Source organism: Marinobacter halodurans (assembly GCF_004327985.1).
Lineage (GTDB): Bacteria > Pseudomonadota > Gammaproteobacteria > Pseudomonadales > Oleiphilaceae > Marinobacter_A > Marinobacter_A halodurans.
In genome coordinates this window covers 1-42,173 of sequence record NZ_SJDL01000043.1, presented here as the reverse complement: position 1 = coordinate 42,173, position 42,173 = coordinate 1, and the positions used below count along the sequence as shown (strand labels likewise).

The 42,173-nt window shown below is 61.0% G+C and carries 45 protein-coding genes; 28 read left to right on the top strand and 17 right to left on the bottom strand.

What is annotated here, in order from left to right:
* Positions 1 to 199: 199 nt before the first annotated feature.
* The 3 genes from EZI54_RS20335 to EZI54_RS20325 all read right to left on the bottom strand — a co-directional run bounded on the left by EZI54_RS20335 (position 200) and on the right by EZI54_RS20325 (position 3,480).
* A protein-coding gene (locus tag EZI54_RS20335) for an IS3 family transposase (RefSeq protein ID WP_131483723.1) occupies positions 200 to 1,380 on the bottom strand; the annotation gives its coding sequence in 2 pieces (ribosomal slippage) (positions 200 to 1,081 and positions 1,084 to 1,380; 1,179 coding nt in all).
* An 83-nt stretch (positions 1,381 to 1,463) separates the two neighbouring features.
* Positions 1,464 to 2,306 carry a TIR domain-containing protein gene (locus EZI54_RS20330; protein WP_131483721.1) on the bottom strand — a complete coding sequence of 281 codons (843 nt, stop codon included), beginning with the start codon at positions 2,304 to 2,306 and terminating at the stop codon, positions 1,464 to 1,466.
* 502 nt (positions 2,307 to 2,808) lie between these two features.
* Positions 2,809 to 3,480: a hypothetical protein gene (locus EZI54_RS20325; protein ID WP_131483720.1), complete on the bottom strand. Its 672-nt coding sequence runs from the start codon at positions 3,478 to 3,480 to the stop codon at positions 2,809 to 2,811.
* A gap of 340 nt (positions 3,481 to 3,820) precedes the next feature.
* Here EZI54_RS20325 and EZI54_RS20320 point away from each other — a divergent pair, with 340 nt between their 5' ends.
* The 12 genes from EZI54_RS20320 to EZI54_RS20265 all read left to right on the top strand — a co-directional run bounded on the left by EZI54_RS20320 (position 3,821) and on the right by EZI54_RS20265 (position 10,554).
* Complete coding sequence (locus EZI54_RS20320) at positions 3,821 to 4,804, top strand: integron integrase (RefSeq protein ID WP_131483719.1); 984 nt, start codon at positions 3,821 to 3,823, stop codon at positions 4,802 to 4,804.
* A gap of 197 nt (positions 4,805 to 5,001) precedes the next feature.
* On the top strand, positions 5,002 to 5,346 hold the full coding sequence (locus EZI54_RS20315) for a hypothetical protein (protein ID WP_131483718.1): 345 nt from the start codon (positions 5,002 to 5,004) through the stop codon (positions 5,344 to 5,346).
* Between the two features lie 125 nt (positions 5,347 to 5,471).
* Entirely contained in the window at positions 5,472 to 5,954 is a 483-nt protein-coding gene (locus tag EZI54_RS20310; protein ID WP_131483717.1) for a cupin domain-containing protein, read from the top strand.
* 144 nt (positions 5,955 to 6,098) lie between these two features.
* Positions 6,099 to 6,350, top strand: coding sequence for a YciI family protein (locus tag EZI54_RS20305; RefSeq protein ID WP_131483715.1), 252 nt, complete (start codon positions 6,099 to 6,101; stop codon positions 6,348 to 6,350).
* A gap of 138 nt (positions 6,351 to 6,488) precedes the next feature.
* The gene (locus tag EZI54_RS20300; protein ID WP_131483714.1) at positions 6,489 to 6,815 is read left to right on the top strand and encodes a DUF3175 domain-containing protein; all 327 of its coding nucleotides are present in this window, start codon (positions 6,489 to 6,491) and stop codon (positions 6,813 to 6,815) included.
* A 67-nt stretch (positions 6,816 to 6,882) separates the two neighbouring features.
* Positions 6,883 to 7,500 (top strand): class I SAM-dependent methyltransferase, encoded by a 618-nt coding sequence (locus EZI54_RS20295; protein ID WP_207389288.1) that lies wholly within the window; start codon positions 6,883 to 6,885, stop codon positions 7,498 to 7,500.
* Between the two features lie 72 nt (positions 7,501 to 7,572).
* Positions 7,573 to 7,950: a VOC family protein gene (locus tag EZI54_RS20290; RefSeq protein WP_131483712.1), complete on the top strand. Its 378-nt coding sequence runs from the start codon at positions 7,573 to 7,575 to the stop codon at positions 7,948 to 7,950.
* Between the two features lie 125 nt (positions 7,951 to 8,075).
* Positions 8,076 to 8,495: a VOC family protein gene (locus tag EZI54_RS20285; protein WP_131483711.1), complete on the top strand. Its 420-nt coding sequence runs from the start codon at positions 8,076 to 8,078 to the stop codon at positions 8,493 to 8,495.
* Between the two features lie 14 nt (positions 8,496 to 8,509).
* Positions 8,510 to 9,052, top strand: coding sequence for an NADPH-dependent FMN reductase (locus EZI54_RS20280; protein ID WP_131483710.1), 543 nt, complete (start codon positions 8,510 to 8,512; stop codon positions 9,050 to 9,052).
* A gap of 32 nt (positions 9,053 to 9,084) precedes the next feature.
* A complete protein-coding gene (locus EZI54_RS20275; protein ID WP_131483709.1) occupies positions 9,085 to 9,498 on the top strand; it encodes an SRPBCC family protein in 414 nt (137 codons plus the stop codon).
* Positions 9,495 to 10,172 (top strand): class I SAM-dependent methyltransferase, encoded by a 678-nt coding sequence (locus EZI54_RS20270; RefSeq protein ID WP_131483708.1) that lies wholly within the window; start codon positions 9,495 to 9,497, stop codon positions 10,170 to 10,172. The genes EZI54_RS20275 and EZI54_RS20270 overlap by 4 nt, the downstream gene beginning before the upstream one ends.
* 31 nt (positions 10,173 to 10,203) lie before the next feature.
* A complete protein-coding gene (locus tag EZI54_RS20265; protein ID WP_123632687.1) occupies positions 10,204 to 10,554 on the top strand; it encodes a VOC family protein in 351 nt (116 codons plus the stop codon).
* 50 nt (positions 10,555 to 10,604) lie between these two features.
* Here EZI54_RS20265 and EZI54_RS20260 read toward each other — a convergent pair whose 3' ends face one another.
* Together EZI54_RS20260 and EZI54_RS20255 are read right to left on the bottom strand one after the other, a co-directional pair.
* A complete protein-coding gene (locus EZI54_RS20260) occupies positions 10,605 to 11,471 on the bottom strand; it encodes an AraC family transcriptional regulator (RefSeq protein ID WP_131483706.1) in 867 nt (288 codons plus the stop codon).
* A gap of 194 nt (positions 11,472 to 11,665) precedes the next feature.
* On the bottom strand, positions 11,666 to 12,589 hold the full coding sequence (locus EZI54_RS20255; protein WP_131483704.1) for a LysR family transcriptional regulator: 924 nt from the start codon (positions 12,587 to 12,589) through the stop codon (positions 11,666 to 11,668).
* A gap of 108 nt (positions 12,590 to 12,697) precedes the next feature.
* Between EZI54_RS20255 and EZI54_RS20250 the strand changes: the two genes are divergently transcribed.
* Entirely contained in the window at positions 12,698 to 12,958 is a 261-nt protein-coding gene (locus EZI54_RS20250; RefSeq protein ID WP_131483703.1) for a hypothetical protein, read from the top strand.
* Positions 12,959 to 13,411: 453 nt separating this feature from the next.
* Positions 13,412 to 14,104 (top strand): VIT1/CCC1 transporter family protein, encoded by a 693-nt coding sequence (locus EZI54_RS20245; protein ID WP_131483702.1) that lies wholly within the window; start codon positions 13,412 to 13,414, stop codon positions 14,102 to 14,104.
* A gap of 66 nt (positions 14,105 to 14,170) precedes the next feature.
* Here EZI54_RS20245 and EZI54_RS20240 read toward each other — a convergent pair whose 3' ends face one another.
* A complete protein-coding gene (locus EZI54_RS20240) occupies positions 14,171 to 15,001 on the bottom strand; it encodes an FTR1 family iron permease (protein ID WP_131483701.1) in 831 nt (276 codons plus the stop codon).
* Between the two features lie 9 nt (positions 15,002 to 15,010).
* Positions 15,011 to 15,346 (bottom strand): cupredoxin domain-containing protein, encoded by a 336-nt coding sequence (locus EZI54_RS20235; protein ID WP_131483700.1) that lies wholly within the window; start codon positions 15,344 to 15,346, stop codon positions 15,011 to 15,013.
* A gap of 304 nt (positions 15,347 to 15,650) precedes the next feature.
* Between EZI54_RS20235 and EZI54_RS20230 the strand changes: the two genes are divergently transcribed.
* Complete coding sequence (locus tag EZI54_RS20230) at positions 15,651 to 16,151, top strand: gamma-glutamylcyclotransferase family protein (RefSeq protein WP_131483699.1); 501 nt, start codon at positions 15,651 to 15,653, stop codon at positions 16,149 to 16,151.
* On the opposite strand, the gene EZI54_RS20225 is transcribed toward EZI54_RS20230, so the two are convergent.
* Positions 16,136 to 16,705, bottom strand: coding sequence for a DUF5615 family PIN-like protein (locus EZI54_RS20225; RefSeq protein ID WP_131483698.1), 570 nt, complete (start codon positions 16,703 to 16,705; stop codon positions 16,136 to 16,138). The genes EZI54_RS20230 and EZI54_RS20225 overlap by 16 nt on opposite strands.
* A 331-nt stretch (positions 16,706 to 17,036) precedes the next feature.
* Between EZI54_RS20225 and EZI54_RS20220 the strand changes: the two genes are divergently transcribed.
* A complete protein-coding gene (locus EZI54_RS20220) occupies positions 17,037 to 17,732 on the top strand; it encodes a PEP-CTERM sorting domain-containing protein (RefSeq protein ID WP_131483697.1) in 696 nt (231 codons plus the stop codon).
* Positions 17,733 to 17,792: 60 nt separating this feature from the next.
* Here the strand turns inward: EZI54_RS20220 and EZI54_RS20215 are convergent, their stop codons facing one another.
* From EZI54_RS20215 to EZI54_RS20205, 3 genes are read right to left on the bottom strand one after another with little or no spacing between them, the layout of a single operon-like run.
* On the bottom strand, positions 17,793 to 18,599 hold the full coding sequence (locus EZI54_RS20215) for a DUF1338 domain-containing protein (protein WP_131483696.1): 807 nt from the start codon (positions 18,597 to 18,599) through the stop codon (positions 17,793 to 17,795).
* Entirely contained in the window at positions 18,589 to 19,713 is a 1,125-nt protein-coding gene (astA, locus tag EZI54_RS20210) for an arginine N-succinyltransferase (RefSeq protein WP_131483694.1), read from the bottom strand. The genes EZI54_RS20215 and astA overlap by 11 nt, the downstream gene beginning before the upstream one ends.
* 20 nt (positions 19,714 to 19,733) lie before the next feature.
* Entirely contained in the window at positions 19,734 to 20,954 is a 1,221-nt protein-coding gene (locus tag EZI54_RS20205) for an aspartate aminotransferase family protein (RefSeq protein ID WP_131483693.1), read from the bottom strand.
* A 176-nt stretch (positions 20,955 to 21,130) separates the two neighbouring features.
* On the opposite strand from EZI54_RS20205, the gene EZI54_RS20200 reads away from it, so the two are divergent.
* Complete coding sequence (locus tag EZI54_RS20200) at positions 21,131 to 21,559, top strand: Lrp/AsnC family transcriptional regulator (RefSeq protein WP_131483692.1); 429 nt, start codon at positions 21,131 to 21,133, stop codon at positions 21,557 to 21,559.
* Here EZI54_RS20200 and EZI54_RS20195 read toward each other — a convergent pair.
* Complete coding sequence (locus EZI54_RS20195; protein WP_131483691.1) at positions 21,556 to 22,050, bottom strand: MarR family winged helix-turn-helix transcriptional regulator; 495 nt, start codon at positions 22,048 to 22,050, stop codon at positions 21,556 to 21,558. The genes EZI54_RS20200 and EZI54_RS20195 overlap by 4 nt on opposite strands.
* Positions 22,051 to 22,159: 109 nt before the next feature.
* Here EZI54_RS20195 and EZI54_RS20190 point away from each other — a divergent pair, with 109 nt between their 5' ends.
* From EZI54_RS20190 to EZI54_RS20170, 5 genes are all read left to right on the top strand, one after another.
* The gene (locus EZI54_RS20190) at positions 22,160 to 23,113 is read left to right on the top strand and encodes a DMT family transporter (protein ID WP_131483690.1); all 954 of its coding nucleotides are present in this window, start codon (positions 22,160 to 22,162) and stop codon (positions 23,111 to 23,113) included.
* Positions 23,114 to 23,138: 25 nt separating this feature from the next.
* Positions 23,139 to 23,774, top strand: a complete 636-nt coding sequence (locus tag EZI54_RS20185; protein WP_131483689.1) for an NAD(P)H-dependent oxidoreductase — start codon at positions 23,139 to 23,141, stop codon at positions 23,772 to 23,774.
* 237 nt (positions 23,775 to 24,011) lie between these two features.
* Entirely contained in the window at positions 24,012 to 25,223 is a 1,212-nt protein-coding gene (locus EZI54_RS20180; RefSeq protein WP_131483688.1) for a Bcr/CflA family efflux MFS transporter, read from the top strand.
* A complete protein-coding gene (locus tag EZI54_RS20175) occupies positions 25,220 to 25,624 on the top strand; it encodes a cupin domain-containing protein (RefSeq protein ID WP_242674537.1) in 405 nt (134 codons plus the stop codon). Before EZI54_RS20180 ends, EZI54_RS20175 begins: the two co-directional genes overlap by 4 nt.
* 159 nt (positions 25,625 to 25,783) lie before the next feature.
* The gene (locus tag EZI54_RS20170) at positions 25,784 to 26,767 is read left to right on the top strand and encodes an aldo/keto reductase (RefSeq protein WP_131483687.1); all 984 of its coding nucleotides are present in this window, start codon (positions 25,784 to 25,786) and stop codon (positions 26,765 to 26,767) included.
* A gap of 19 nt (positions 26,768 to 26,786) precedes the next feature.
* Here EZI54_RS20170 and EZI54_RS20165 read toward each other — a convergent pair whose 3' ends face one another.
* Genes EZI54_RS20165 through EZI54_RS20150 form a run of 4 tightly spaced genes read right to left on the bottom strand, consistent with a single transcriptional unit; the run spans position 26,787 to position 30,238 of the window.
* Positions 26,787 to 27,380, bottom strand: a complete 594-nt coding sequence (locus EZI54_RS20165; RefSeq protein WP_131483686.1) for a PqiC family protein — start codon at positions 27,378 to 27,380, stop codon at positions 26,787 to 26,789.
* 2 nt (positions 27,381 to 27,382) lie between these two features.
* Positions 27,383 to 29,032, bottom strand: a complete 1,650-nt coding sequence (locus EZI54_RS20160; RefSeq protein WP_131483685.1) for a PqiB family protein — start codon at positions 29,030 to 29,032, stop codon at positions 27,383 to 27,385.
* Positions 29,025 to 29,642, bottom strand: a complete 618-nt coding sequence (locus tag EZI54_RS20155) for a paraquat-inducible protein A (RefSeq protein WP_131483684.1) — start codon at positions 29,640 to 29,642, stop codon at positions 29,025 to 29,027. Before EZI54_RS20155 ends, EZI54_RS20160 begins: the two co-directional genes overlap by 8 nt.
* Positions 29,639 to 30,238 carry a paraquat-inducible protein A gene (locus EZI54_RS20150; RefSeq protein ID WP_131483683.1) on the bottom strand — a complete coding sequence of 200 codons (600 nt, stop codon included), beginning with the start codon at positions 30,236 to 30,238 and terminating at the stop codon, positions 29,639 to 29,641. Before EZI54_RS20150 ends, EZI54_RS20155 begins: the two co-directional genes overlap by 4 nt.
* A 265-nt stretch (positions 30,239 to 30,503) precedes the next feature.
* Here EZI54_RS20150 and EZI54_RS20145 point away from each other — a divergent pair, with 265 nt between their 5' ends.
* Genes EZI54_RS20145 through EZI54_RS20135 form a run of 3 tightly spaced genes read left to right on the top strand, consistent with a single transcriptional unit; the run spans position 30,504 to position 33,632 of the window.
* A complete protein-coding gene (locus tag EZI54_RS20145; RefSeq protein WP_131483682.1) occupies positions 30,504 to 31,265 on the top strand; it encodes an SDR family NAD(P)-dependent oxidoreductase in 762 nt (253 codons plus the stop codon).
* 13 nt (positions 31,266 to 31,278) lie between these two features.
* On the top strand, positions 31,279 to 32,430 hold the full coding sequence (locus EZI54_RS20140; RefSeq protein WP_131483681.1) for an acyl-CoA dehydrogenase family protein: 1,152 nt from the start codon (positions 31,279 to 31,281) through the stop codon (positions 32,428 to 32,430).
* Between the two features lie 20 nt (positions 32,431 to 32,450).
* Entirely contained in the window at positions 32,451 to 33,632 is a 1,182-nt protein-coding gene (locus tag EZI54_RS20135; RefSeq protein WP_131483680.1) for a thiolase family protein, read from the top strand.
* 241 nt (positions 33,633 to 33,873) lie between these two features.
* Here EZI54_RS20135 and EZI54_RS20130 read toward each other — a convergent pair whose 3' ends face one another.
* On the bottom strand, positions 33,874 to 34,902 hold the full coding sequence (locus EZI54_RS20130; protein ID WP_242674536.1) for an AraC family transcriptional regulator: 1,029 nt from the start codon (positions 34,900 to 34,902) through the stop codon (positions 33,874 to 33,876).
* A gap of 113 nt (positions 34,903 to 35,015) precedes the next feature.
* Here EZI54_RS20130 and EZI54_RS20125 point away from each other — a divergent pair, with 113 nt between their 5' ends.
* From EZI54_RS20125 to EZI54_RS20115, 3 genes are all read left to right on the top strand, one after another.
* Positions 35,016 to 36,671 (top strand): AMP-binding protein, encoded by a 1,656-nt coding sequence (locus EZI54_RS20125; protein ID WP_131483679.1) that lies wholly within the window; start codon positions 35,016 to 35,018, stop codon positions 36,669 to 36,671.
* Positions 36,672 to 37,285: 614 nt separating this feature from the next.
* On the top strand, positions 37,286 to 38,998 hold the full coding sequence (locus tag EZI54_RS20120; protein ID WP_131483678.1) for a ShlB/FhaC/HecB family hemolysin secretion/activation protein: 1,713 nt from the start codon (positions 37,286 to 37,288) through the stop codon (positions 38,996 to 38,998).
* Between the two features lie 27 nt (positions 38,999 to 39,025).
* Positions 39,026 to 42,173, top strand: a 3,148-nt coding sequence (locus EZI54_RS20115; protein ID WP_165495819.1) for a two-partner secretion domain-containing protein, incomplete at its 3' end; no start/stop codon positions are given.

Below are 42,173 nucleotides of genomic sequence, written 5' to 3'. Positions count from 1 at the left end.
CGTCATCCGAAGCGGCAAACGATCTATGAGCTTTGCTTTTAGAACGAAGAGAGGAAATAAACCAAATTACTGCTATGGCTATCGCCACCCACCAGAATATGGACATAGTAATTATCCTCCCTAACGCCTTGGCTTTGCGGCGTGCCGGAGCGCTAGCGTAGGTGCGTTGGAGTTCCCCCAATAAATCGGACACGCCCCTTCAGTTGATTTCCTCGAACTCTAGCGGAGTCCGGTAGCCCAGGCCACTGTGCAGCCGTTGGCGATTATAAAAGCCTTCAATATAGTCATTTATATGCCGTCGTAATTGCCGCAGCGTCACAAAGCTGGTCGCCTGCAGCAATTCTCCCTTCAACGTCTTGAAGAAGGATTCCACCTCGGCATTATCGGTGCACTGCCCCGGGCGATTCATGCTGTGTCGGACCTGGTGCTGCTTCAGAAGCGCTTGCGTCTTGTGGGCCCGGTACTCGATGCCCCGATCCGTATGGAACAACAAGCCGGGCTCGGGCTTGCGTGTCTTGAACGCTTCTCGCAGGGTCGCCCGGGAGAAGTCCGCATTCAGGTTCTCGCCCAGCCGCCAACTCACGATGCGACGGGAGAACAGATCCAGGACAACGGCCAGGAACACGTATTTCCGGCCCAGCTTGATGTAGGTGACATCGCTGCTCCAGTGCTGGTTGATCGCCTCGGGCTTGGCCGCCTCCAGACGGTAGTTGGGCAGCGTTTTGGCCGCGTCCCGGCGCTTGGTCATTTGCCGATAAACGCGCGTGACACGCGCCTTCATGCCCCATTCCCGCATCAGGCGAGCCACCCGGTTCTCGCCAACCTCAACGCCTTCCCGTCGTAGCGACTGATACACGCGAGGGCTCCCATACCGACCGTTGCTGGCGTTATAGGTGCGACGGATCTTGAGCAGCAGATCGGCGTTCTCTGACGCTCTCTGGCTGGGCTTTCGGTTCACCCAGGCGTAGTAGCCGGACCGCGAGATGTTCAGGTGGCGGCACAGCGCCTTTACTCCGTGTTCCCGTCGGTGTTTCCAGACGAACCGGAACGCTTCCGCCGTTCCTCGGCCTGAAAGCGTTGAAACTTTTTTAGGATGTCGTTTTCCTCCTGAAGCTCGGTGATCTGGCGCTTCAGGCGGTTAATCTCATCCTGCTCTTTGATCTGCTGCTTGGCTTGGGCGGGTGCTCTTTTGACACGCTTCATGGCGAACTTTCCCTCACGGTATTCCTTTCGCCAGCGTGACAGCATGAAGGGATGGATATCCAGCGCTTCCGCAACGCCTTTGACGCTCCGGTGGGCCTGGTGGCTCCATTCCACCGCTTTGACTTTGAACTCAGTGCTGTACTGCTGGGTTTTCTTCCCTGTGATCATTTCCGGCATCGGTTTTCTCCTGCTTGGGAGTTATCGATGCGTGTCCACTCGACTAGGGGAAGTCCACGTCCGACAACAGCCATTTGTTATGTTTACAATAAAGCAGAAGGGTCAACTGTATATCCTGCTTCCCTTAACTCCTTTGCTAGATCAAGCTTCCAAGCACCTCTAAGGTCTAGATCAATGTAGACGACACCGCTTATATCATTAGGCGCTTCAACACCATCTACTAGCAAAGCCGAAACTCTTGGGCGCCCCAGCCGACCTATAAAGTATCCATGCTCGAATACAACATTTTGCCTGGCTCTAGATTTTAGTTCAGGGGATTCGGATTTCTTGGCACCTATGTCACACGGTGTGTACAAAATAACTGCATATCCAACGTCACTATTTGCCTCAATTTTCTCAATAATCGTTCGGCTTGAACTTGCTTGCTCGTGCAGCACGATTGGTTCCAACTTCGCCTTTTCGAGAAAACGAGCCATTTCTGATTTAGCTGCGTTATCGTGACCATGAACAACAAAAACCTTCTTATTGTCCGACGCCAAATTAACTGGCGGAGCTTCCTTTTTCGACTCGTTAGCGACAGAGTCTTTCACTTCCTTTATTAAATTACGCGTTAAATCAGTTGTGTAGCCATCGCCACTTATTACATCTTCGGTAGACAGAAACACAATGACATTTGGAGGAATGTTACTGTTCGCTGCATCAGCCGTGCCTGAAGCGTCCCTCTCTGTTTGCTTAATCTTGAGCGAACGTATCTTGCTAAATTCAAGGTAGGCGCCGTCAACAAGGATTTCATCTCTTAGCACGTAAGGTCGGATTATTTCATCTCTAATTTCTTCTAGGTCCGTGCGGTCACATTCAATAACCTTGATGAAGCGCCCATTTTTGTCCTTTTCATTGGTTTCAACAACAATATGAAAAAAGCTCATAATATTCCTTCAAAGATCCAGCAAGACTTTCTACGGCGTGGAAACATAACGCTCATGCGCAGCGGCCGGGTTGGCGCGCGCAGCGTGACAAACCGGTCCGACTGACGCGGCTGGTTAGAAGCCGGTTCACCCGATGGTTTCCGATCCACCCCTCAACTCGCATGCGAACTCCAAAGAAGCCCCGCACCTGCTCGCGATCCGGCACCGATACAAACCACCAAACTACCCGGCCCATTTAGAATTTACGACGAACGGCCCCACAAACTGGGCACGTTGATGAAAACCAGAAAGAAGCCAATACAGGCTTCCAGATTGGACGACCATGTTGCTGGCCTTGGCCATTAACGAAAGCCAAAAATACGGCCCTATTTGCCGCCAAGGCCCATGCACTTAACCACCAGAAAATGACCGAAGCTTTGGCTTATAACGCCGTTATTCAGCGGCGCCCCGACAGGGGCGTCCGGTGGAGGGCCTTAGGCCCGGAACAAACTGCAATACCTTGTTAAGTTTTCTCCAGCTCAAACTGAGCATTCGGAATCAATTCTTTTTTCGCCATGACCTGGATGCGACCCAAATACTCCAACGACTCCAAAAATTCTTCTAAATCCATGTTCGATTGTTCAAAAAAATATTTCTGGTAGTCCGCACCAACAGAATATTCTGAGGTCTCTATACTTCCATTACTTATGGAGACCTTTCTTTCTGTGCCTTCTGGGCTGACCAAAACTCCGCTGGCGGCAACCCCATTCTGGAAAGTGATGTGCCCACACTCACATAAAGTATCGGAAACAATATGAGCCGTCGCATTATGAAAACGTGTGCTTAGCTGTCTTGCCGTGGCCACCGCAACAATTCGACTGATGTAATCAGATACGTCTTTCTCTGCATGTGCCCCACCGAATTTTGAGAAGACGTTAGACAATAAATCAGGCTTCCGGGCTTTAGACGAAAAGGAAGAGCGCAACTCGGGGTCCGGCCGATCCAAATAAAAGGCATCTTTATTTTGGAATGCTACCATCGTAGCGATAGTTTCGCCTTCACGCGGATCTCGATAGAAGACGCTTGAGAAATTTATTGGATTCGAGAAGTTTACGAGAACCCGCTGCATGGTTTCAGCGATATCTTCCAGCTTTGCTTCGCTTGTTATTCTCACTGCCCGGAATTTAATGCCCAAAGCCAAATCTCCTGAAACTTAACCTTTGTATATGAGTCGTCACGACCGTTTTTCCAACGACTCATATTTCATTTCCAACACGTCTCCAACCTAGGCAGAAAATCCCCTCAGGTCAATAACTTCCCATTATTCTGCTTTCTGGTTTTCCAAACAAAAATGATCATAAAGACCACTATCCTCATTTTCTGTCGAAGCGGCAACCTGCTGATTTAAAAGCCGAAGTCATAGATTTTCAAAATTCCGCCCAGTTCATGGTCGCAACGACCATTTTTCCGGTTGTCAGAGCCTCGTGGTTGACGTAGGCTGTATAAATAAACAGTTATATAAAGGACGTGCTATCATGGACGACATACCTGTTCCGCTGCCTGCCGTTCCCGTCCGGTTTATGGACCGTTTCCGGGCGTTCATTCGCGCTCGCCACCTGGCTTACCGGACAGAAAAAACCTACTGCAACTGGGTGCGCGAATTCATCCGGTTTCATAACAAGCGCCATCCGGAATCCATGGGGGCAGAGGAGGTTAATTCGTGGTTGAGTCATCTGGCGAATAATCGCAATGTCGCGGTGAACACGCAGAAAACAGCACTGAACGCAGTGGTATTCATGTATCACCAGTTTCTTGGCAAAGAGTTGGGCGACTTGCAGTTTACCAACCCGTCCCGGGGGCGAAAGTTGCCTGCCGTCTTCAGTCATGAAGAGGCGATGTCGGTGCTGTCGCACATGCATGGCACCCACAAGCTGGTGGCCAGCCTGATGTATGGCTCTGGTTTGCGGGTAATGGAGGCGGTACGGCTGAGAATCCAGGATGTGGATTTTTCCGAACCGTGTTTGTTCGTGCGAGAAACCAAAGGTGATAAATGGCGGCGGACAATCTTGCCCGCGTCGATCTGCGAACGTCTGAGTACTCAGGTTGAGTTCGCACTCGCGCTTCACCGGCAAGATCTGAAGGATGGTTTCGGCGAAGTCTATATGCCCAACGCATTGGCAAAGAAGTACCCAGGCGCTGCATGCAGTTCTGCCTGGCAATATGTGTTCCCGGCACAGAGGCTGTCTATTGATCCACGTTCGGGGGTTCGTCGGCGCCATCATATCGGGGAGCAGCAGGTTCGGCGCTTTGTGAACGAAGCCATGAAAGCCACGGGTATTCGCAAAAAGGGCAGTTGCCATACCTTTCGGCACAGTTTCGCCACCAACCTGCTAAAACGGGGCACAGACATTCGCAGCATTCAGGAGTTGCTAGGCCACAACGACATTTCCACGACACAGATATATACCCATGTCGTTGGCACCCACGAACGTGGCATCAGCAGTCCGTTGGATGTTTGATGCTGGGATTCCGGGACCGATTTATTGGGTTGTAAAGCGATAAAAATGGGGCAGATTGCCCTTTCAGTGGTTGCACGACCCCTAAAAATAAATCGGTCCCCGTTATTGCCGCGTTTTTGCCGGCGGTTTTCTCTGTTAGCGTTGGATTTCGATGGCATCCGGCCGTAAGGGCGGACTGGACGAGGCAGGGGTGAGGGATGTGCCCGGATGAGCTCAATGTGATCCAGTATCTTGGGAATCTTGCCATTGGCAAGACGGCTTTATGGTGCTATTTCATCTGGTATCTCGTCACCGTTGGCTACTACTTTGATCCAGATATTTCGATTTGGCTCAATTCGGTGGGTGTCAGCCTCATTGTCGGCATTGGTCTCAATTTAAGTGTGGCGCGAGGCAAGGGTGTTACGCGAGACTCCTGGCAGACCTTTCGGCTTGTTATTCCGCCCAGGCTGAGTCAACTATGGATGTCCGCAGGCACTTGCGTCGCCTTTATTGCTCTTGTTTACTTGGTCAAGCTCAAACGCCGGTTAAAAGGACCGAAGTGACGAGGCGTGCCAGCAGAGCAGGGTTGGCCATGGGGTCCACTGGGTGTGCCTCTTATCGCTTGATTCTTGCGGGCCACGACGCGTTCCCGTGTTGATCGGCCATCAAACCAGAATGGACATGGGCCATGGACAAATACCACCTCACCAAAGCCGACATCGACCAATTCGAAGGCATCGGGAAAACCCACTTTCTCAATGACAACGCCAAGCGGACCAACAAGTCCCTGGGCGATCTGACCGGTATTACGGGCTTTGGTTTTCACATCATCGAAGTGCAGCCGGGGCGGGAATCCACCGAGTTTCACAGGCATTATTACGAGGATGAGTGTGTCTACGTCCTCGAAGGCACGGCGGAAGCCCGGATCGGCGACAAGACCGTGCAGGTGAATGCCGGGGATTTCCTGGGCTACCGGGCCGGTGGCGACGCCCATTCCCTGCGCAACAACGGCGATACGGTGCTGAAGTGCATTGTCGTCGGCGAACGACGGGATCACGATGTAGGCGACTACCCGGACCTCAACAAGCGCATCTACCGCAACAAGGGACGACCGTGGAACCTGGTCGACATCGATGTGATCTCCGAGCCCAGCGGTGGCAGGAAGGTCTGAAGTTCCGGGGCTCCCATCGGAGCAACTGTTTGTACATCGAGAACATGGAACCGGCTGTTTGGCCGAAAGCTGTCCTGTCTCCGTGGGTACCGTCAGGTAGACCGGTACGGCGACTCACGATAACCCTCACAGAGAGAATATGCGATGCGATACCTCGTCACTACCTTTCGGACGCCGGAGTTCGATCCCGGCGTAATCGACGCCCACTACGCCTTCCTGGATGACCTGCGCCAGCAGGGTAAGCTGGATCTGGCCGGCCCGTTTACCGATAAGACGGGCGGCGCCTATCTGATCCAGGCGGCCAACAAGGACGAAGCCGAGGCGCTGGCGTTCAGGGATCCGGTACACACTTCCGGATCGTCTGTTGTCACCGTCTACGAATGGGACGCAAAGTAAGGGTGTCCGGCGGGCTTCTGGTCGCCTGACTGAACACCTTATTTTTGATCTGTAGAGTAAAGGGGCTTCATGGAGCGCGTGGGGACCGGTACGCTGAACGTGATCAACCAAACTCACCCGAACGGAGAGGGCGGTGACATGTCTGAATCGCGGAAGCGGGATCAACAGGCGGCCGCCAAAGGCTGGTCGCACCGTGTGACCAAGACCAGCGATGCCCTGGATCTGGAAGAGGGTGTGTTCACCCGCAAGGACCCGAGGGCCATCGCGCAGTCCCTGAAAGAGTCCGCCGAGAGCAGCGAGAGGCGTAAGTCGGATCCCTACCGGTCCGCGATGTCGATGCTGACGTTCTACCTGAACCGGGCCGGTAAGAATATGCCGGATGCCCAGCGCCAGGTCCTCGAAGCGGCAAAGGATGAGCTGCGCTCACTCTACGGTCGCCCGGGAAAGGGTTCGGGCAAATCCTGAATGGCCGGGGCGCCAGAAACAGGGGCACGAATACCGGTGCGGGATGAGAGCAAACGGGCAGGGGCCAGTGAAAGAACCCATCATTGAAGAGTACTCGCGCCTGGCACCGGACTACGACCGACGCTGGCCGTTCTACATCGAAACCACCAGCAACGCGACGCTCGCTCGTCTGTCATTGCCGCCTGAAGGCCGTGTTCTCGATGTCGGCTGTGGCACGGGCATCCTCCTCCAGAAACTGGCTCGCCAATACCCGAGGGCACAACTGGCGGGCGTCGATCCCGTACCGGCCATGCTGTCCGTGGCCCGGGAGCGTGTCACGGCCAGCACGGAGCTCCATACCGGTTGGGCGGAAGCGCTGCCTTTCGAGGACCAGTCGTTCGACGCGGTGGTGTCATGCAACATGTTTCATTACGTCCGTGACCCGCAGCGGGCGCTCCGCGAGATGGGGCGCGTCCTGCGTCCCGGTGGCCGGTTGTTGATCACCGACTGGTGCGACGACTACCTGGCGTGCCGGTTGTGTGACTGGTGGCTGCGCCTGACGAGTCCCGCGCATGTGAAGGTATACCGTGAGCGTGAATGCCGCCGGCTGCTGGCGGAGGCCGGCTTTGCCCAGGCCGGCATTGAACGTTACCGGATCAGTTGGCTTTGGGGGATGATGACGGCCAGCGTCGTCCTGCCCGGCTAATCAATGGTCTTTCTTCCGCCGGTCGGTCTAGACTGGGGGTAATCGGTTAGGGCACTGCACGGAGGCAACCCCATGAACACCATTGCCTACTTTGAAATCCAGGCGGACGAGCCGGAAGCGGCCGTCCGGTTCTACCAGGCCGTTTTCGGCTGGAGCTTTACCCGGCAGGAAAACTTTCCCATTCCCTACTGGCGCATCGATACACCCGGCATCCGTGGTGGTTTGCTCCAGCGCCCGGCGCCCACGCCAGCGCCTGAACACGGTACGAACGCTTTCGTGTGCTCTATCGAGGTGGCCAACTTCGATGATGTGGCGGCTAGTATCGCCAGCCAGGGCGGACAGGTGGCACTGGATAAATTCGCGGTGCCGGGCGTCTGCTGGCAGGGGTATTTCATCGATCCGGCGGGTAACACCTTGGGTGTGTTCCAGGCCGATCCGGAGGCCGGGTAGGGCCGTGATCCGCTCACCCGATTCCGGAAATGTTCCCGGGCCTGTCGAAAGTACGGGCAACCATCCGACCAGGGAGTAGCCGTATGAGGCTGTTACCCAATGGATAACCAGAAGGAGAAACTGTCATGTCCCGTATGATCTTTGTGAACCTGCCGGTCGCGGACCTGCCTGCATCGATGGCATTTTACGAGGCGCTGGGTTTTGACAATAACCCGCAGTTTACCGACGACACCGCCGCCTGCATGGTGTGGAGCGAGTCGATCTTTGTCATGCTGTTGACGCATGACAAGTGGCGGACGTTCACCGATCGCCCGATTCCGCCGTCCACGTCCAGCGAGGTCATGCTGGCCATCACCTGCGACAGCAAGGATGAGGTCGATGCGCTGAACCAGGCCGCGGCCGGGAACGGAGGTACCGCCGATATCAATCCAATGCAGGATATGGGCTTCATGTACAACCGGAACCTGGCGGACCCGGACGGCCATGTCTGGGAGGCTTTCTGGATGGATCCGGCGGCGATGGACGGCGCACAAGCCGAATGGTAAAAACAGGTCACACTATGGAAGGGTACCGGTTACTGGCGTTGTCCGGCAGTTTGCGCCAGCGCTCCTATAACACGGCGGCCATCAAGGCGCTGCGGGCGCTGGCGCCGGACAACGTCGACATTGTGATCGGCAGGATCGGCCAGTTGCCGCTGTTCAATCCGGATCTGGAAGACGACTGGATTCCGGCCCTGGACGATCTCAAGGCGCAACTGGCCGAGGCTTCGGGCCTGATCATCGCCAGCCCGGAATACGCCCACGGCATCAGCGCCCCGATGAAGAACGCGCTGGACTGGCTGGTGAGCGGTACCGAGTTTCCCTTCAAGCCGGTGATGCTGATCAACACGTCGCCCCGGGCCGGCCACGCCCAAGCGGCGCTGAAAGAGGTGATTACGACCATGTCGGGGCATCTGGTTGAAGAGGCCCACGTGGCTCTGCCTTTGCTCGGCAGCGAGCTGGACCGCCGTGGCATCCAGGCGGATGCCGCGTTGTCGGGGGCATTGCTGACAGGACTGAAGGCCTTCTGTGCGGCCATAGACGCGCAACCTCGTGACGCCTGAAAGGGCGACATCGTCATCGGAAGGAGGACGGTATGCAGGCTGTTTGTCACGTGAGTACCTACATTGCCCGGTCTCCGGAGGCTGTCTATGTCTTTGCCTCGGATCCCCGGAATCTGCCGCAATGGGCCGCGGGGCTGGCCCGCTCTGACGTGTGCCCGTCTGGCGAAGATTGGATGGTCGACGCGCCGTTTGGCCGGGTGACCATCCGCTTCGCCAGAACCAACGAATTCGGCGTGATGGACCACGACGTCACGCTGGATTCCGGCGTGACGTTCCATAACCCGATGCGCGTTGTGCCCAATGGCGAAGGGAGCGAGTTTATCTTCACCCTGTTTCGTCGGGACGACATGACCGAGGATCAGTTTGATGCAGATCGACAGGCCGTGGAGGCGGATCTGGCCTCGTTGAAGGCGCTGTTGGAAGCGAAGCCGGAAAGCGATGCATGAACCCCCACAGCGACGCCAGGATCATCGATTCCTGGCGTAAGAACGCCGAGCCCTGGACGGAGGCCGTTCGGGGCGGGCAGATTGCCAGCCGGGAGCGCGTGACCAACCAGGCCATCGTGGACGCCGTGTTGCAGCGTTCTCCGCGGTCCGTGTTGGACGTAGGCTGCGGCGAGGGCTGGTTATGCCGGGCGTTGTCAGCCGACGTTGAGCGCGTGGTGGGTGTCGATGCCATACCGGCGCTGGTCGGGCAGGCCCGAGCGGCGGGCGGTGGCGATTTCCGTGTGAAAACCTATGAAGCTCTGGGTGATGGGTCTTTGGCTGAGGCGTTCGATGCGGTCGTGTGCAACTTCTCGCTGCTGGGAGACATGTCGGTCGAAACCGTATTTGCCAGCATCCCTCAGCTGCTGAGCAATACAGGGGCGTTCATCGTCCAGACCCTGCACCCGGTCGCCGCGTGCGGCGATCAACTCTATGAGGACGGTTGGCGGGACGGCTCCTGGGAGGGCTTCGATCCCTCGTTTGTGGACCCGGCGCCCTGGTATTTCCGGACCCTGGCGAGCTGGGTGAATCTGTTTCTCGACCGTGGTTTTCGCCTGGTCGACATCCGGGAGCCATTGGATCCGGCCACGCACCAACCGGTGTCGATTATCTTTGTCGGTGCCGTCACGCCATAGTCCATCCACCCAGTGTCAAAGGACTGATCTCATGAAAGTAAAACGCATTGTGCCCAACATCGCGACGGATGATCCCGCCAAGGCGGCGGCCTTCTACGAAACCATTTTTGGGCTGGACATCATCATGGACCACGGCTGGTTACGGACCTACAGCTCTGGCGAGTCCATGACGGTTCAACTCGGCGTGGCGTCGGAAGGCGGTTCCGGGACACTGGTGCCGGATCTGTCGATCGAAGTGGATGATCTGGACGAGGTGTTGGAGCGGGTTCATACAGCGAACGTCCCGATCGACTATGGGCCAGTCGAGGAACCCTGGGGTGTCCGGCGCTTTTTCGTGCGCGATCCGTTCGGCAAGATCGTGAACGTGCTGCAGCATCTATAGCGCCGGAAAGCGGCCTTCGCCACGAACGGGAGAAGGCCGTTTCAGTCGGTTCACACCAGCGGCAGGCACACGTCGGTCACCAGTTCGTGCTCCGGCGTATCCTGGAGCAGGTTGTGGTAGTGGAAGAAGAGGGGGAAGTCCCGCAACTCCTCACCACTTTCCGGCAACCATTCCCGGTACAGGTAATAGGCCGGTTCGGTCATGCGGTCGTGGGAACCGAAATGGCGAACCACCGCGCAGCGTCCGGCCGGAATCACCTTGTTGATGATGCCGAATTCGTTCTCTGGCACCGGGGCGTCCACCGAACCGCACAGATCAAACCGGAACTCCTCCGGCGGCGTGGCGTTGGGATCGTCCCAGGCCAGGCCGATCGACTCGCTGGTGGCCACCGGCGACAGGCCGGTCTGCTTGCGCCATTCGATGAATCGGGCGGCGGACTCGTTGACCAGGGCGGGCGAGCCCCGGTGTTCGAGCACCGCCACGCGGGTTTCGGGAAATTCAATAATCTTGACGTCCATCGGTTGTCTCCGCTCTCTTTGGGGCAATTGAAACCGCTCGTTCCACGGCTGCCAGGCCGGGACTTTGCGGAATTGGGAGGGCGTCTGGCCAAAGGTGGTCTTGAAGGCCCGGGAAAACGATTCCGGATTCTCGAAGCCCGCTTCCAGCGCAATCTCGATGATTGACATCTCCTCCACGAACGCCAGGCGATAGGACGCCCGCCGCAATCGCATCAGTTGGATGTAGCGTGCGACGCTGATCCCCGCGTGCAGCGAAAACTGCCGGTGGAAATGGTATTTCGAGAAATGCGCGACCCGGCTCAGGCGTTCCAGGGACAAGTCCTCGGACAGGTGTTCATCGATAAAACGAAACACCGTGTTGAAACGCGCGGCGTAGGCCGATGCCTTTGATCCATTCACTGCCAAACCTCCTCAATCGGGCGCTACTATGCCCGAGCGGCGCCGGCCGATCCTGACTCAGATTGCTCAATCGCGCTGCCAGCCTGGCCAGCATAGCGAACGGGTCCGGCAGAGTACGGGTGATCAGCGAGACGCTGGGGTTGGCGGATGGCTGGCTGCTGTTGGATCGCCCTGGGCGGGCCAGGCTGACTCCATCAGCTCATGTTTTCAGCCGTGACGGGTGTTGCAAGGGTGACGTCCTGCCAGAGGCTTTTCACCAGCTTGATCACCGCCGCGATGGCCGGTTCGTCGGCCCGGTCCCGGCGCACCAGCAGGCTCAGGCTGATGCTGAGGCGGGGCTCATCGTAAACCCTCACGCTCCCCCGGTCGGCCCAGTGGCTGGCCAGTTCATGTTCGACCAGTCCATACCCCAGGCCGGCCCGGATCATCGACAGGGTACTGAGTTCGTCAATGGACGAGGAAATATTGTTGGCCTGTTCCCGGCCGCCGCCGAGGATGTCCGGCAGCATGGTCGCCAACGGGCAATGGCCGGAGGGCCAGATCCAGGGCAGGGCACGGCGTTCGGCGAAGCTCGCGGGAAAACGCTCGCGGCTGCCTTCCAGCGGCCCCACCACGCTGACGCGGATCGGCGCCAGACGCAGGCCCAGGAGCTGGTCATCCACATAGTCGCCGTAGGCATAGCCCATATCGAGCTCGCCGGCCTTTACCTGATCGCGAATCACGAAGGAGGAACTGGTGGCCAGTTCCAGGGCGATTTCCGGCAGGTCCCGTGCCACGGAACGCAGCAATTGATCCACCTTCAGGTATTCCGGCGGTGCATTGAGGGCGAACGACAGCGGCTCCGGCTGCTCGCACCGCAGTGCCCGTGCAATCTCGTCCAGTTCCGCCACCTGCATCAGAGCCTGGCGTGCCGGCGCCAGTAGCTTGCGGCCGGCCGCTGTCAGCGCCATCCCGCGGGTGTTGCGCTCGAACAGCGTCAACCCGAAGTGATCCTCCAGTTGACGCAGATGCTCACTGACCGCCGATGGCGTGGTGTGGCGCCGGTTGGCGGCCCGTGTCAGGTTGCCTTCGTCGGCCACCAGGACGAACGAGCGCAGCTTGTCGAGTTTTATGTTCATGTTTTACGAACGCCGCCTTTCGGAAAGACTGATAGATACACCAACCCTATAGCAGTTTAATGGCATTTACCGGCCGGCCTCAATTCATATTTCATGGAGGTACTTGTCATGCAAACTGCAACGTCCAGACGCGCTGAAACCGTCTTTATTCCTCCGCTGGAGGGCGGACATGCCGAGGTGTTCCGCCAACCGCTGCCGTTGCGGCGTCGAGTGGGGCGGGTCCTGCGGGAGTGGTTCCGCCGTTACCGGATGCGTGCCCGGTTGCGCTGGCAACTGCGGGACATGGACGCGACCCGGGCGGAACTGGATGTGGGATTGCCGATCGGATCGTTGATGGAGGAAGCCTACAAACCGTTCTGGAAAGCGTGATGTCCGCCGATAAGATCGGGCGTTGACCGTCAGGCCCCTTGATTGGGTGCCTGGCGGTGAGTCGCGCGATCAGCCCTCTTTCACGCCCCGTTCGATCCCTGCGTTCGGCCCTGATTGGCCATCGTGAGGTTTCCTTTTCATGATCCTGGAGCGGTATTCATTGCTTTCGGTCTACGCTTCCCATACAACGCCAAGCCATGCTTGCCGGCGCTGCGGGGGCGAGTCAATATCGCCCCGGAAGGCTGCCACACGGGGCCCGAACCCGTGACCTGCTCTGGAAAGAGGGGCGTCGCAGGCGTTCCCTCCCAACGGATTCCGGGGTGTGTCGTTGAGTGAGGTAGGCTCTGGATTACAGGCACTTCGGTGATATTTAATCGAGGGATATCAATACCTCATGATCGGCGTCGTTCATACGGCGCCGTGCTGTCTGTTGTTACATTGGGGAGGCTTAAAGTGAGGCATCGCGAGAAGCATCGCAGTGACCGGATTGGCTGGCTGCGGGCCGCCGTGTTGGGCGCCAATGACGGGATCGTCTCCACGGCGAGCCTGATTCTCGGTTTCGTGGCGGCTGGCGCGTCGCCGCCGCAGATCCTGGTGGCCGGGGTGGCCGGCTTGGTGGCCGGAGCCATGTCCATGGCGGCCGGGGAGTATGTTTCCGTCAGTTCACAGGCGGATACCGAAAGGGCCGACCTGCGTCGTGAGCGGGAGGAGCTGGCGCGCCAGCCCCAGGAGGAGGTCCGGGAACTGGCGGAGATCTATGTAGGGCGCGGCCTGAGTCCGGAGCTGGCCCGCCAGGTGGCTGTCGAGCTGATGCAGCACGACGCCCTGGGCGCCCATGCCCGCGACGAACTGGGGATCGAGGGTGCCGCATACGGTGCCCGGCCCGTGCAGGCCGCGATGGCCTCGGCGGCGACGTTTGCCGCCGGCGCGCTCATGCCGCTCCTGGTGGTCTGGCTGATGCCGGCTAATCGCCTGGGCTGGGCGGTGCCGTTGGCGTCCCTGTTCTTCCTGGCACTGCTGGGATCCCTGTCGGCCCGGGCTGGCGGCGCGTCAGCCCGCAAGGCGGCGAGCCGGGTGACGTTCTGGGGTGCGCTGGCGATGGGAATGACAGCGGCGGTCGGGATGGTGTTCGGGGTGTCGATGTAGGCGTTGGAGAGAGGCGTGACTGGCCAGCCGGGGCGATGCCGCAGGCTGGCCAGTCGATGGCGCGGATCAGGCGGTGACCGGTGCCTGTTGACGGCGCTGCAGGCGGAACAGACCGAAAATGCCTGCCCAGAAGGCCAGCCAGACGATGAGGTCCGTCAGGGCGGGGTAGGCCCGGTAGCCCGTCAGGGCGGATACGACACCACCGAAGCGGCTGGTATCGTCAAGCAGGGCGGAAGTGTCCCAGAGCGGATCGATACCGGCCGGTACCCAGCCCAGACTGATCATCCGGTCCACCGAAGACAGCAACAGCGAACTGGCCAGCAACAGCAGCATGATTTCCGTGAAACGGAAGAAGTGCTTCCAGGACATCCAGCGCCGGCCGGCCTGCAGCAGGGAGTACGTGAAACCGGCCAGTACCAGCGCCACCGCGACGGCTCCGGCGAAGCTGAGCCAGTCCTGGGTGGTCTGTTGGGCATAGCTCATGCCGTAGAGGAAAATAACGGTCTCCGAGCCTTCGCGGCCGATGGCAATGGCCACCAGGATGGAGATTGACCAGAACGTCCTGTCTTCCAGGGCGCGCTGGGTCTCGTGCTTGAGGTGGCTGTGCAGGTGTCGACCGTGCTCGCGCATCCACATGACCATCTGCACGATGAGGACGGCGGCCACCAGCATCATCAGCAGCATGAAGATCTCCTGGCCGTTGTTCCCCAGGAACTGCTGGATCCCCAGTAACGCGGCGGCCAGGGCAATGGCGAACAGGATGCCTCCGCCGACGCCGAACCAGAGGTAGCGCATGGCGCCAGGCACGCTCGCCTGCCGCAGCCAGGCATAGAGAATCCCGACCACCAGCAGCGCTTCAATGCTCTCGCGCCAGACAACGAAGATAATCTGTTCCATGATGATTCCTTACCTGGCGATCAGCGTGCCCTGGGCTTCGGGCATGTTGAATTCGTCGAAGTAGTCGTACTCGCCGGCTTCCAGGGGCTTGATCACGACGGCCCAGTTGGCGCCGGGAACGAGGATTTTCTCCTGGCGCAGGCGCTTGCTCTCGAATTCCGCCGGGGCCTCGCCGTTGTTGTGAACCTTGAGTTTGAAGCGCTCGCCGGCCGGGACGTCCAGCGTCTTGGGCGTCACCTGGCCATCCTTGAGTTCAATGTCATAGGTTTTCATCTCTGCGGCGGCGGGCAGGGCCACCAGCATGGTGAGCAGGATGGCGGCGGCTGAGAAGGTGCGGTTCGGCATTCAGTTGTCTCCCGGAATTGCGAAAGGGACCGGTTTGCTGCGATGCCTTGAGCCGGGCGGGCCTGTCGCTGACAGCGCAGAAAGCGAGTCCTGTCGTGTTGCAGAATGGTGCGGTAATGATACCGTAAATTGTGCAATATTTTTAAACGAAATTATTTTCATTCAGGTTATATCTGGATGACCTGGGTCAATTTTGCGGTGCCGGATCTCCGGCGGTGTGTCGCCTACACAGACCACTATATCGTCGCCGGCAAAGCCGTGCTTGGACAATATTGCGCAATCCTGACAGGGGAGTATGAGCGGCATGCTGTGTTTTGCCTACGGCTCCAATATGTCCCGCGCCCGGCTGCTCGAGCGTATTCCGGCGGCGCGGTTCGTCTCCGTGGCGTCGATGGATGGCTATCGGCTCTGTTTCCACAAGCGCAGCCGCCAGGATGGCTCGGCCAAGTGCGATGCGTTCTGGACCGGCGATTCGGCGGATCGGTTGCACGGTGTGGTCTACGAGATTCCGGATCGGGACAAACGGCGCCTGGACCGTATCGAGGGTGTCGGGATTGGCTACCGCGATGCCGAGGCAACGGCCATGGCGCCTGACGGCACCCGGCTGGACGTCCGTTTCTATGTGGCCACAGACATCGACGACTCCCTGCGCCCGTTCGACTGGTATCGCCATCACGTATTGATGGGGGCGCAGGAGCATGAGCTACCGGCGGACTACATTGCCCGGATTGCCGCGGTGGAGGTGGAGCAGGATCGCAATGAGCGCCGTCGGGCGCGCGAGCTGGGTCTCTACTCCGGCAGGTAACGCGGCAGTACCCCGTTAAGCGGGCTGGTCGCCGGCAGGAAGCGCCGGGGGTAACGCCAGCGATTGAAGCGCAGCAGCTTGCCGCGCATCCGGCGGACGTGGCTGCCTTCCCAGTAGACGTGTTTGCAGCCCGGGCAGTGGCAGAACACCCGCTTGTCGTTGATCTCTGGCGTGTCGCCGGGCAATGGGCCGGGTTGCAGTGGCGTGTTGCAGCGTTTGCACCGGGAAAAGGGCGCGTGCAGCCAGTCCAGGTTGAGCCGTCGGGTCAATTCCCGGAAGTTGGATTCCATGCCGTTGCTTTCCAGCAACAGCACGTACTGGGGCGCATTGCGATGCAGCAGTAGCTCCCGATCCCGGGTAATCAGCCAGCGATTGTCGTCGATGGCCGTTTCCAGGACATCGCGATCGCGGGTCCCGCTATTGGGCGAGATGGTGTCGTAGCCGGCCACCCGCAGCCATTCGCCAAATCCCCGCAGCATTTCATCGCACAGGAAGCGTGGTGTCTCCAGGGGGCAGAGGGCGCCTTCAATCCAGGGTGTTTTCGTTCTAGCCATAGCTGACCGTCGAGTACTTTGTTGGCTGTTCCATCGGGTTAACAGGTCGTTGAACGAAGGTGAGGGGGTGGATTCAGTTGATGATGGCCCCTATGACCCAGTATTGCGCTCCCCCTGTCGTTTCGCCAGGTCCTTACCGGCGAAAACGGATGCTCACTCATTCCGGAAACGGGGTGGGTATATGGTCGTTGTGTCGTCAGGTGTGATGTCGGAATTGTTTACATCTTGAACAAACCCGGATAATTAAATTCTTTCAAATCAGTGAGATGGATTGTTGGCACCGGATTCGCATACAGAACGCCGAATCCCGTTTTCAGGAAGGAGTTGAACTATGAAATTGCGTGCGCAAATTGCCGCGGCAGTGGTTTGTTCTGGCCTGCTGGCCGGCCCTGCCTCGGCAGCCCTCATTGATGCATCGGACATCGTGTCAGGATCTGGTGGTGGTCTCACCTTCGCGGCCACTGGCGGCAGTCTGGGGCTGAAAACCGTGAACGGCGTGGACGGCGCCGGCGTTACCGGCGGTGCCAGCGGTAATGAGATTGACATCGGCCAGACGGTCACCGGAACATCATCCTCCGGTTTCATCCTGTCCGGTACCACACTGGCGTTTCTCTATGACGGTCCCGAGTTTGGCGATTACCAGGAAGTGGCGACGATCACCGCCACTTTCTTCGGTACCACCACCACCAGCACCGCCGTGCTGACCAACATCTACTCCAGCGCAACCGATACGGATCTGACGCTGTTCATCGATGGTGTGGATAGCACTTCCCTGATCCTGGGTGCCAGTGAAGCGACCAGCGCGACAGCCGGCACCGTGAATCTGGGGGCCCTGTTCGGTAGCTCGCTGCTGTCTTCCATCGAGTTTGGCGCGGCTGCCGGCGTGTGCGGTACCGGCAGCTGTAACAACCAGAGCGATTACTCCATCGCCAGCATCTCGACGGCTTCCGTACCGGAGCCGGCGACGGTGGCTCTGCTGGGCCTCGGCCTGGCGGGCGTCGGCCTGTCACGGCGTCGTAAGGTGTAATGTACTGAGTTGTAAGTGAAAATGGGGCTCTCGAGCCCCATTTTTCGTTGGCCGGAATGATCACATCCCGGCGTCGGTGCTCTCGAAGATCTTGTCCGCCGACGCGGCAACAAAGCCGCTGTAGAGCTGGCCGTCCGGCTTGGGATAGCGGCGGGCAAACTCATAGAAGCAACTGGGGATGACCTCGGTGCGATCGCTGAACCGCACCTCAACCCGGTCCGCCATGGTGGAGGACTGCTCCAGCAGGGCTTCCGGGGAGCCTTTCACTTCGCCACCCGAGCTGTTGATGGTGTAGCCGGCGTCCTTCAGCGTCTGGTTGATCTCCTCAACCGTGCGGAATTTCTCCAACTGGTTGACGTTGACCGTGAAGTGGTTGGCGCGATAACCCCAGGCCGCAACCCACGCGGCGTACTCGCTCTCGGCCAGCAGCCGCTTGTAGGTGGCGTAATCCACTTTCCAGTGGGTGCCGGAATAGAGGAAGTTGTCGGCGGTCACCGCTTGCGGGTCCACCTTGTCCACCAGGTCTTTCACCGTGGCCTGCAGTTCCGGCGAGAACTTCTCGACCAGCAGTTCGGAGATGAACACCTTGGGCGCGGTCGGATCCTCGTGCTCGTAGTGTTTGGCGTAGAGCTTCTTGGCTTCGAAATGATATTCCTGGCCTTCCTTGTAGCCCAGCGCCAGGAAGTGCGCCGCCAGTTTGTCCAGGTTCACCTTCTCCAGGTTGAAGGTCCGCAGGGCGATGTGATCGTTGATGATCTCCTTGCCCTGGGTGCCGCCCAGCAGGCGGTGTATTTCCTCGGCCGATGGCGTCACCTCGCGGTAGTTGTCCCAGAGTTTCCGGAAAAGGGTGTCGCGATCAGAGTGCATATCGAAGCTCCTGTTGAGGTTGGGCCTGTGATGCGTCGCCTGTCGAGGACGCATCGCCCTGTGTCTTGTTGCTTGCCGCAGCCAGCCGCACGCAGCGGGCCCGGGCGCCGTCTTCCAGATCCAGGGCGCGGGCCAGGTCGGCCGGCACCTGGAGAATGCCAGGCTGGGGATGGTGGATCGCCCGTTCTGTCAGTGTGGCGCGGAATCCGGCCACCTGCGTATTGGCGATCAACAGCCGATCACCGCCATGTTGCAGGACCGGCGTGTCCGCCTGGACCACCTGAACCGTGCATTCGCTCGAGCGGGCCACGCTGCGGATCTGGTCCCGTTCCGCTTCGACGGTGGGTCCGGCATCGAACAGGTCCACGTAGCCCTTGTGGCGGAAACCTTCGGCCTCCAGCATTTTCAGGGCCGGGCGGGTCTTGTCGTGCACTTCGCCGATCACCGCCTGGGCCTCGGGGCTCAGCAGGTGGGTGTAGAGCGGATACTTGGGCATCAGCTCGGCAATGAAGCCGTTGTTGCCGGCGCCCACCAGCTGTGTTACCTGGGCGAACTCCAGGTCCACGAAATGCTGACGCAACCAGTTCCAGAACGGTGACTCGCCGCGGTCGCTGGAAACACCGCGCATCTCGGCGATGATGGTGTCGGCAAAGCGTTCCGGATGCTGGGCCATGAACAGGAAGCGGACCTTGGACAACAGTTTGCCCGCACCCGGACGACGGAACTGGGGGCGCAGATACAGCGTGCAGATTTCCGAGCAGCCGGTGTAGTGGTTGCACATGTTCAGCACGTCGACGCGCTTGAACAGTCCCAACTCCCGGGAATGATGGACCACCTGACTCTTGTGGTAATGGTAGAGCGGGCTGTCCAGTCCGACGGACGCTTCAATCCCGGTGGTGCCCAGAATGTCTCCGGTGTCCGGATCCTCCAGCACGAACAGGTAGCCTTCGTCACCGGGTTCGACAACGTCGCGGTTGAAGCTGTCGATCGAGTGCTGGATCTTGGCGGTCAGGAACTCGCGGTCGTCCACCAGGGACGTGAAGCCGGGGCCGGACTCCCGGGCGATACAGGCCAGGGCGTCCAGGTCTTTGTGAGCGATCGGGCGAATGATCATGGCGCGTCCTCCGCGTCGGGTCAGCCGGCCTTGGCGACCGTGCCGAACAGCGAGTCGATGGCCGCTTCGAAGCGGGCCAGACCTTCCTCGATATCCGCCTCCGGAATCACCAGGGACGGCGTAAAACGAACCACGTTGGCACCGGCCACCAGGGACAGCAGCCCTTCCCTGAGGGCGGCCTGGAGGATTTCCTTGGCGCGTCCGGCGTGCTCGTCGATCAGCTCGGCGCCTATCAGCAGGCCCTTGCCCCGGATGTCCTTGAAGATGCCGTAGCGGGCATTGATGGCTTCCAGTCCATGCTTGAACTGCTCGCTGCGTGTACGTACCCCGGCCAGCAGGGCGTCGTCATTAACGGTGTCGAACGTTGCTTCGGCGACGGCACAGGCCAACGGGTTGCCGCCGTAGGTGGAGCCGTGGGTGCCCGGCTTCAGGTGGCTGGCGATCTCGGCCGTGGTCAGCATGGCGCCGATCGGGAAGCCGCCGCCGAGGGCCTTGGCGGAGGTCAGGATGTCCGGTGTGACGCCGGTATCCATGTAGGCGTACAGGTGGCCGGTCCGGCCCACGCCAGTCTGTACCTCATCGAAGATCAGCAGTGCGTTGTGTTTGTCGCAAAGCTCGCGCACGCCTTTGATAAACGCCGGATCCGCATCAATGATGCCGCCTTCGCCCTGCAGCGGCTCCATCATGACGGCGCAGGTCTTGTCGGAAATCACGGCTTCCAGGCTGGCCAGGTCGTTGAAAACCGCATGACGAATGGCGCCGGGCTTGGGCCCGAAGCCGTCGGAGTAGGCTTTCTGGCCGCCCACGCTGACCGCAAAGAAGGTGCGACCGTGGAAGCTGCGTTCGAAGGAAATGATTTCGTCCTTGTGCTCGCCGTACTCGTTGAACGCCCAGCGACGGGCCAGCTTGAGGGCCGCTTCGTTGGCTTCGGTGCCGGAGTTGGCGAAGTAGACGCGCTCGGCAAAGGTGGCGTCGGTCAGCTTCTTGGCCAGGCGCAGGGCCGGCTCGTTGGTCATCACATTGGCCAAGTGCCAGACCTTCTCGCTCTGCTCCTGCAGGGCCCTGACCGGCGCCGGATGGCAATGGCCCAGGCAATTCACGGCAATCCCGCCGGCGAAGTCGATGTACTCGCGTCCTTCCTGGTCCCAGATGCGGGAGCCCTGGCCTTTCACCGGAATCACGGCGGGCGGGGCGTAGTTGGGAACCATCACGTCATCGAACAAAGCACGGGATACTTGCATGACCAAACCTTTTAGTTATCAGGGAATTCGGGAACGAAGTTCAGGCGCTCCCCCAAAGAGCTGGCTTCATTATGGATGGGCCCAATGTCATTTTGCAGTTTCAAAATGGGCGAATCAGTGGGAGAATCTGTCAAATTGATGAGGGAATATGGCGAATTGTGGCAGGTAATGGCGTTATGATCAGTCCGCAGGACCAGAAGTTGCTTATGCTGCTGCGCCAGAACGCGCGTACGAGCGTGTCCGACCTGGCCCGCTCCCTGGGCCTGTCCCGTTCGACGGTGCAGAACCGGATTGCCCGGCTCGAATCCAGCGGCGTCATCAAGGGATACTCACTGGAGGTGGGCCGCGCCTACTCGGAAAACCAGGTGGAGGCGCACGTCTCGATCAAGGTGCGCCAGAAGCTGACGGCCCGGACCAATTCCGCGCTGGAGCAGATCCACCATGTCGCCCAGTTGTTTTCGGTCAGCGGCGAATACGACCTGATCGCCATCGTCCAGGCCCAGTCCCTGGAAGAACTCAGTACCGTGCTCGATGAAATCGGCAACCTGGAGGGAGTCGAACGCACCAACTCGGCCGTCGTGCTGGAGACGAAGTTCCGGCGCTAGTCGACCCTGTCCAGCCCTTCGATCAGTTTGCCCAGCAGCTCATTGAGCTGGGTCTGTTCCTGTTGGGTCAGTCCAGCCAGCGCCTGCGCCTCGTTCTCCACATGCAGCGGCATGATCCGGTTGATCAGTGACAGGCCGTCGTCGGTCAGTGTGACCAGCATGCCGCGCCGGTCTTCGGGGTTGGGGGAGCGGCGGATCAGTCCGGCCTTCTCCAGCCGGTCGAGCCGGTTGGTCATCCCGCCCGAGGAAATCATTAGCGCCTCGAACAGCTGCGTCGGCCCCAAGGCATAGGGCTTGCCGGAGCGCCGTAAAGTCGCCAGCACATCGAACTCGCCCTGGTGCAGCCCGTGTGACTTGAAGAAGGGCTCCAGGTAGTCCCGGGTGATCAGGCGTGCCGCGCTCCCCAGTCGGCCCAGCAGTTCCATCGGGAGCAGGTCCAGCTCCGGCATTTCCTTCTGCCACTGTTCGGTGGCGAGTTTCACTCGACTCATTGCGCCTCTTTTTACCTTGATGCTAAGATAAATTTATCTCGATGCAAAGATACTTTACGTCGAGCTACCTGGCCGTTTCATCTTGATGGCAAGATACTGGAGGTTAATGATGGCGAAGGCTTCGCAGTCGCACAAGGCGGGTGACCGGCAGGGGCTGTATGCCTTCGGCTGTCTGCTGCTGGTCGGTACCTTTCTGGCCCTCTCCCTGATGATGGCCAAATTTGCGGACGGCGCCGGTGCGCCCCGGCTGACGTTCCTGATGGTGGCCCTGGCGGGTGCCGGCATCGTCCTGATGCTATTGACCGCTTTGCAGCGCCAGGCCATGCCCTTCAACCGGCGCACCCTGGAATACGCGCTGGTGACGGGTGTGCTGCTGGCCCTGCCCAATGCCCTGGGGTTTCTCGCCGTGAGGCATGTGGGGGCCGGCTTTATCTCCCTGAGCTTCGCGTTTCCCATCCTGATCACCTGGGTGATGGCGGTCCTGCTGGGGATGGAGGCGTTGCGTATCCAGCGTCTGCTGGGCGTATCGCTGGCGCTGGTGGGCGGGGTGATCCTCGCCCTGTCAAAAGCGGGGAGCAGCACCGGCGATCCGGCCTGGGCGGTCCTGATCCTGGCGATGCCTGTGGTCCTGGCGGTGGGCAACATCTACCGGACACGGCGCTGGCCGGTGGGCACGTCACCGATCTTCCTGGCGGCGATCATGCTGATCGGCGCCGCGTTGGCGCTGCTGCCGTTTGTGTGGGCGACAGAGGCCGGCCAGTTCGGGGATCTTTTTCGCTCGTCGACGGTGCCGGTGTTGCTCGGTGTCGAAACCGGGGTGTTTTCAATCCTCTACTTCTTCTACTTCGTACTGCAGAAACTGGCCGGGCCGGTCTACCTGAGCCAGATCGGGACCGTTGCCGCGGTGGTCGGGACCCTGATTGCCGTCCTGGCCCTGGGCGAGCCGACCCCTCCGAACCTGGCACTGGCCGGCACGCTGGTGGCGGCCGGCACCGTGATCTTCCATCGGGCTGCCCGCCGGTCGGTGCCGCAGCCTCCCGCGGCGACAACCGCAAATTCCTGATAACACACCCATGAGAGGTATAACGATGTCCATGCTGAACGAGGCCTTGAACTGGCGCTACGCCGCCAAACGCATGAATGGTCAAATGGTGCCTGCTGAAAAGCTGGAGCGCATCCTCGACGCCATCCACCTGGCGCCGTCGTCCTTCGGGCTCCAGCCCTATACTGTGCTGGTCATCGACGATCCGGCCCTGAAGGCGACCATCCGTGAGAGGGCGGGGGATCAACCGCAGATCACCGAATGCTCCCACTTGCTGGTTTTCGCGGCCTGGGATCCGGTCGAGGAAACGCATGTGGACGAACTGATTCACCGGATAGCCAGTGAGCGGGACATGGATCCGACCGATCTGGCCGGGTATCGGGACATGATCAAGGGCACCCTGCGCCAGCGCACCCCCGACCAGAATGTCGAATGGGCGGCCCGGCAGGCGTACATTGGCCTGGGAACCGTCCTGAGTGCGGCGGCGTTGGAGCTGGTCGATGCCTCCCCGATGGAGGGCTTCGATCCCGTCGCGCTGGATGCGGTGCTCGGTCTCCGTGATCGGGGATTGCACGGCGTCGTCCTGGTGGCACTGGGATACCGGGATACGTCGACGGACTGGCTGGCCGGGATGAAGAAAGTGCGCTGGCCGCGGGAGCGGACCATCCAGCCCGTTGGCTGATAAGGGAACGGGCCATCATGAGGGCTCACGTTGAGTCCGGTCGTGAGGCTGCAAAGGAGGCACGCCGGACCCTGGAAAAACTGATGCCGGCCTGATCCGGATCCCTCCGTAAGTCCTTCCAATGCCGTACATGGATGTTATCGGATTGATAGTAAGCATTTTTCTCAATTTATGTCGTTAGCGAACCAATTTATAGTCACGCAATTGATCATCGTATCCCGCTGAACTGGATGTCGCATGTCGAAGACGGAACCGCACGTTCGCTTTTCACTCATTTTTGCGCTGGCGTCGACCATGATGCTCGGGCCCTTCTCGGTGGATACCTATCTGCCGGCGTTCCCCGATATCGCGGATTCGCTGGGGGTCTCCACCCAGCAGGTGTCACTGAGCGTGTCGGTCTACATTTTCTCCCTCGCCTTGGGTCAACTGATCGGTGGGGCACTCTCTGACCGCTACGGTCGCAAGGTGATCCTGATGTCCGGGCTGGCCATCTTTGCGGCGGCCAGCCTGTGGTTGGCGTTGACCGATGCCCTGTCGGTGTTCCTGGCGGGCCGGGCGATCCAGGCGGTCGGAGCCGGCTGGGTCCTGGTGTCGATACCGGCGCTGGTGCGCGATCGGGTAAGCGGGCAGGACGCGGCCAAGCTGTTTTCCATGATCGGCCTGATTATGGTCATCGCACCCGGGATCGCACCGAGTATTGGAAGCGGCCTGTTGGCCGTCGGTCCCTGGAACGTCATCTTTGTCTTCCTGGCGCTGTACGCGGTGTTTGTCGTTCCGGTCCTGCTGGGGACCGTGTTCCGCGATCCGGTGTCGGTGTCCGTATCGTCGGCTGACGTCAGTATCCTCAAACGTTATGCGTCGGTTCTTGGCAATACGAAGGCGCTGCCGTTCATCTTCTGGCAGATCGGGTCGTTCTCGGTGATGATGCTGTTCATCACCCATGCGTCGTTCATCTACCAGGAGCACTTTGGCCAATCGGAGCAGGCCTTTGCGCTGCTGTTCGGCGCCAACATCGTGACGATGTTCTGTGTCAACCTCGCCAACCGGGCCCTGTTGTCCCGGCTGGCGTCGTTGCGCGTGCTGCAGATGGCGAGTGCGTTGCAGGGACTGGGCGCCTCCCTCCTGGTTGCTGCCGCAGCTTTCGACTGGCCCATCTATGCGTTTCTGGCGGCGATGATGCTGACCATCGGCGTCATGGGGGCCATCACGCCGAACATCCAGGCCTGCTTCATGGAGTACTTCCCGACCAGCGGAGGTACGGCTGCGGCCCTGCTTGGGGCGGCCCAGTTTGGCGTTGCCGGGACGATCAGTGCCCTGTCGGCCCTGCTGCCGCACACCCTGCTGGCGGTGGTGTTGGCCATGGCCGCGTGTGCCGCGGTCTCGTTCAGCTTCATGCTGCGTTCGCTTCGTCGCGAGAAGGACGCGGCGGCCAGTCTGGAAGAAGCATGATGGCCCGGGCGTCGATCCGCTCTCCCGATGAATCCCGTGAGTATTTCTTCGAGGAAGGCTGTTTCATCCTGGAGTTGTCCAACTCGGACGACGATCCGGCGCTGTCCATTGCCCGGGCCAGGGTGGCGCCCGGGCGCACCACCCGCCTGCATCGCCTGGCCCGGCAGGTCGAGCGCTACGTGATCCTGGCCGGCGAGGGCTGGGTCGAGGTGGGCGATGCCGTCTCCGGCCCGGTGGCCGCGGGGGATGTGGTGACCATCCCGGCCGGTGCCGTCCAGCGCATCCGCAATACCGGCAGCGGGGATCTGGTCTTCCTGGCGCTGTGTACACCCCGCTTCAGTCCGGAAGACTACACCGATATCGATCCCGCCCCCTCTGCACCCGACGCCGATCGGGATTGAGCGCGACCACGGCTAACGGTTGTCACGCCTGCCTGATCGGTTCAGCATGAACGGATAACACGTGTCGCCGGCCGGTATCCTGGCCATATCATCGCGACATCCCCCCAGGCTTGCCCGTGCTCACATCGATTCAAAACGAACTGCCAGAAGGAGGTTGCCATGGAATATCGCCGATTGGGTTCAACCGGTATGAAGGTGTCGCCGCTGTGTCTGGGCACCATGACGTACGGTACGCCGGAATGGCGCGACTGGGTCCTGGACCAGCGGGCCAGCCGTCCGTTCATCAAGAAGGCGCTGGATGCCGGGATCAACTTCTTCGACACCGCCGACATGTATTCCCTCGGGGAATCCGAACGCGTGGTGGGCAAGGCGCTGCTGGATTACGCCCGGCGCGATCAGTTCGTGCTCGCTACCAAGGTGTGCAGCCCGATGGGAGACGGCCCCAACGACCGCGGCCTGTCCCGCAAACACATCATGGAGGCCATCGATGCCTCGCTGGAACGGCTGGGCATGGACTACGTCGACCTCTACCAGATCCACCGCTGGGACTACGACACGCCCATCGAGGAAACCATGGAGGCGCTGCATGACGTGGTGAAGGCCGGGAAGGTGCGCTACATCGGCGCGTCCTCGATGTTTGCCTGGCAGTTCGCCAAGGCCCAGCACGTGGCCGAACGCAACGGCTGGACGAGGTTCGTCACCATGCAACCGATGTACAACCTGGTGTACCGGGAAGAGGAGCGGGAGATGTTCCCCCTGTGTGCTGACCAGGGTGTGGGTGTTATCCCCTGGAGCCCGCTGGCCCGGGGCGTGCTGGCCGGTAAGACCACGCAAGGCGAGGGTGGCGAGAGCACCCGCGCCCGGACCGACGAGATGACCCGCAAGTGGCATCTGGGCGGCGACATCGACGTGCCGGTGATCGATGCCCTGCGCAGCGTCGCCGAGCAGCGAGGCCTGCCGATGGCGCAGATTGCACTGGCCTGGGTGGCCGCCAATCCCGTGGTGTCGGCGCCGATCGTGGGGGCCAGCAAGGAGAAGCACCTGGATGACGCCATCGCCGCCCTGGATATCACCCTGAGTGACGAGGAGAAGACGATTCTGGAGAGCCCCTACGTGCCCCACGCTGTCGCCGGGCACCAGTAACCGTCCAGACTGATGGCTCTCAGGCTGGAGGCAGACAGGTGTCGTCGCCGGCCAGCAGGCGTCGGGCCTGGGCGCGGATCCGGTCGGCCAGGCCGGCGAGGTTGGCCTGCTGGGCCAGCACCGTATCGGTGACCGTCGGGCCGGTGTCGGACTGCAGCCGTGTGGCGCAGGTCAACTGTTCCAGGCGCGCGTCCGGATTGCGGTTATCGAGGCGGATTTCCGCATCCAGCCATGCCTGATCGTTGCGCATGGCCTCGAACCGGGTGATGCGGACCCAGGCATGCACACCACTGTCTTTCGCCTCCGCCGGGTTGAGGGCAACCGTCAGGGCACTCTGGATTTCCTGGGGCAGCGGCGCTCCCCACCAGTCCGATTCCAGGACCTGCAACTGGCTTCGATCCGCCCGCAGCACCAGCGCCGTCCGGTCCACCTGGGGCGGTACCGTGACGGCCTCCACCGTGATGCGCGATTCCTCCCCGACGGGCCTGCCCGTTTCCGCCGGAGGAACCAGGGTGTGGAAGTGGACCGGAGGACTGCTGCCGCAGCCGGAAAGGGCCAGGGCCAGCCAGGCACCGACCACCAGACGGGGAATGGATCGATTGATGCACGTCATCCTCAGTTTTCACTCCTTACCGGCTGTGAGCGACCACGGATCATGGCTTCGGGATGCCGGCGAAGGTAGTCGGACAGCTCGCGCACCGAGCGCGACATCCGTTCCACTTCATCCAGGGCATGGCCGATCCGCGTGCGTTCCGGTGAGTCGGGATCCAGGGCGTCGGCCGCCTGGTTCAGCGTCGAGCGCATGTCCGTCATGACGCCGTCGATATTCCTCAGCGTTTGCAGGGCCGAGGGCATCACGTCGCTGTTGATGGTACCGAGAGTCTTGTGGAGTTCGGCCAGGCTGTCGTTCATGTTCTCGGCAATGCTTTCAAACGGGATCTTGCTGAACCGGTCCACCAGCCGGGTGAGTTGTTCCTGCAACTTGTCGAGGCTGGTGGGGCGGGTTGGAATGTGGATGGGATCGCGGGTCACGTCGAACGCCACCGGCCTGGCGTCCGGATAGATTTCCAGCGCCACGTAGAGCTGGCCGGTGAGCAGGTTGCTGGTCCGGGCCTCGGCGCGCAGACCCTGCTTGACCAGTTCCTCGAACAGCCGGTGCACCTCATCCAGGTTGCCGGCGGGCTGCCGGATATCCGTCAGCAGTTTGCCGTAGGCCTGACCCAGCATCTGGGGGTAGATGCGTGCGTCCACGATCACCGGGAATGTCTTGCTGTTGGCGTCATAATCCAGGGTGACCCGGGTGACCTCGCCAATCTCCTTGCCGATCAGTTCCACCGGCGAGCCCTCCTTCAGGCCGCGCAGGGACTGGTCGAAACGCATGCGAATACGCTGGGGCGGTCCTTTGCCGGGCGACAGCGCGGCGTCCTTTTCGGAGAACAGCTGGAATTCGCTGCCCGGTTCCGCCGGTGCGCTGTCGGCGCCCCGGTCCGGTGTGGCAAAGGCAACGCCCCCGGTCAGTACGGACAGCAGCGATTCCGAATCCAGTTCCAGGCCGTTGGCACTGACGCCGATATCGATGCCGCTGGCATTCCAGAAGCGGGTGTCGGCGGTGACGTAGCGATCGTTGGGCGCGTTGATGAAAATATCGACGTTGACCCCGTCGCCGGATTCATCCAGCGAGTAGGACACTACCTGGCCGACACGAACCTTGCGGTAGTAGATGGGGGAACCGATATCCAGCGAGCCCAGGTCGCCGGCCTTGAGCTTGAACCGTTTACCCGGCTCGCCGTAGGTGACCGGCGGCGGGTTTTCAAGACCTTCGAAGCGGGTGGCCCGTTGTTGGGAGTCGCCGGGGTCGGCCGCGATGAAGTCGCCTGAGAGCAGGGTGTCCAGCCCGGAAACGCCACCGGTTCCGATACGGGGGCGCACCACCCAGTAGCGCGAGTCCTTGCGGGCAAAGTCCTTCGCCTCCCGGTTCAGGTCGATGGTCACGACCACTTTCTTGTGGTCCTTGCTGAGGCGGATGTCCGACACGCTGCCGATCACTACGTTGCGGTATTTGACCTGGGATTGGCCCGGTGTGAGCCCGCCGGCAGTCTCGAAAGTGACCTCCACGGTGGGGCCGGCATTGTGCCAGGCGCGGATCAGCATGGAGAGGCCTACCAGTGCGGCCACCAGCGGCACCAGCCATACCAGCGACAGACTCCAGCGACGGGATTTGACGTCTGCCTCGGCGGGCGACTGCGGCGTCTGACCATTAGTCATCGTTGGCGTCCGTGTCCCATATCAGTCGTGGATCGAAACTCAGGGTGGCCAGCATGGTCAGGATCACCACCAGGCCAAAGAAAAGGATCCCCGGTCGCGGCTCGATCGTGCCCAACGCGCCGAACTGGACCAGGGCCGTCAGCAGCGCGGCGACGAATACATCGAGCATAGACCAGTAGCCGATCAGCTCAAGCCCGCGATAGAGGCGGGTGCGGTCCCGGCGCGAACGTTCGCTGCCCCGGTGTACGGTACACAATAGCAGACCCAGCACCAGGAATTTCGTCACCGGTACCCCGACACTGGCGACAAAGATGATGGTGGCGATGTCCCAGGCGCCTTCCTGCCAGAGGGTGACGACGCTGCCCAGGATGGTGGTCGTGGAATCTCCCTTGAACGAGCTGGTGTGCATGATCGGCAGCACATTGGCCGGGATGTACAGGATCAGGGCCGTCAGCACCAGCGCCCAGGTCCGCGCGATGGCGCTGCGCTTGCGCCGGTGCAGGTGGGCGCCGCAGCGGGGGCAGACATGGGGATGGCGCTCCAGCTCGCAGGCCAGATGGCAGTGGTGGCAAAGGCACAGGCCCAGCTCGGCGGCGACGGGCGGCGTCATGGCAACTCGTCCCAGAGCCGTTGCACGTCGCGCCCGGCCATGCCGATGATCAGCAGGCTCAACCCCCCAAGGGCCAGCAGCCCCATCGTGGGCAGGACCTCAATCCGGCCGGTGATCTTGAAGACCGCCACCAGGGCGCCGAGCAGGAAGACTTCCAGCATGCTCCAGGGGCCCAGGGTGGCCAGCCAGCGCATGCAACCCCGGAAACCCGGCGCCCGCTGACGGAAATGGGCGAAGCCGAGCAACCAGGTCAGCAGCGCAACCTGCGTGACCGGTACCACCACCACGGAGAAGGCCGCCAGCAGCGCCATGATGCCGGTGGGGCCTTCCGTCAACGCCCAGACGGCATCCACCAGGGTGGCGTCGTGGGTCTGTCCGCCCGTGCGGATGACCAGCACCGGATAGAAGCTGAGAAACGCGACCAGCATGATGGCGGTCACGCACAGGGCCAGCAGGTGGTCGACGTGGAACAGGTGAGGCCGGGCCAGCAGACCGCCACAACGCACGCAATGGGCCTGCTGGTGGATGGCGAGGGTCGGGCGCTGGTAGACCGCGTCGCAGTACTCGCAAATGATCAACGGAGTGTTGTCGCTCATACCCTAAGACTAGCTGTGATTTGCCAATGTGACTGTCGCAGGTTACCGGGATTCCGGGCGATTCTTACACGTTACGGCATTGGCCGGGATTAACGTACGTTCAGCCGACCAATCCGGCCACCGTTTCTCCAGTTTTTATCAAATTTCCTGCCTGATCTTGTCATGGCCCTGGCGGCGCCGGCTGGGTCACACTGAAACCATGTACTGAATTCAGGCTCCATTTGCGTGTCTGACAGCAAGAGCCAATGAACAACAAGAGGCGATTATGGAATTCAAAGGTGTACCCGCCATCGTCACCGGTGGCGCATCCGGCCTGGGCGAAGGTGCCGTCCGCGCCCTGGCAGCAGAAGGTTGCAAGGTGGCCATCCTGGACCTGCAGGAAGAGCGCGGCCGCGCTGTGGCCGAAGAGGTCGGCGGTATTTTCGTCAAGTGCGACGTGTCCTCGGCCGAGAGCGCCGAAGCGGCCATCGCTGCCGCCCGGGAAGCGCATGGCCCCTGCGGGATTGCCGTGAACTGCGCCGGTATCGCCCCGGCGGCCAAGATCGTGGGTAAGGAAGGCCCCATGCCCCTGGACGACTTCAACAAGGTGATCCAGGTGAACCTGGTGGGCACCTTCAACATCATGCGGCTGGCGGCGGCGGAGATGATGCAGCGCGAGCCCAACGCCGACGGCGAACGGGGCATCATCATTGCCACCGCCTCGGTCGCGGCCTATGAAGGGCAGATCGGGCAGGTGGCCTATAGCGCCTCCAAGGGCGGCGTGGTGTCCATGACCCTACAGGCCGCCCGTGAACTGGCGCGCCAGGGCATCCGCGTGAACACCATTGCGCCGGGCATCTTCATGACGCCGATGATGGCGGGCATGCCGCAGGAGGTGCAGGACAGCCTGGCGGCGACGCTGCCGTTCCCGCAGCGCCTGGGCAAGCCGGAAGAGTTCGGCATGATGGTCGAGCAGATGGTCAGGAACCCGATCCTCAACGGCGAGGTGGTCCGCCTGGACTGCGCGCTGCGGATGGCGCCGAAATAGGCCGGAGGTCAGCATGAAACCGATTCGTGAACCGGAAGAGCGGGCCATGTTCCGCGATATGGTGGTCAAGGTCCTGGAAAGCCAGGTCCAGCCCCATTACGATGCCTGGGACGAGGAAGGCATCGTACCGCGTGAGCTGTGGCGGACCTTTGGCGAGGCCGGCATGCTGTGTGTCGACGTGCCGGAAGCCTATGGCGGCGTGGGCGTGCCGTTCGACTATTCGATTGTCGTGGGCGCCGAGCTGGCGCGTATGGGCTTCGGCGCGCTGGCCACCAACGTGATGGTGCACTCCGATATCGTCGCGCCGTACCTGACCAACATCGCCTCGGAAGAGCAGAAGCAGCACTGGCTACCGAAGCTGGTCAGTGGCGAGGCGGTGGGCGCCATCGCCATGACCGAACCCGGTGCCGGCAGCGACCTGCAGGCGATGCGCACCAGCGCCAAGCCGGACGGTGACGGCGGCTACATCCTCAACGGTTCCAAGACGTTCATCACCAACGGTCAGCACGCCGACATGGTGATCGTCGCCGCCAAGACCGATCCGTCGGCCGGCGCCCGCGGCATCAGCCTGTTCCTGGTAGACACCTCGCTGCCCGGCTTCAGCCGTGGCCGCAACCTCGACAAGATCGGGCAGCACTGTGGCGACACCTCGGAGCTGTTCTTCGAAGACCTGCGGGTGCCCGCATCGGCCCTGCTGGGTGAGGAAGGTAAAGGCTTCGTCTACCTGATGACCGAGCTGCCCCGGGAGCGCCTGGTGATCGGTGCCCTGGGTTGTGCCGCGGCTCGCGGTGCCCTGGACCTGACCATCGCCTACGCCGACGAGCGGGAACTGTTCGGCCAGAAGCTCAAGCAGCTTCAGAACACCCGCTTCCGCATTGCCGAGATGGAAACCGACTACCGGGTGAACCAGGCGTTCATCAACGAGTGCATCGAGCAATACAGCGCCGGTGAGCTGGATGCTGCCACCGCGTCCATGGCCAAGTACAGCGCCACCGAGATGCAGTGCCGGGTGGCGGATGGCTGCCTGCAACTGTTTGGCGGCTATGGCTACACCACGGAATACCCGATCTCGCGGGCCTTCACCGATGCCCGCGTGCAACGCATATACGGCGGCACTTCCGAAGTCATGAAGGAAGTCATCGCCCGCTCCCTGCTGGGCAAGTAACCGGAATTGAGGAATAAGCTATGTCTGATTCAGATGTCGTGATTGTTGGCGCCGCCCGCACCCCGATGGGCGGCATGCTGGGGGCGCTGAGCCCGGTCCGGTCGCCGGAGCTGGGGGCGGTCTCCATCAAGGCGGCCATCGAACGCGCCGGCCTGGTGCCAGCGGACGTGAATGAAGTGGTGATGGGCTGTGTGCTGCCGGCCGGTCTCGGCCAGGCGCCGGCGCGTCAGGCGTCCCGCGCGGCGGGCATTCCGGACAGCTCCGGCTGCACCACCGTCAACAAGATGTGCGGCTCCGGCATGCAGGCGGTCATCATGGCCCACGACCAGATCAAGGCGGGCACCAACACCATCATGATCGCCGGCGGCATGGAGAACATGAGCCAGGCGCCGTACCTGCTGCCCAAGGCCCGCGAAGGCATGCGCATGGGGCACGGCCAGGTGATCGACTCCATGTTCTTCGACGGACTGGAAGACGCCTACGAAGGCGGCCTGATGGGTGTGTTCGCCCAGCGTAGCGCGGATGAGTACAAGATCAGCCGGGAGGCCATGGACGAGTTTGCCGTCACCTCGCTGAACCGCTCGCTGGCGGCCATCGAGAATGGCGGGTTCCAGGACGAGATCGTGCCGGTCACCGTACCCGGTCGTGGCGGAGAGACGGTGGTCGACACCGACGAACAGCCGGGCAAGGCCCGCCCCGAGAAGATCCCGGCGCTGAAGCCGGCGTTCAAGAAAGACGGTACGGTGACGGCGGCCAACGCCAGCTCCATCAGCGACGGCGCTTCGGCCCTGGTGCTGGCGAGTGGGGCAGAAGCCAACCAGCGTGACCTGAAACCGCTGGCCCGCATCGTCGCCCACGCCACCCATGCGCGACTGCCGGCGGAATTCACCCTGGCGCCGATTGGTGCGATCCAGAAGGTGCTGGACAAGGCCGGTTGGTCGAAAGACGACGTGGACCTGTACGAAGTGAACGAAGCGTTCGCCGTTGTGGCGCTGCTGGCCATCAACGAACTGGGGCTGGATGCGGACAAGGTGAACGTCAACGGCGGAGCCTGCGCCCTGGGACATCCGATCGGGTCGTCCGGTTCACGGATCATCGTGACGCTGATCCATGCCCTGAAACAGCGTGGACTGAAGAAAGGCGTGGCGTCGCTGTGTATTGGTGGGGGTGAGGGGACGGCTGTGGCGATTGAGCTGCTGTAATTCGTGGTGGCGTCGAAGCTTCGTTTTGGCGCCTTCCCCCTCTCCCCAACCCCTCTCCCGCCAGGGGCGAGGGGCTTCTTTTCCGGCTGCCTGGTGCCAATGGTTTTATCTCATTGCTCCATAGTGGCCAGGTTGCCCCGAGCTGGATTTGAAGCCTCTCTCCCCTGGCGAGCCGGGGCGTGGAGCGGAGGTTTGGAGGGAGAGGGGGAGCCGACGCCCATCAAGCTCTAAATGAACACTCTCACTGGTCCTGCTGCCGATAAGCCAGCGGACTCAGCCCCGTCCAGTGCTTGAACGCCCTCGAAAACGCCCCGGGCTCGGCAAACCCCAGCTGCGTCGAAATCTCCGCCACACTCAGGTTCTGCCGCGTCAGCATGATCACCGCCTGATCCCGGCGCAGGTTGTCCTTGATCTGCTGATAGGCACTGCCTTCGGACTTGAGCTTGCGGCTGACCGTGTAGGACGTCATGTGCAATTGCTCCGCCACCCAGTCCAGATTGGGCAGGCGCGAGTCTTCACAGGTCTCCAGCAGTCGGCGCACCCGGGTGCTGAGGCTGTCGTCGTCCGCCGTCCAGATCATCAGGTCCCGCGGTGAACTCAGGATGAAGTCGTCCAGTTCCTCCGGCGTACGGACCACCGGCATGGTCAGGTAGTTCTTGCTGAAAAACAGGCTGTTGCGCTTGCGCTCGAAATAGCACTGGCAGGGAAACACGAAGCGGTATTCGTCGAAGTGGCCCGGTAGCGGGTGTTTGAAGGTGGCGTGGCTGAGCACGATCTTGCGGCCGATCAGCCAGCCCACCAGCCGGTGCCAGACCATCAGCAGCCATTCCACCAGGAACTGGTCCGGGTCGAGTTCCGGATGATGGTGGGTCAGGCTCAGTTCCGCCTCGTCACCGTCCAGGTTCAGCGAAATCTCGATGTCGTCCGAGAACAGCCGGTAGCAGCGAATGCTCTGGTGCAGCACCTCTTCCAGGTTGGCGCTGTGCACCACCAGCGAGCCCATCAGGTGGAAATGACCGACCCGGCAGGGACGGGCAGTGCGGCCCATGAACTCGTCGTCCAACTCTTTCCAGACCAGCCGGAACAGGCGGATGAACTGGTCGGTGGGGATGCGGGCGCGGGGTTCACGGACAAGGTCCGGATCGATGCCGCGGCTGCGCAGCAGGGCATCGCAATTGCCTTTCGCCGCTTCCAGTCCGCGCAGGGCGGCCCGCGCGTAATGGGGCGAGAAGGTCAGGTTGTCCATGGAGGGTGAGTCTGCCGATTTCATGCACGGGGCCCGCGCAAAACTTGTTAAGTTATCTGCCTGATCCTGTCATTCTGTTCCCATCGGGCGTTGCCTAATCTGACGTCATCAGACCAACAAGAACAAGGTGAATCAGTATGGATACAACCAGCTACGATGTGTTCGCTGAGACGTTTTCCGTGGACCCGATCTTACAGGAGTTCCGGGGCGATTTTAACGACGGCCTGAACGTCTGCGAGGAAATCTGCGATCGCCACGCCGACGATCCGGAACGGGTTGGCCTGCGCTACGAGCGGATCGACGGCACCTCGGGAGAGATCACGTTTGCGGAACTGCAGAAGGACGCGGCGCGGTTCGCGGGTTTCCTCCAGTCCCAGGGCATCGGCCGCGGCGATCGGGTGGCTTGCCTGTTACCCCGTACGCCGGAACTGCTGATCTGCGTGTTGGGCACCCTGCGGGCCGGTGCGGTCTACCAGCCGCTGTTTACCGCCTTTGGTTCCGGGGCCATCGAGTATCGCCTGGAAAAGGCTCAATCGAAGCTGATCGTCACCAACCCGGCCCAGTGGCCCAAGCTGGCCGATGTGAAAGGACTACCGAAAACCATGCTGGTGGCGGACAGCCGCGACGCGGTTGAGGGCACCCCGGACTTCCTGTTCGGGGAGGAGATGGCCAAGCAACCCGAGACCTTCGATCCGGTCAAGCTGGGCCCGGAAGAGCCTTTCCTGCAGATGTTCACCTCCGGCACGACCGGCAAGTCCAAAGGCGTCGCGGTGCCGGTCCGGGCGTTGCCGGCTTTCTATATGTACATGCGCTACGCCGTGGGACTGCGCCCGTCCGACAACTTCTGGAACGTGGCGGATCCGGGCTGGGCCTACGGACTGTACTACGCCATCGTGGGCCCGCTGCTGCTGGGCTGCACCACCCACTTCAACGAAGCCGGGTTTACCGCGGAAAATACCTTCGAATTCCTGCGCAAGTACCGCATCACCAACCTGGCGGCGGCGCCGACCGCCTACCGGTTACTCAAGGCCAACGAGAACCTGCTGAAGGACTACCCGGAAATCGACCTGCGGGTGGCCAGCAGTGCCGGCGAACCGTTGAACCCGGAAGTCATAACGTGGGTCAAACGGGCGCTGGATTGCGTGGTATGCGACCACTATGGCCAGACCGAAACCGGCATGACCTCCGCCAACTTCCACGAACTGGAGCACACCCATCGTGATGCCAGCATGGGCTACCAGATTCCCGGACACCGGCTGGTGGCGCTGGATGCCCAGGGCCATGAAGTGGCGCCGGGCGAGACCGGCGAACTGGCGGTGGATCGCGAGCAATCCCCGCTGTTCTTCTTCCAGGGCTACACCTGGAACGAGAAGGACCCGTTCCGCGGCAAGTACTACCTGACCGGGGATGTGGTGGTCAGCAACGGTGACGGTTCCCATTCCTACACCGGCCGGGACGACGACATCATCACGTCGGCGGGTTATCGGATCGGCCCGGCGGAAGTGGAGAGCTGCCTGCTGGAGCACGAAGCGGTGGTGGAAAGCGCCGTGGTGGGCAAGCCGGACGAAAAACGCGGCGCCATCGTGAAGGCCTACGTGGTCACCCGGCCGGAATTCGACGGCGTGGACGATCTGGCCGAACAGCTGAAGCAGCATGTGCGCACGCGGCTGTCGACCCACTCCTATCCGCGGGAAATCGAGTTCGTCACCGAATTGCCGAAAACCTCCAGCGGCAAGATCCAGCGCTTCCTGCTGCGCAAGCAGGCGGCCGAGGAGGCCGAAGGAGCGGCCTGAACCCTGCAACTCCGGCACCCGGTTTACGGGTGCCGGGCGTTACCGCTTCTCCAGCAACCCAATCACATCTCCTGCGCCCATGGTCCTGGCCAGGGACAGGGCTGTATTTCCTTCGGCGCCAGTCTTGAGTAGACGCTCGGCCGTCTCTGCCTGACTGAACATCGCTGCCTACATCAACGGTGTCTTGGCACCTTCGGGCCGGCTATCCACGCCGGCCCTTTTTTCCTGCGGCAGGTTCAAAATATCTATATCGCCCTGAAGAGTGGTGCTAGCCAGCATGCCACTGCTGTTCCAGATTCCCAGAGGGTCACCGGTTGCGAGCATGAGTTTTCAACGTTTTGCGCCGTGCCGGCCAGACTGACCCAAAGAATGAGTCGGGATTCAGTTATTGGGAAGGAAGTGACTGTTCTATATAGTAAAATTGTAAAGATTTGAAACTTTACCGCGCAGACCGTGGCTCGATTAAAAAATGTTCATTATATTGCGCGCCTGTGGTGGATGAGCTTTCCGGTAAGGGGCTTGTCGTTCCACCTCAATCATCCCAGCCAGCTTGACGGTTCACTATGGCGAGGATGACCGAATAACGGGGGCGGCCCCAAAAATGGACTTTGCACGTGAAATACAATTGGCCGGGTTTTGCCGTTTCCGGAATGCTGCTTGTCGGTTTGGTCTCCCAGAGCGTATGGGCCCAGTCCGTCGAAGAGATCGGTGAAACCGTCAGGAAACAGCAACTGGAGATTCGCGAAGAGCAGGACAAGCTGCAGCGCGAAAAGCGCCAGCGTGAACTGGAAAACGATTTCCAGCAGTTGACCCCAGCCCCGGCAAGAGAACCTGAACCTGAGACCGCCGGTCCCTGCATTGACATCACGTCGATCACCTTCCAGGGGATTCGGGATTTACCGGATGACCTGAAAGAAGACGTCAAGCGAAAGGCCCGTCCATTCCTCGACAAGTGCCTGGCGCTTGCCCAACTGGCCGACCTGGTCAAGCAACTCAACCGCCTCTTCTTGGAGCGAGGTCTGGTCACGACACGGGCCTTCCTGCCTGAGCAGTCGCTTAATGAGGGTGAGCTCCAGATCCGTATCGTGGTGGGCAAGGTCCAGGGCTACGAGTCTGACTCACTGACCCCTCGCAACATCACCTGGGCGTTTCCACTCGACCCCGGCGATGTGCTGAACCTGCGAGACATCGAACAGGGCCTCGACCAGGTCAACCGGCTGCGCTCCAACAACGCGACGATCGACATGCTGCCCGGCGAGAAGCCCGGCCAGACGGTCGTTAACGTCAAGAACCACCAGGGTTTCTGGCTCGGTGGCCGGCTGTCCGTGGAGGGCGACAGCATCCAGCAGGGCGACGATTATCGCGGCAGGCTGGATGTCTTTGCAGATGATCTCCTGGGCGTCGACGATGCCCTGGTCATCAATGGCAACCAGTCGCTTGCCGAGCGGTCGCACTCGAAATCCTACGGCTTTGGCCTCGATTATTCGGTGCCTTGGCGCTACAACCTGTTCACGTTGAGTGGCAACCAGTTCAAGTATGAAAACGTCGTCCAGGGCACCAATCGCACGTTTGTCGTGAGCGGCGACAGCCAGGTCATCGATGCCAGCGCCAACCGGACGCTGTACCGGGGGCAGAGCACCAAGCTCGATGGACTCGTCGGGCTGGCGGCCAAGAAGACCAACAACTACATCGAGGATGCCCGTATCGATGTCTCCAGTCGCAAACTGTCGATTGGCCGCATCGAGGTTCGGGTCAAGCAGTTTATTGGCCAGGACACCACCGCCTTTGCCAGCCTGACGGCCGAACATGGTTTGCGAATCCTGGGTGCGGACGACGATCGACAGGGCGGATTCCCGGACGACGCCCAGTTCCGGAAGTACCGTTTCTATGGCGCCCTGAATAAACCGGTCTGGAACTGGAGCGTCGGCCTGACGGGGCAGTATCAGCACAGCCCCGATCGCTTGCCGGCGTCCGAACAGGTTCTTGCGGCCAGTTCTTCCCTGATAACCGGGTTTAACGACTTCAGTCTTGCCGGTGACAGCGGCGGTTGGCTAAAGCTGGATATCGGCAGCCCTTACGCCGCTCTCGGCTTTATCCCCGGTTTCCATGCCAACGTTGCCTTTTCGGTCCTGAAGGGATGGGTGCCGAGGCAATCCGACAACCAGCCCCAGCATGGCTCAGCCAGCGCCGCCGAGGTGGCGTTCAGGCTGATGGGACAAGGCCTGTCCCTGGACGTTCGGGTTGGCAAGCGGATTGAAGCCCCTGCCTATACCCAGGCAAAAGCGGATGTTCCCGACGTCGGACTGACCCTGTCCTACAGCATTTAATCATTGTTCTTACCAGGAAGTAGAACTGTGAATTCCTATCATCGTCCCCTGTGTATTCTTCTCTCCCTTCAGTTGGCATTCGGGCCACTATGTGCGGCGGCTGCCGATTTGTCGGTCGATGCCAGCGCGCCGGCCTCACAACGGCCCAGCCTCGACCGCGCGGGGAATAACGTCCCCATCGTCCAGATCACACGTCCAACCGATGCCGGCGTCTCGATGAACCGGTACGGCCAGTTCAATATTGGCGGCGAAGGCCTGATATTGAACAACGCCAGCCAGATTACCCAGACCCAGCTCGGCGGCTACATCGAAGGCAATCCAAACCTGAACGGAAGCGCCGGTGCTGGCCTGATCGTCAATCAGGTAGGCGGAAACCTCCCGTCTGAACTCAGGGGCTATGCCGAAGTGGCCGGACGTCGTGCCGACGTGATTATCGCGAACCCGAACGGCATCACCTGCGACGGCTGTGGCTTTATCAATACCCCGAGGGGCACGTTGACCACGGGTGTCGTTGGGTTCAGGGACGATGGCAGCCTGGGGGATATCCGGGTCAGCCGGGGGCTGCTTCGCATTGATGGGCAAGGCATCAATGCCGGAAATATTGACCGGCTTGACCTGCTGGCACGGGCGATCGAAATCAATGCGGATCTCTATGCCAAGGACCTGAACCTGGTCACTGGCAGCAACGCCATTGATTACGGCACGCTTGACGCCCAGGCCATCGAGGGCGACGGCGAGCCGCCCCGTGTCGCGCTGGATGTCTCCGGCGTGGGCGGCATGTATGCGAACCGCATCTTCATGGTCGGCACCGAGAAAGGGCTGGGCGTCAACAGCGAGGGTGTGATGACGTCCACCGGCGACCTGGAGCTTTCGGCCGACGGATCATTGCACCTGGCGGCAACACACTCGGCAGGCTCAACCCGGTTGGACTCGGCCTCCTCCGACATCGTTCTTGAAGGGCCGGTCACCAGCGAAGCCGCGCTCAGAGCCACGGCCGAGGGCGCGATTACCATCACCGGCAGTGCCGGGGCCCAGGAGGCAACCGATCTCAGCGCCGGGACAATTGATGTTGGTGCGACGGGCCAGCTTTATTCCGGATTCGATTCAAGCGGAAAACGTACCGGTCAAGGCAAGCTTTCGATGGCTGCCGGTCGGGTGACCAATTCGGGAGACGTGGTCGGGCGTCAACTCTCTATTAGCGGTGATTCACTGGAGAATACCGGCGAGATCCTCCAGTCGGGTGAGGGCAGCGCGCAAGTCGACCTCAGTGGCGGCTTGACCAACCAGGGCAAGCTGCTGGCCGAGGGCTCCAAGACAACGATCAGCGCAACCAGCCTGGAAAACGCGAACAGTGCGTCGATCGGGCAGGCCAGTACGGGCAGTCTGGCCGTGACGGTGGCCGAGTCCCTGGACAATCAGGGACAACTGGCCGGGAACGGCGATATCAGCGTCAGTGCGGCACAGCTCGACAATCAGCAGGGAACGGTCATTGGCGGGCAGTCCGTCACCGTAAAGGCGGGCGCCCTGGATAACCGAAGCGGTGAGCTGGCCTCGCTGGACACGCTGAAGGTCAACGCGACGGATATCGATAACGAAGGCGGTTCGATCAAGTCGAACGACCGGCTCGATATCGATACCCAGGCCTTCACGTACGAAGGCGATATCGATTCCGCGTCCATCGGCATTACCAGTACCGGTCCGGTCACCGTAAACAGTGCCGATGACTGGCGAACCAGCGGCGACCTCCAGATCAGCGCGTCAGACGATGTGAACCTGCAGGGAAAACTCCAGACTGCCGGTAATCTCCAGATCGACGGGGCAGGACTTTCCATTGGCCAGCACGGATTGGCGGCGGCGCAGGGGAATGCCGACGTCCATCTCAGTGGCACGTTGGATAACAGGAACCGACTCAGCGCCGCCCAGGACCTTTCCGTCGAGGCCGACCGGGTCGAGAACGGCAAGGATATGGGCGGGCGCCAGGTGACCATCGTTGCGGGCCGCATTGCGAACCGCGGGTTGCTTTTCGGTCTGGATAGCCTCGACCTCAACGCCAACTATATCGAGAACCAGATCGGCGCCGGCACGGATACCGCTGAAGTTTTCTCCCTCGGCGACCTCACGATGGAAGGGCGAACCCCCGGTAGCCGGGCGCGCTTGATCCGCAATCGCCAGGGGCTGATGCGTGCCGAGGGCGACATCGCCATCAATACCGACAGCCTGGAGAACCTGGGCGACTGGACGTCCGGCGGCCGGGTCACCCAGACCGGGCCCTACGAATACAGTGAAAATGCCAGTTGCTTTCATGATCCGCGCGATTGCATGGGCAAGTACGAACGGACGTTCAGAACCCAGACCGTAAAAGACGTGCCCCTGGTGGACGATTATTCTCCAGCAAGCCTGATTGCGGGTGGGCGGCTGACGGGTCATGCGACCAACCTGGATAATCGCTACAGCTACATCGGTGCCGGTGGCTCGATCGCGCTGGAAGGGAATAACCTCAACAACACCGCCGCGGTCGACGACGTCAAGCTGACAACCACCCGTTGGGCGCGATATTGGAAGAGAAAGCATATTGCAGCGGGCACCAAGACCAAGCAAGTCAATCGCGACGACGACCCTGTCACGATCCATTCAACGGAATCCGTCACCCTGGCGGGCGCGACGATCGAGTCCGCCGGCAACGTCAGCCTGAACTTCACCGGCAAGGTCAATAACGGCACGCTCGATCATCACGTCTCGGCCGTCAGCCAAACCGGGGTATCGAAAACACCGAGTGTCGCCGCAACAGGGGGCAGCGGCGTTTCCGTGAGCGCCGGGCATGCCGGCGGCAACGTGATTGATCCGCTCGCCCAGGACAGCTTCCACCTGCCGGACGACTCCGGTCTCTTCGTTATCGACCACAATCCCGACCACCCCTATCTGGTCGAGACCAATCCGTTACTGACCGACTACGCCAGTTTCACCAGCTCCGACTACTTGCTGGACCGCCTCGATTGGGATGGCGCGCAATACATGCGCCGTATCGGTGATGGTTTTTACGAGCTGACCCTGGTCGAGCAGAGCCTCCAGGCCCGCACCGGTAGCCGTTTCCTCGATGGCCAGGGCGGTATGGCGATGTTTCAGCAACTGATGGATAACGCCGTCATCGCCCAGGACGACCTGGACCTGACGCCCG

Excerpts from the sequence above, each read along its gene's own strand:
- EZI54_RS20330 (WP_131483721.1), bottom strand. The coding sequence starts at position 2,306 with ATGAGCTTTTTTCATATTGTTGTTGAAACCAATGAAAAGGACAAAAAT.
- EZI54_RS20320 (WP_131483719.1), top strand. The coding sequence starts at position 3,821 with ATGGACGACATACCTGTTCCGCTGCCTGCCGTTCCCGTCCGGTTTATG.
- EZI54_RS20315 (WP_131483718.1), top strand. The coding sequence starts at position 5,002 with ATGTGCCCGGATGAGCTCAATGTGATCCAGTATCTTGGGAATCTTGCC.
- EZI54_RS20310 (WP_131483717.1), top strand. The coding sequence starts at position 5,472 with ATGGACAAATACCACCTCACCAAAGCCGACATCGACCAATTCGAAGGC.
- EZI54_RS20305 (WP_131483715.1), top strand. The coding sequence starts at position 6,099 with ATGCGATACCTCGTCACTACCTTTCGGACGCCGGAGTTCGATCCCGGC.
- EZI54_RS20300 (WP_131483714.1), top strand. The coding sequence starts at position 6,489 with ATGTCTGAATCGCGGAAGCGGGATCAACAGGCGGCCGCCAAAGGCTGG.
- EZI54_RS20290 (WP_131483712.1), top strand. The coding sequence starts at position 7,573 with ATGAACACCATTGCCTACTTTGAAATCCAGGCGGACGAGCCGGAAGCG.
- EZI54_RS20285 (WP_131483711.1), top strand. The coding sequence starts at position 8,076 with ATGTCCCGTATGATCTTTGTGAACCTGCCGGTCGCGGACCTGCCTGCA.
- EZI54_RS20280 (WP_131483710.1), top strand. The coding sequence starts at position 8,510 with ATGGAAGGGTACCGGTTACTGGCGTTGTCCGGCAGTTTGCGCCAGCGC.
- EZI54_RS20275 (WP_131483709.1), top strand. The coding sequence starts at position 9,085 with ATGCAGGCTGTTTGTCACGTGAGTACCTACATTGCCCGGTCTCCGGAG.
- EZI54_RS20270 (WP_131483708.1), top strand. The coding sequence starts at position 9,495 with ATGAACCCCCACAGCGACGCCAGGATCATCGATTCCTGGCGTAAGAAC.
- EZI54_RS20265 (WP_123632687.1), top strand. The coding sequence starts at position 10,204 with ATGAAAGTAAAACGCATTGTGCCCAACATCGCGACGGATGATCCCGCC.
- EZI54_RS20255 (WP_131483704.1), bottom strand. The coding sequence starts at position 12,589 with ATGAACATAAAACTCGACAAGCTGCGCTCGTTCGTCCTGGTGGCCGAC.
- EZI54_RS20250 (WP_131483703.1), top strand. The coding sequence starts at position 12,698 with ATGCAAACTGCAACGTCCAGACGCGCTGAAACCGTCTTTATTCCTCCG.
- EZI54_RS20240 (WP_131483701.1), bottom strand. The coding sequence starts at position 15,001 with ATGGAACAGATTATCTTCGTTGTCTGGCGCGAGAGCATTGAAGCGCTG.
- EZI54_RS20235 (WP_131483700.1), bottom strand. The coding sequence starts at position 15,346 with ATGCCGAACCGCACCTTCTCAGCCGCCGCCATCCTGCTCACCATGCTG.
- EZI54_RS20230 (WP_131483699.1), top strand. The coding sequence starts at position 15,651 with ATGCTGTGTTTTGCCTACGGCTCCAATATGTCCCGCGCCCGGCTGCTC.
- EZI54_RS20225 (WP_131483698.1), bottom strand. The coding sequence starts at position 16,705 with ATGGCTAGAACGAAAACACCCTGGATTGAAGGCGCCCTCTGCCCCCTG.
- EZI54_RS20220 (WP_131483697.1), top strand. The coding sequence starts at position 17,037 with ATGAAATTGCGTGCGCAAATTGCCGCGGCAGTGGTTTGTTCTGGCCTG.
- EZI54_RS20215 (WP_131483696.1), bottom strand. The coding sequence starts at position 18,599 with ATGCACTCTGATCGCGACACCCTTTTCCGGAAACTCTGGGACAACTAC.
- astA (WP_131483694.1), bottom strand. The coding sequence starts at position 19,713 with ATGATCATTCGCCCGATCGCTCACAAAGACCTGGACGCCCTGGCCTGT.
- EZI54_RS20205 (WP_131483693.1), bottom strand. The coding sequence starts at position 20,954 with ATGCAAGTATCCCGTGCTTTGTTCGATGACGTGATGGTTCCCAACTAC.
- EZI54_RS20200 (WP_131483692.1), top strand. The coding sequence starts at position 21,131 with ATGATCAGTCCGCAGGACCAGAAGTTGCTTATGCTGCTGCGCCAGAAC.
- EZI54_RS20195 (WP_131483691.1), bottom strand. The coding sequence starts at position 22,050 with ATGAGTCGAGTGAAACTCGCCACCGAACAGTGGCAGAAGGAAATGCCG.
- EZI54_RS20190 (WP_131483690.1), top strand. The coding sequence starts at position 22,160 with ATGGCGAAGGCTTCGCAGTCGCACAAGGCGGGTGACCGGCAGGGGCTG.
- EZI54_RS20185 (WP_131483689.1), top strand. The coding sequence starts at position 23,139 with ATGTCCATGCTGAACGAGGCCTTGAACTGGCGCTACGCCGCCAAACGC.
- EZI54_RS20180 (WP_131483688.1), top strand. The coding sequence starts at position 24,012 with ATGTCGAAGACGGAACCGCACGTTCGCTTTTCACTCATTTTTGCGCTG.
- EZI54_RS20175 (WP_242674537.1), top strand. The coding sequence starts at position 25,220 with ATGATGGCCCGGGCGTCGATCCGCTCTCCCGATGAATCCCGTGAGTAT.
- EZI54_RS20170 (WP_131483687.1), top strand. The coding sequence starts at position 25,784 with ATGGAATATCGCCGATTGGGTTCAACCGGTATGAAGGTGTCGCCGCTG.
- EZI54_RS20165 (WP_131483686.1), bottom strand. The coding sequence starts at position 27,380 with ATGACGTGCATCAATCGATCCATTCCCCGTCTGGTGGTCGGTGCCTGG.
- EZI54_RS20160 (WP_131483685.1), bottom strand. The coding sequence starts at position 29,032 with ATGACTAATGGTCAGACGCCGCAGTCGCCCGCCGAGGCAGACGTCAAA.
- EZI54_RS20155 (WP_131483684.1), bottom strand. The coding sequence starts at position 29,642 with ATGACGCCGCCCGTCGCCGCCGAGCTGGGCCTGTGCCTTTGCCACCAC.
- EZI54_RS20150 (WP_131483683.1), bottom strand. The coding sequence starts at position 30,238 with ATGAGCGACAACACTCCGTTGATCATTTGCGAGTACTGCGACGCGGTC.
- EZI54_RS20145 (WP_131483682.1), top strand. The coding sequence starts at position 30,504 with ATGGAATTCAAAGGTGTACCCGCCATCGTCACCGGTGGCGCATCCGGC.
- EZI54_RS20140 (WP_131483681.1), top strand. The coding sequence starts at position 31,279 with ATGAAACCGATTCGTGAACCGGAAGAGCGGGCCATGTTCCGCGATATG.
- EZI54_RS20135 (WP_131483680.1), top strand. The coding sequence starts at position 32,451 with ATGTCTGATTCAGATGTCGTGATTGTTGGCGCCGCCCGCACCCCGATG.
- EZI54_RS20130 (WP_242674536.1), bottom strand. The coding sequence starts at position 34,902 with ATGAAATCGGCAGACTCACCCTCCATGGACAACCTGACCTTCTCGCCC.
- EZI54_RS20125 (WP_131483679.1), top strand. The coding sequence starts at position 35,016 with ATGGATACAACCAGCTACGATGTGTTCGCTGAGACGTTTTCCGTGGAC.